Source organism: Pedococcus sp. 5OH_020 (genome assembly GCF_027812955.1).
Classification (GTDB): domain Bacteria; phylum Actinomycetota; class Actinomycetes; order Actinomycetales; family Dermatophilaceae; genus Pedococcus.
The window spans coordinates 722763-780433 of sequence record NZ_JAPYZV010000001.1; the positions used below are offsets into that span (position 1 = coordinate 722763).

Consider the following 57671-nt stretch of genomic DNA (forward strand, 5'->3'; position numbering starts at 1 on the left):
CGTGTCGAGGAGATCGTCGAGGATGCCTGGCGGCTCATCGCTTCCCCACGGCTGGTCGCGAGCTGGGAGGGGGCTTCGACGGCTCCGAGTGCTTCGACGGCTTCGCCGGCGGCGGACCGGACTGCGGGGAGGGTCAGCCGGCAAGGGCTCTGACGTGGGGGCGCAACGGCTGTCGCACCCTGTCGTTAGGCTTCGAGCGTGGCTCGCGCAACCGGCATCGGCTCCCTGCCCGGCACGGACATTCGCGAGGCGCTCCGGATGGTTCGCGACGTCCTGGGGGACGGGCACCTGCCGTACCTCCCCGAACTTCCCGCACGCGGTCCGGGAGCAGACCTGCTCGGGCGCGCGGCGGGCCTGCTGGTGGGCCTGCACGTCGACCTTCAGCCCGCCGGCTGGCGCTTCGTGGAGCGTGGTGGGCGCGATTCCCAGCGCACGCGAGCCCTCTGGCGTCAGGACCTCGACGAGCTTGCGGAGGCGTTCGACGGGTACGAGGGCGATCTCAAGGTGCAGTGCGCCGGGCCCTGGACGCTCGCAGCGGGACTGGAGCTCCAGCGTGGAGAGAAGGCGCTCGCCGACGCCGGCGCGGTCCGCGACCTCGTCGGCTCGCTCGCGGAAGGGCTCCGTCTGCACCTGGAGGAGGTCGCACGGCTGGTGCCGGGAGCCAGCCTGGTGCTGCAGCTCGACGAGCCTTCCCTGCCCGCGGTCCTGGCCGGACGTCTGCCAACAGCGTCCGGCTATGGCAGTCTGCGCGCGGTCGACCCGCAGACCGTCAGGACCGCGCTCGGCGAGGTCCTGGAGGTCGCGACCGACGGCGCTCGAACTGTGGTGCACTGCTGCGACCCCGCCGTACCGCTGCCGTTGCTTCGCGAGACGGGGACCGGCGCGGTCGCCATCGACGTGACAGGCCTGACGCCGGGGCGATGGGAGTCGGTCGCCGCGACGGTCGAGCAGGGGCTCGAGCTGTACGCCGGGTGCCTGCCCAGCGACGGGACGGGTACGGCTCGGAGCGCGGCGGACGTCGTCATTCGAGGCTGGCAGGGGGTCGGCCTTCCCTTGAGCGCCCTGGCCGAGGTGACCGCCACTCCGACCTGCGGAGTGCCGGGGCTCACACCCGAGGGGGCCTCGCGCGTTCAACGAACAGCGGTCGAGGTGGCCGAGCAGTGGTCCGAACGAGCCGAGAGCTGAGCCGACGCATGAGCAGCACCACCACCCAGCCCCTGTCCGCCGACCAGCGCGCGACCCCGCGCGTCCCATGGCAGGTGAAGTACCTCCTGCTCGCGCTCATCTGGGGCTCCAGCTTCCTGCTGATGAAGGTCGGCCTGCGGACCATGGCCCCACTCCAGATCTCCGCTCTCCGGATCTTCGCCGGGACGGTGACGCTGCTGGCCCTGCTCGGTCTCACCGGTGGAAGGCTCCCCACGCAGCGGCGGGTCTGGGGACACCTCGCGGTCTCCGGTGTGTTCCTGACCGCACTGCCGTTCAGCCTGTTCGCCCTGGGGGAGGAGCGGGTCTCCTCGGCACTCGCCGGTATCGGCAACGCCACGACACCGCTGGCGGCGGTCTTCTTCGCCCTGGTACTGCTGCCGAGCGACCGGCTGTCGCCCCGCAAGCTGGCGGCCGTGCTCATCGGCTTCGCAGGTGTGGTGGTCATCATGCAGCCGTGGGAGTCCGTCGGGCGCCCGGACCTTCTGGGCTTCGGCATGACGCTGGTGGCAGGGGCCTGCTACGGCCTGGGCTGGACCTACAACCGGCGGTTCCTCGCCGGGGCCGACCTCGGCGGGCTGTCCATGCCGACGGCGCTGCTGCTCGTCGGGTCAGCCCTGATGGTGCCGGTGCTGCTCGGGTGGTGGGTCCTGCACCGCGACGCGTACGCGGCACCGTGGAGCGGGCATCCCGCCCCGGACGGTGCCGGCGGACTGATCCCGCTGTTGTCCATCCTGGTGCTCGGCGTGGTCGGCACCGGGCTGGCATACATGCTCCAGTTCGACGTTGTCCGGGCTGCCGGCGCGACGGTGAGCACGACTGTCACGTATCTCATCCCCGTCGTCTCGGTCGTGCTGGGCGTGGCCGTGCTCGCGGAGCACCTCGCCTGGCCTCAGCTCGTCGGCGCACTGGTCGTGCTCGTGTCCGCTGTCGTGATCGGTCTGCCGCCCCGACGGCGCAACGGGGACACCAGAGGACGCAGCAGCCGGCGGTGACTCAGCCCTCGACGGGCTTGTGCACCTCGCGACGAAGGATCTTGCCCGTCGGGCCCTTCGGCAGCTCCTCCACGGCCCAGATGTGGCGTGGGTACTTGTAGGCCGCGATGCGTTCCTTGACGTAGGCCTGCACGTCCTGCAGCGTCGCCGTGGCCCCGGGTCGCAGTGCGACGGCTGCGCCGACGTCCTCACCGAGCAGGTCGTCGGGCACCGACACCACCGCCGCCTCCAGGACGTCGGGGTGGGAGTACAGGACCTCCTCCACCTCCCGAGGGTACACGTTCATCCCGCCCCGCAGGATCATGTCCTTCTTGCGGTCCACGATGGTGAAGTACCCGTCCTCGTCGACCGTCGCGAGGTCGCCGGTGCGGAACCAGCCGTCGGGGATCGCCTCGGCCGTCGCCTCGGGGTTCTGCCAGTACCCCTTCATGACGTTGTCCCCCCGGATCGCGATCTCGCCCACCTCGCGCGGCCTGACTTCGTTGCCGTCGAGGTCGACGACCTTCATCTCGCAGCCCGGGATGGGCACGCCGATGGTGCCAGGCTTGCGCTCGCGGTCCGGCATGTTGAAGGAGGCCACCGGCGAGGTCTCCGACAGTCCGTACCCCTCGAGGATGATGCACCCGAACTTCTCCTCGAACGCCTTCATCACCTCCAGCGGCATCGCGGAGCCGCCCGAGCAGCAGGTGCGCAGCGACGTCGCGTCCAGGGAGTCCGAGGCGGGGTGGTTGAGGATGGCGGCATACATCGTGGGCACGCCCATCATGATGGTCACCTTCTCGTCGGCGATGACCTTGATCGCCTCCGCTGGGTCGAACCTGGGGATCAGCGCCAGGGAGGCCCCGGCGATCACGGCGGCGTTCAGACCGACGACGAGACCGAAGACGTGGAACAGCGGCAGGCACCCCATCACGACGTCGTCGGCGGTGGTCTGCTGGATCTCCACAGAGCTGCGGTGGGCGTTGAGGTGGACGTTCCGATGCGTCAGTTCCGCACCCTTCGGCCGCCCGGTCGTGCCGGAGGTGTAGAGCACGATGGCGGTGTCGTCGTCGTCACGTTCCTCGGGCTCGGTGAGCGGCGCGCCGGTCCCCAGGGCACCGTCCTGGGGACCCAACGGACCGCACGGGATGATGTGCGTGCCCGCGTTGAGGGCGCCCTTGGTGGCCTCCTCGACGAAGTCCGGCCAGACGAACGCCACCTTGGCGCCGGAGTTGGAGAAGAAGAAGTCGATCTCGCCCGCCTTCAGCAAAGGGTTCATCGGGACGACGATCGCCCCGGCGAGCAGCGAACCGAAGAAGACGACCGGGAAGGCCGGGACGTTTGGCAGGATGATCGCCACCCGGTCACCCGGCTCGACCCCGGAGGCGCGCAGGTCTCCGGCCACCCTGGCCGCCAAGGCGTGGAGCTGGCCGTAGCTGAGGTCCGAACCGCGGAACTTGATCGCCGGAGACTCGGGGCTGCGTCGCGCGGTCTCGACCAGGTTGGTGGCCAGGTTCGTCATCAGGGGCTCCTCGTCGTCGGGAAGGTCTGGATGGCGCGTCGTCCGGGTCGGCCAGAGGGGGTTCTGCCGAACGCAGCCAGGATCCCCGTGGCGGGGTTCGACGCCGAGCCCGCCAGTGCCATCCTGCCTGGGCGGTCGGCCTTTCGCCATGCCCTTGGCCGACAGTCCTCTGCGCGGTTGCCACCGGGTGCCTGCCGCGCTTCGGCCGTGGTGTCCCCGCGACGCGGGTCTGTCCGTACCGTGCGGCAGGATGACCGCGTGAGCGAGATCCTCTCCAGCCCCGTTCCCGACCAGGCCCGTCACGAGTGGACGGACCTGGCCGAACAGGCGTCGGCGGCGCAGTTCGCCTACCACGTCAAGGACGCGCCCACGATCAGCGACGGCGAGTACGACGCGCTCATCCGGCGCCTCAGCGAGCTCGAGGAGCAGTTCCCGGAGCTCCGCACGCCGGACAGTCCGACGCAGCAGGTAGGTGGCGCGGTCTTCTCGACAGACTTCCAGGCGGTCGACCATCTCGAGCGGATGCTGAGCCTGGACAACTGCTTCTCGCCTCAGGAGCTGGCAGCGTGGGCGGCCCGGGTCACCCGCGACGCGGGCACCTCGGCCTACCACTACCTCTGCGAGCTGAAGATCGACGGCCTCGCGGTCAACCTCCTCTACGAGCGGGGCCGGCTGGTCCGGGCCCTCACCCGGGGTGACGGCCGCACCGGCGAGGACGTCACCAACAACGTGAAGACCATCCGCGGGGTGCCGCACCAGCTGGCAGGGTCCGGACACCCGGAACAGGTCGAGATCAGGGGCGAGGTCTTCTTCCCGCTCGAGGGCTTCGCCGAGCTGAACGCCTCCCTGGTCGAGGCCGGTAAGCCGCCGTTCGCGAACCCGCGGAACTCCGCCGCGGGCTCGCTGAGGCAGAAGGACCCCAGGGTCAGCGCCAGCCGACCGCTGCACATGCTCGTCCACGGCATCGGTTTCCGGCGCGGGCTCGAGCTGACCCGCCAGTCAGAGGCGTACGACCGCCTGCGGGAGTGGGGGCTGCCCATCTCCACCCACTCCAAGGTCCTGGACACGGTCGAGGAGGTGCAGGAGTTCGTCCGCTACTTCGGCGAGCACCGGCACAGCGTCGAGCACGAGCTGGACGGCATCGTCGTCAAGGTCGACGAGGTGGCCGTGCAGCGGCAGCTGGGTGCCACGTCGCGGGCGCCGCGCTGGGCGATCGCGTACAAGTACCCGCCGGAGGAGGTGAACACCAGGCTCCTCGACATCCAGGTCAACGTGGGGCGCACCGGTCGGGTCACGCCTTTCGGCGTGATGGAGCCGGTCGTCGTCGCCGGCTCGACGGTCGAGATGGCCACCCTGCACAACGCCCACGAGGTGAAGCGCAAGGGAGTGCTCATCGGTGACACGGTGGTCCTGCGCAAGGCCGGGGACGTGATCCCGGAGATCCTCGGGCCGGTGGTCGAGCTGCGCGACGGGACTGAGCGGGAGTTCGTGATGCCCACCCACTGCCCGGCCTGCGGCACCATGCTCGCCCCGCAGAAGGAAGGCGACAAGGACATCCGCTGCCCCAACGCGCGGTCCTGCCCGTCGCAGCTGCGCGAGCGCCTGTCCGGGCTGGCCGGTCGAGGCGCGTTCGACATCGAGGCGCTGGGCTGGGAGGGGTCCGTCGCGCTGCTCGAGTCCGGGGTGATCCAGGACGAGGGCGGCCTTTTCGGTTTGGGAGAGAAGGAGATCGCCTCGGTCCCGCTGTTCACGCGGGCTGCGCGGCGAACCGACCCCCCCGAGCAGGTGATCGGTGGTCGGGTCCTGTCGGCCAACGGGCGACGCCTGGTCCAGAACCTCCAGCAGGCGAAGCTCCAGCCGCTCTGGCGCGTCCTCGTGGCGCTGTCCATCAGGCATGTCGGTCCGACGGCCGCCCGCGCTCTGGCCCAGCACTTCGGTTCCATGGAGGCGATCCGCCGCGCATCGGTGGAGGAGCTGGCCGCAGTGGAAGGTGTGGGTCGCGTGATCGCCGAGTCCGTCCGTGAGTGGTTCGACGCGCCGGGTCACGAGTGGCACCTGCAGATCGTCGACCAGTGGGCTGCTGACGGCGTACGGATGAAGGACCAGCGGGACGAGTCGGTGGAGCAGACGCTCGAAGGCCTCACCGTCGTGGTGACCGGTTCTCTCGAGGGGTTCTCCCGGGACGAGGCCAGGGAGGCCATCCTGGCGCGGGGCGGCAAGGCCTCCGGATCGGTCTCGAAGAACACCGACTACGTGGTGGTGGGCGAGAACGCCGGCTCCAAGGAGGACAAGGCGCGTGAGCTGGGTCGGCCGATCCTCGACGAGGCGGCGTTCCGTCGCCTCCTGGAGACCGGTCAGCCCTGACAGAAGCGAGGGGACGGCGCGGTGTCCGGCCCTTCCCAGCCGCCGACCCGGAGCGAGAGGTGGGAGATGATCGAGAAGCAGACGTACCTGCGGTTCTGCGACGGGGCCTTGTCCGCGATGCGGGACATCGTGGTGGGGCTCGGCGACGACCTGGCGAACACGCGTCCGCCGTTGTCGGGGGCGAACAGCCCGTTCGCCATCCTGACCCACTGCCTGGGGGTCTGTGGCTACTGGGCCTCGACGGTGAACCTGGGCAGGGTCGTGCCGCGCGACCGGGAAGCGGAGTTCACCGCGCGAGGACCGGTGCTCGCGCTGGCCCGTGACACCGACGCCATGCGACGCTCGCTGGGGGAGTGGGTGGCCGATGTCGACCCGTTCGCAGCGCCTGCGATGGCACCCAGGTCGCCGGCCGGCACCGAGCCGGACTTCTTCACGGCTACCCAGGGGGCGGTCCTCCTCCACGTGTACGAGGAGCTGGCGCAGCATCTGGGGCAGCTCGAGCTCACCCGCGACATCCTGCTGCACGGCCGCTGACCGCGGTCCGGGGCACGGTGCCCCAGATCTGTGTCACCGCCGGGTGCCATAGAGTTGACCCTCGTGGCCGTCGACTTTCCCCAGGAGATCAAGAACCTTCGCGCGACGATGGACTCGGTGCGCGAGGTGACGAACCTCACCGCGCTGCAGGCCCAGATCGCCGATCTCGAGTCCAGGGCCGCGGCCCCCAACCTGTGGGACGACCCCGAGGCTGCCCAGGCCGTGACGTCGGCGCTGTCCCGCGCCAACGCGGAGTACGAGCGCGTCACCGGCATGGACTCCAGGATCAACGACCTCGAGACCCTGGTCGAGATGGGCACGGAGGACGGCGGGGACGCCGAGACCATGGCAGAGGCGGAGAAGGAGCTCGCCGCCCTGCAGAAGGCGGTCGGCGAGCTGGAGGTTCGGACTCTGTTGTCGGGCGAGTACGACGAGCGGGCCGCAGTGGTGACGATCCGCTCCGGAGCCGGTGGCGTGGACGCCGCCGACTTCGCCGAGATGCTGATGCGGATGTACCTGCGCTGGGCCGAGCGCCATGGTTACCCCACGCAGGTGATGGACACGTCGTACGCCGAGGAGGCCGGGCTGAAGTCGGCGACGTTCGAGGTCAACGTCCCCTACGCCTTCGGCAACCTCTCGGTGGAGGCGGGGACCCACCGCCTGGTGCGGATCAGCCCCTTCGACAACCAGGGCCGCCGTCAGACCAGCTTCGCGGCGGTCGAGGTCATCCCGCTCATCGAGCAGACCGACCACATCGAGATCCCGGAGAACGAGATCAAGGTCGACGTGTTCCGCTCCAGCGGGCCCGGGGGCCAGAGCGTCAACACGACAGACTCGGCAGTACGCATGACGCACCTGCCGACCGGGATCGTGGTGTCCATGCAGAACGAGAAGAGCCAGATCCAGAACCGGGCCGCGGCCCTGCGCGTCCTCCAGTCCCGCCTTCTCCTCCAGCGCCAGGCGGAGGAGGCGGCGGCAAAGAAGGAGATGGCCGGTGACGTGAAGGCGAGCTGGGGCGACCAGATGCGCTCGTACGTCCTACAGCCGTACCAGATGGTCAAGGATCTGAGGACCGAGTACGAGGTGGGGAACCCGTCAGCCGTATTCGACGGCGACATCGACGGCTTCATCGAGGCCGGCGTCCGATGGCGCAAGGAGCAGGAGAAGGCGAACGCCTAGAGCCGCCCGGCGCAACGCCGAGGAGGTGCCCCTGCGCGCCATGCCGAAGTGGGGAACCTATCCTCGACAGCGTCGTGTGCCCCCGTGCCCGCGAAAGGTACGCCGTCCTGTCCCCGCCCCGTAAAGGCTGCACTGTCGCGCATGATCCGTTTCGAGAACGTCAGCAAGGTCTACGCCCGGTCGACCCGTCCGGCGCTCAGCGACATCAACCTCGAGGTCGAGCGTGGGGAGTTCGTCTTCGTGGTCGGAGCGTCCGGCTCCGGGAAGTCGACGCTGCTGCGCCTGGTGCTCAAGGAGGAGGGCATCACGCAGGGCACGGTGCTGGTGGCCGGCCAGGAGGTGGCGAGGCTGCCGCAGCGCAAGGTCCCCCGGCTGCGGCGTGAGATCGGCACGGTGTTCCAGGACTTCCGGCTGCTGCCCAACAAGACGGTGTACCAGAACGTGGCGTTCGCCCTTCAGGTGCTGGGCCGCTCCGGGCATGCGATCCGCCAGGTGGTCCCCGAGACCCTCGAGATGGTGGGGCTGGAGGGAAAGGAGAAGCGGCTTCCCCACGAGCTGTCGGGCGGCGAACAGCAGCGCGTCGCCATCGCCCGCGCGTTCGTCAACAAGCCGTCGATCCTCCTGTGTGACGAGCCGACCGGAAACCTGGACCCGACGACCAGCCTCGACATCGTGCGCCTCCTCGACCGGATCAACCGCACCGGGACCACGATCGTGATGGCCACCCACGACGATGACATCGTCAACCAGCTGCGCAAGCGGGTCGTCGAGCTCAGGAACGGCCACATCGTGCGTGACGAGAACAAGGGCGTCTACGGCAGCGGCACCTGACCGCGCCCCCGACACCCAGCCCGCTGCCACAGACCCGGAAGAGACCTCACCCCATGCGACTGCAGTTCATGCTCAGCGAGATCTGGGTCGGCCTGCGCCGGAACCTCTCGATCGCCGTCTCGGTCATGCTCGTCACTACGGTCTCGCTGTACCTCCTCGGTCTGGGCCTGCTCGCCCAGCGCGAGGTGGACACGCTCAAAGGCTACTGGTACGACCGGATACAGGTCTCCATCTTCATGTGCGGCCAGGACTCGGCAGAGCCGAACTGCGGTGGCAAGGCCGTGACGGACGAGCAGCTGGCTGCGCTCAAGGAGCGCCTGGACCAGATGAAGCCACTGGTCAAGAACGTCTACTACGAGTCCGAGCAGCAGGCCTACGACCGGTTCCAGGAGCAGTTCCGGAACTCACCGCTGGCCGGGAACATCCGGGTCGGCGACATCCCGCAGAGCTACCGGGTGCAGCTGAGCGACCCCACGAAGTACGACGTGGTGGTGAGCGCCTTCGAGGGCGCACCAGGGGTGGGAAGGGTGCAGGACCAGCAGAAGACGCTCGACAAGCTCTTCACCGTGATGAACGGCATCACCATCGCCTCGCTCGTGCTGGCGTTCATCATGCTGGTGTGCGCCGTCCTGCTGATGGCCACCACCATCCGGCAGGCGGCGTTCACCCGCCGGCGTGAGACCGGCATCATGAAGCTCGTCGGCGCCTCGAACCTCACCATCAGGCTGCCGTTCGTCATGGAGATCGTGCTGGCGACGCTCGTGGGGGTCGGAGCCGCGGTGGGCCTGCTGTGGTCGACCATGCAGTACCTGGTGGTGCCGTACGTGGCGAAGGTGCTTCCGGACGTGGCGCTGGTGGGCGTCAGCGACGTATGGCTCATCGCCCCCTACCTCGCCGTGCTGATGCTCGCCATAGCGATCCTCACCTCCTGGGTGACGTTGTGGCGGTACCTCCGCGTCTGAGGACGCCGCGAGGCCCACCGGTCGCAGCGGTGCGTCCTCCCAGGCAAGCGCTGTTGTCTGTGTTACCAATGGGGCCTATGAGCGCCAACTCGCCGCGTCGCCCGGTGCGCCTCGCCGTCCGGGCGACGATCTTCGGGCTCGCGGCCGCCTGCTGCGTCGGCCTGGCGCCCCCCTCCCTCGCGGCGTCGCCGGCGTCGACCGGCATCCTGAGCGGCGTCATGACCGGCGAGGCGGCCTCCCCGGTCGCGCGCACGCTCACCGGCATGCCGGCGGCGACCGACCCCGACAAGGCCAAGAAGCAGGTGGACAGGGAGGTCGCCGCGCTCAAGAACCAGCTGGAGGACACCTCCAGCAGCCTGCAGGCGGCGTACGTCGCCCTGCGTCAGACCCAGGCTCAGCTCCCCGCGGCGCAGAAGGCCCTCGACCGCGCCACGTCAGCGCAGGCACAGGCCGATGCGTTCAACGACGACATGGCGGTGGCCCTCGCCGTCGCCGAGGCCAACGAGGCCCGAGCCGTCGACCAGCTCGACGGGACGAGACGCAGCGTGGTGGACAGCCGGACCCGCATCGCGCGCTTCGCCTCGCAGCTCTACCAGGACCAGGGCATGGGGCAGCTCTCCGTCGCGCTGAACGCGACGTCGCCCGAGGACTTCGCGAGCCGGATCGCACTGACGGACACGGTCATGGACGTGCAGCACCAGTCGCTGACCCGGCTCGCCACCGCGCAGGCGGATGCCACCGCTCAGGAGGCTCACCTCAAGGCCTTGCAGGCGCAGGTGGAGGCGTCCAAGAAGGCTGCGGAGGCCGCCTTGGCGAAGGCGACCCTGGCCCGGGCCGAGGCCGCGTCGGCCAAGCAGGCACTGGACAGCCTGGCCGCCCGGCAGGCCGCGCAGTCCCGCGCGCTCGAGGCGCAGAAGGCCGCTGAGAACCGGCAGCTCTCCAAGGCGCGACAGGAGCAGGCGCGGCTGCAGAAGGTCCTCATCGCCCGGGCCAAGGCTGCCAAGGCCGCTGCCGCCCGGCGGGCCGCCGCGCTGCGCAGGGCCGGCCGGAAGGTCCCACCCCCGCCGCGGGCCGACAACTTCCTCTCCGCTCCCTCGGACGGCTGGATCTCCTCCGAGTTCGGGATGCGGTTCCACCCGATCCTGCACTACTGGCGCCTGCACGCAGGCCGGGACTTCGCGGCCGACTGTGGAACACCCATCCGGGCCGCGGCGCCGGGCCAGATCATCTCCGCCGGGTGGGGCGGCGGGTATGGGAACCGCATCATGCTGGACCACGGGATCGTGCGGGGAGTGGACCTCGTGACCACGTACAACCACATGAGCCGGTACACCGTGCGCAGCGGCCAGGTCTCCCGCGGCCAGGTCATCGGCTACGTCGGTACGACCGGCAGTTCCACGGGATGCCACCTGCACTTCGAGACCTACGAGGACGGCATCCCCAAGGACCCGCGCCGCTGGCTGTAGCGTTCTCGGCGGCCATCGCGAAAGGAGGCCGCGGCATACCGCAGCCACCGGGTAGCGTTGCCTCGCCGAACGCGTCGGCCAAGCACGACCGCAGCGAGGGAGGGACCGACAGTGGCGAAGGACGCCGCCAGGGAGCAGGGCCGCAAGGTCGTGGCGAGCAACCGCAAGGCGCGCCACGACTACCTCATCGAGGACACCTTCGAGGCCGGAATCGTCTTGATGGGCACGGAGGTCAAGTCGCTGCGGATGGGTCGCGCCTCGCTCATCGACGGGTACGCCACGTTCCGGGGGGACGAGCTGTGGCTCGAGGGCGTGCACATCCCCGAGTACGTGCAGGGCACCTGGACGAACCACACCCCCCGTCGTCGTCGCAAGCTGCTGCTGCACCGGACGGAGCTGGCCAAGATCCTGCGCAAGTCCTCCGACAGCGGGCACACCATCGTGCCGCTCCAGCTGTACTTCAAGGACGGCAAGGCCAAGGTCGAGATCGCCATCGCCAAGGGCAAGCGGCAGTACGACAAGCGCGAGGCCCTGCGCGAGCGGCAGGACACCCGCGACGCGCAGCGGGCCCTCAGCACCAAGAACCGCTAGCCGATGAGGGGGTCCGCGGTCCGGCGCCTGGGGGCAGGGGCGGCGCTCGGTCTGCTCGCTGCCCTGGCGCTGCTGTGGCCGGGCGCCGGCGGCGCTTGGGCGGCCGCCGACGACGACCTGGCCACCCGCTTCCACGTCGACCTGACAGTGAACCGGGACGGGTCGGTCGACGTGGCGGAGGACATCACCTGGCACTTCCCGGCCGGCGGGCAACGGCACGGCATCGAACGCTACGTGGTGGTCAGGACCGGGTGGCAGGGGCAGGAGGAGACCTACCGGGAGTACCCGATCAGCCACGTCTCGGCCAGCTCGCCGTCGGGGGCACCGGCCGACGTGTCGGTCACCGACGCCTCCGACGGCGCGTCCGTCCGGATCCGCGTCGGGCGCCCGGACCAGACGGTGTCGGGGACCCAGCAGTACGTCGTGCGCTACCACCTCGGCTCCCTCGTCAACGGGTTCCAGGACCACGCCGAGCTCTACTACAACCTGGTGGCCGCCAGCAACGAGAACCGGTACCAGGACGTGAGCGCCACGGTGACCGGACCTGGACCTGTGGACCGGGCGCAGTGCTTCTACGGCGAGCAGGGGTCGACCGCCCGGTGCAGCGGCACGGCCGGGACCACGGCCCGCTTCGAGGCTCCGGCGGTCCTCCCGAGGCAGGGAATGAGCATCCTCGCCTCCCTACCGGTGGGCGCGTTCGGCTCACTCGCGCCGGTGCTCCACGAGGGCCAGGTCTCGCAGGACGGTGGGATCGTGACGACGCAGGGGTCCCGGGCGCTCGGCACGCTGGCCCTGGGTACAGGGATCACCCTGCCGCTCCTTGCCGCCGCGCTGATGGGCACCCTCGTCTACACCAGGGGGCGCGACGAGCAGTACGCCGGGCTCACGCCGGGCCTGCGCCCGGGGTCGGGGGAGCGGGCGCGGGTCGTGCGCGCCGGCAGCCCCGTGGTGGCCGTGCAGTTCACCCCGCCGCCCGGGGTGACTCCGGGGCTCGTCGGCACAGTGGTGGACGAGACCGCCAACACCGTGGACGTGGCCGCCACCCTGGTCGACCTTGCGGCACGCGGATACCTGACGATCGAGGAGGTGCAGTCGGGGATCCTGCGGACCCGGGACTGGCGGCTCACCCAGGCCAGCCCTCCCGCCGACCGCACGAGCACCCCGCTGCTGCCGTACGAGCAGGCGCTGCTGGCGGGGGTCTTCGCCCCCGGCCCCTCCGTCGCCTTGTCGGAGCTCAAGAACCGCTTCAGACCGACCCTTTCGCGGGTGCAGTCCCTCATGTACGACGAGGTGACCCTGCGTGGGTGGTTCCGCCGCTCGCCACAGGCTCAGCGAGGCGCGTGGACTGCGCTGGGTGGCGCGCTCGTCGCTGTCCCGGTCTTCCTGGGTGTCTGGCTTGGCGGCCCCCTGAACCGCCTCGGCTCGGTGACGGCCTCTCCGGTCCCACCGGGCCTGGCGCTGCTCGCGGGGACGGCGCTCGCCGGCGCCATCGTGCTCGTCCTGGGTCGACGGATGGCCGCCCGCACGGCGGAGGGGAGCGCCGTCCTGGCCCAGGCGCAGGGCTTCCGTCAGTACCTGGTCACGGCAGAGGCGGCGCAGATCCGGTGGGAGGAGGCGCAGGACATCTTCAGCCGATACCTGCCATACGCCATCGTGTTCGGCGTGGCGTCGCAGTGGGCCGCGACCTTCGAGAAGGTCGCCGAGGCGGCGGCGGCCGCAGGCCACGTCCTCACGCCACCGCTGTGGTACGTCGGTGGGGACTTCGGGTCGTTCGGCGGGCTGGCGTCGGGGATGGAGTCCTTCGCGACGACGGCCGGAGGGACCTTCACGAGCACGCCCGGAGGGTCGGGCACCTCCGGCTTCTCCGGAGGCGGCGGCTTCTCCGGCGGTGGGGGTGGCGGCTCCTCGGGCGGCAGCTGGTAGGACCGCTTCCTGGTAGGGCCTCATTCCTGGTAGGCCGGTACAGGCGACTGCCCCCCGCCCCTCAGTGTCGGCGGAGAGCAGTCGTCGGGAAGAGCAGCAGTCGTCAGGAAGCGCTCAGAGGTCGACGTTCCGTTTCCATCGGCAGTGTCGGTCCTCAGGGTCGCGCCTCAGGGTCGATCCTCAGTGGTCGAAGGCGTCCTTCACCTTCTCGCCCGCCTGCTTCACATCGGCCTTGCTCTGGTCCATCTTGCCCTCGGCCTCGAGGCCTTCGTCGTCGGTCACCTTGCCGGTGGCCTCCTTGGCCTTGCCCGCCATGTCGTCCTTGGCGTTGTCCATCTTGTCAGACAGTCCCATGTCGGTCTCCTCGGTGTGGGCGTGGGAACTTCCCACGGCGGCCACTTCTTGACCGCGTTCTTCGACCGTAACCCCAAACGCCGCGGTGCGCAGGTCAGGCACCGAGCACGAGCAGGAGGTCCCCTCCTTCTACCTGCTGCTGGGAGCCGATGGCCAGACGCGTGACGACCCCAGCGACGGGGGCGGTGATCGCAGCCTCCATCTTCATCGCCTCGATGGTCGCGACGACGGCTCCGGCCTCGACCGACGACCCCTCCTCGACGCCCAGGCTCACCACCCCCGCGAACGGTGCGGCGACCTGTCTCTTGTCGGCAGGGTCGGCCTTCTCCGCGGCCTTGACGTCGACGGCCACCCGCTCGTCACGGACCTGGATGGGCCTTAGCTGCCCACCCATGGTGAACATGACCGTACGCAGGCCCCGGTCGTCGGGGTCGGAGACGGACTGGAGCCCGATCAGAAGGCGCTTGCCGGGCTCGAGGTCGATCTCGTGCTCGTGGCCCACCTCGATACCGTGCAGGAACTCGCGGGTGCCCAGGACGGCCAGGTCCGAGTACGCCTCCCGGGACTTCTCGAAGTCCTTCGTCGGCCCCGGGAAGAGCAGCCGGTTCAGCGTGGGCCGGGGTGCGGCCCGGAGCGCGTCGCGGTCCTCGCCGGAGAGCTCACCGACCGGCGGTCTGGGGTTGCGGCCCTGGAGCGCCTTGGAACGGAACGGCTCCGGCCAGCCCCCCGGCGGGTCGCCCAGCTCGCCGGACAGGAAACCGATCACCGAGTCGGGGATGTCGTACTTGGTGGGATCCGCCTCGAAGTCGTCCGGATCGGCGTTGGCGCCCACCAGCGCGAGGGCCAGGTCGCCCACCACCTTGCTGCTCGGCGTCACCTTGACGATGTTGCCCAGGATGCGGTTGGCCGCCGCATACGTGTCCTCCACCGCCTCGAACCTGTCTCCGAGGCCGAGGGCGATGGCCTGCTGGCGAAGGTTCGACAGCTGACCACCAGGAATCTCGTGCGTGTACACCCGACCTGTCGGCGACGGCAGCCCGGACTCGAACGGGAAGTACAGCTGACGCACTGCCTCCCAGTACGGCTCGAGGTCGCACACCGCTCGCAGGTCGAGGCCGGTGGCGCGGGGCGTCCCGTCCGTGGCCGCGACCAGCGCCGACATGGGCGGCTGGCTGGTGGTGCCCGACATGGCGGCGCTGGCGACATCCACCGCGTCGACCCCTGCCTCGATCGCGGCGAGGAGCGTCGCCAGCTGCCCGCCCGGTGTGTCGTGGGTGTGCAGGTGTACTGGCTGGTCGAACCGCTCGCGCAGAGCGGTCACGAGTGTCCGGGCGGCGGGTGCCCGCAGCAGCCCGGCCATGTCCTTGATGGCGATGACATGGGCGCCGGCCTCGGCGATCTGCTCGGCCAGGCGGAGGTAGTAGTCCAGGGTGTAGAGCTTCTCGCCGGGGCTGGTCAGGTCGCCGGTGTAGCAGAGCGCGACCTCGGCCACGGCGGTGCCGGTGGCCCGCACAGCGTCGATCGCGGGACGCATCTGGCTGACGTCGTTGAGCGCGTCGAAGATGCGGAAGATGTCGATCCCGGTGGCTGCCGCCTCGGTGACGAACGCGTCCGTCACCGCCGTCGGGTAAGGCGTGTACCCGACCGTGTTCCGGCCACGCAGGAGCATCTGCAGGGGGAGGTTCGGCATCGCCTCACGGAGCCGGCTCAGCCGGTCCCAGGGGTCTTCGGAAAGGAACCGCAGCGCAACGTCGTACGTCGCTCCACCCCACGCCTCGACGCTCAGCAGCTCGGGCGTGAGCCGCGCGACGTGCGGCGCGACATGCATGAGGTCACGGGTGCGCAGCCGCGTCGCGAGCAGCGACTGGTGGGCATCCCGGAACGTCGTCTCGGTGACCGCTACAGGCTCCTGGGCGCGGAGCGCCTCAGCGAACGCCTGCGGCCCCATCCTGAGCAGACGGTCGCGCGCGCCGGGTGGCGGCGCACTGGACCGGTCGATGGCCGGCAGCTTCGAGCGTGGCGACACCCTGGTCCGCCCCGGTCCGTGCGGCTGGTTGACCGTCACCTCCGCGAGGTAGGTGAGCAGCTTGGTGCCACGGTCGGCGGAGATCCGAGCGGTACGCAGGTAGGGCCGCTCGTCGATGAACGAGGTGCTCAGCCGGCCGTCCTGGAAGTCCTGCTCCTCCAGCAGGGCCTGCAGGAACGGGATGTTGGTGGAGACGCCACGGATCCGGAACTCCGCCAGCGCGCGTCGCGCGCGTCGGACCGCTGTGGAGAAGTCGCGCCCCCGGCAGGTCAGCTTCACCAGCATGGAGTCGAAGTGCGCGCCGATCTCCGCGCCCACGAACACGGTGCCGCCGTCCAGCCGCACCCCGGCTCCGCCGGCCGATCGGTACGTCGTGACGCGGCCGGTGTCCGGGCGGAACTCGTTGGCCGGGTCCTCCGTGGTGATCCGGCACTGCAGGGCCGCGCCGCGGATCCGCAGGGACTCCTGGGAGAGGCCGAGGTCGACGAGGGTCTCGCCGCTGGCGATGCGCAGCTGGGAGCTCACCAGGTCGACGTCCGTGATCTCCTCCGTCACCGTGTGCTCCACCTGGATCCGTGGGTTCATCTCGATGAACACATAACGGCCGTCAGGCGCCAGGAGGAACTCCACAGTCCCAGCGTTGACGTAGCCGATCTCCTTGGCGAAGGCCACCGCATGGGCGCACATCCGCTCGCGCAGGGCGGGGTCCAGGTTCGGAGCCGGCGCGATCTCCACCACCTTCTGGTGGCGTCGCTGCACGGAGCAGTCCCGTTCGAAGAGGTGGATGACGTTGCCCGCTGCATCAGCAAGGATCTGCACCTCGATGTGCCGGGGGCTCACCACGGCCTCCTCGAGGAACACGGTGGGGTCGCCGAACGCCGACTCGGCCTCCCGCATGCACGCCTCCAGGGCGTCACGCAGGTCCTCACGGCGCTCCACCCGCCGCATCCCGCGACCTCCGCCGCCGGCCACCGCCTTGGCGAACACCGGGAAGCCGATCTCCTCGGCACCTGCGACGAGCTCTTCGAGGTCGGTGCTGGGCGCCGCGGAGCGCAGGGTCGGCAGCCCCGCCTGCTTGGCCGCGGCGATGGCGCGGGCCTTGTTGCCGGTCAGGTGGAGCACCGGGGCGGGGGGCCCCACGAAGGTCACCCCTGCCGCCGTGCACGCCTCGGCGAGATCGGGGTTCTCGGACAGGAAGCCGTAGCCCGGGTAGACGGCGTCGGCACCCGCCTCCACCGCGGTGCGCACGATGCCCGCAGGGTCGAGGTAGGCGCGCACCGGGTGTCCTGCGTGGCCGATCTGGTACGCCTCGTCGGCCTTCAGGACGTGCTCGGACTTGCGGTCCTCGTACGGGAAGACCGCGACCGTCTTGGCCCCCAGCTCGGTGGCGGCTCGAAAGGCGCGGACCGCGATCTCACCGCGGTTGGCGACCAGTACCTTGCTGAACACGGAGCCTCCTGGGGACGGCGCGCAGGTGCGGACACGTTGCGCGCCGATCCTAGTAAGTGCTCGGCCAGTGAGATAGCGCGACCGCTATGCGGACCACCCGACGCTCTGCCGGGCCCTCGCGGCGCCGTCAGAGTCGGATGACCATCTTTCCCGTGTTGCCACCGGCGAGGAGCTGGCGGAACCCCTCGACCGCAGACTCGATCCCGTCGACCGTCGTCTCCCGCCACGCGATGGCTCCGTCCGCGAGCCAGCCCGCCATCTCGCGCTCGAAGGCCGGGCGGAGGTCCGCGTGGTCCCCGACGATGAACCCGCGCAACGTCAGGCGCTTCCCGATCGCCAGCGCGAGGTTGCGGGGTCCGGGCTGCGGCTGCGTGGCGTTGTACGCCGAGATGGCCCCGCACAGCGCCACCCGGCCACCGCGACGAAGAGCTGTGAGGGCGGCCTCGAGATGGTCGCCGCCGACGTTGTCGAAGTAGACGTCGATACCCTCGGGCGCAACCTGCCGCAGACCTGTACCGATGGGGACCGACTTGTAGTCGACCACGGCGTCGAGGCCCGCCTCCTGCATCGCCCAGCGGACCTTGTCCGGGCCTCCGGCGCTGCCGACGACGAGCGAGGCGCCCTTGAGCCGGGCGATCTGCCCCACGAGCGAGCCGACGGCCCCAGCGGCCGCAGAGACGAAGACGGCGTCACCCTCGCGGAGCTCTGCGGTGCGCAGCAGCCCTGCGTACGCGGTGCGCCCCGTCATGCCGAGCACCCCGAGGAAGGCCGAGGGGGGAGCGAGGGCTGGGTCCACCGCTCGAGCGTGTCTCCCCGGCAGAACGGCATGCGTCCGCCAGCCGAACGGGTGCACGACGGTGTCGCCGACCTTCAGCGTCGTGCCTGTCTCGTCGCTCGCGCCGTCGCCCACTGCCTCGACAACGCCGACTGCGTCACCCGTCATGGGCTCGTCGAGGGCGAAGGGCGGCACGTACGACTTCGCGTCGTTCATGCGTCCGCGCATGTAGGGGTCGACCGACAGGTACAGGTTGCGCACCAGGACCTCACCGTCGCCTGGCGCTGCGAGCTCCTCCTCGACCAGCCGGAAGTCCTCTGGCACTGGCTCCCCCCGAGGACGACGGAGGAGGTGCCATTGCGTGCTGGTGGTCATGGGATGCCTTTCGTGGGCCGGCGCCAAGCAGAGCGCCAGGCCGGGATCGGGAAATGATTCGGGTTCCGTCGGCGTTGGACGATAGGCTGGAGCCACAACTGAACAGCGTGTGTGTGAGCACCCTCATGGGGGTGATCGGTTTCGACATTGGTCGGTGATCCAGGGGAAGCGGGTCGAGGATGCCTGGTTATCTCGTTAACGCTCCTGGCAAAACAATAGGTGCCAATTCCAAGCGCACCGACTTCGCCCTCGCCGCCTGAGCGAGCCTCGAAGTCCGTCAGCCTGAGCTAGTTCTCGACTCAGTGTCTGGCGTCAGCTAGAGAACTTGCTGCGCAGTCATGTTGGGGGGCTGCGCGGGACTCTTACTCAACTGGGCCTGTCAGTGGACGTGTGCGCGCGAGCACTGGGGCCGAGAAGCTCCGTAGCGCACTGCACCCGGAGAAGTCCTGGTTTTCCGTCAGTGGACGCGGGTTCGATTCCCGCCACCTCCACCATGTGTTCACACCGCGCTCCCCGCTGGGGGCAGCCTCAGCTGGCAGAGGGGCCCGGTCACGCACCGGGCCCCTCTGCATGCCGGTGGTCGTCTGCTTCCGGGCCCTCTGCGTGCCGGGGCGCCCGCGGCACGCCGACGCCTGCTCCTTCGCTCCTGGTCGACTCCGGCATGGCTCCCGGGCTCGAGCGGCGTGGCTCGGCACTTGCGAGGATGGGCTCATGTGGCTCCCCGACGACACCCCGGCCGAGCAGAAGATCGGTGGTCGCGACCTCACGCACTGGCGGTCCGGACCCGGCCGGTGGCTCGCCGCCCGCGCCGTCCGGCTGGGGTCATGGACGGCGGCCCACTGGGTGCTCCTCCTCACGGTGCTGGTCGGGGGCGGGCTGGCCGTGGCGCTCACCGCGGCGACGGCCGAGGTCTACGAGTCCGTCGTCGAGTCGGACGGCGTCGCCGGCCTCGACCAGCCGGTGCTCGACCGGGCTGTCGCTTGGCGCAGCCCAGGCCTGGACCACGGACTGACGCTGTTCACCGACGTGGGGGGACCGGTCGGGATGCCGATCCTCGCCCTGCTCGCCGTCGCTCTCATGACCGCGCTGTGGCGCTCCCGGACGCCCGCGGTCCTGCTCGTCATCGCCGCCGCCGGGTCGCTGGCCATGACGACGACCGGCAAGGCGCTCGTGGGAAGGGTGCGGCCACCGCACGACCTCGCCGTGGCACCGTACGAGTCCTCCCCGTCGTTCCCCAGTGGTCACACGCTCAACGCCACCGTGGTCACGGGGGTCGTGGTCTACCTCCTGCTCCGCCGGCTCGCCACGGCCTGGGCCAGGACGCTGACAGTCGTCCTGGGAGCGGCGTTCGTGGTGGCCATGGGGCTGAGCCGGGTGTTCCTGGGTCATCACTGGCTGACGGACGTGGTCGCCGGGTGGGCCCTCGGACTGGCGTGGGTTGCGGTGGTCGTGACGGCGCATCGGCTGTTCCTCACGGTGCGCCGCCACCAGGCGGTCCCGCGCGCAGTGCCCCCTGCACCGGCTACGTGAGATCCGCGACCCAGTGGTCGCCCTCCTCGTGGAAGCCCAGCCGCGCGTAGTACGGGTTCACCATGCCGGGGGGCGTGAGGATGCGGCGGATCCCGCGGCCCCTGAACAGCCCGCTGCTGCGGTACACGAACTCGCCGGGCGCGAAGTCCCGGAACCGCGGGGTCACGTAGTCGAGCTCCACCTGGGCGACCCCCTCACCCGCGTCACGCACGACCACCACCCCGACCGTCTCGTTGCCGCGCTCGACGAGGTAGGCGCTGCGCCCTGCTCCGAGGTCACGGACGTCGAACCGGGGGAAGTGGCGGCGTATGTCGCCGGCCTGGACTTTGAGGAAGTGCCGCAGGTAGGACTCGTCCGCCCCCACCGCGACCACCTCGTAGACCTTCTCGTCACCCCGTTCGCGCAGCAGCCGCGCGATGAACCAGAGGTTGATGCCGACCAGGACAACGTTCATGGCGACCATCGGCCAGACGTGCAGCAGGGCGTTGAAGACGGTCAGGGTGCTGCTGGCGGTGAGGTTGAGCAGCCGGAAGCGCAGCACGCGCTGCTGGAGCAGCGAGAAGACGAGCAGACCCGAGCCGACCCAGCCGATCGCCTGGACGGACCAGGATGTCATGCAGGCAGTGTGGCCTAGCGGGTGTGCTCCGAGCCCGCCAGGGTGCCCGAGCCGGCGGAGCCGCCCGACTGCTGCGCGGCTACCTCCGCGCGGACCGCCTCCATGTCCAGCGCCTGCACCTTCTCGATCACCTCGCAGAGCATCGGCGCCGGCAGCGCACCGGGCTGGGCGAAGACGAGGATCCCGTCGCGGAAGCCCATGAGGGTCGGGATGGAGGTGATGTTCGCGGCGGCGGCGAGGGCCTGCTCCGCCTCGGTGTCGACCTTGCCGAACACGATGTCCTGGTGCTGCTCGGAGGCGGCTTCGAAGACCGGTCCGAACCTCTTGCAGGGACCGCACCACTCCGCCCAGAAGTCGACGAAGACCGTGCCGCCCTCCAGGATCGTCTTCTCGAAGTTCTGGGCCGTCAGCGTCGTCGTTGCCATGGCTGTGCTCATCCCGTCCGACCGCGCGCTCGCGGTCAAGTGTGCCGTTCTACCCGCCTGGCCGAGGTGCCGGCCGCACCGAGCCATGGGCGCGGTGTCGCAGGGTCCGCAAGGCATAACACGGTCCGGCCTCCGAGGCTTCCCGGAGCACTGTTCCCTCGCAGCGACGCGGCGGTTCGCGCGTACGCCCGCCGACCCAGCGAGCGGGCCGGGGAGCCGACCCAGCGAGCGAGCCGGGGGAGCGCACCCGACACGGCGAGCCGAGAGCAAGCCGACACGGAGAGCGGACACGGCTTCTCATGGTGGGATGGGGACGAATGGCGTACAGGTGAGGAGCGACATGGCCGGCGACAGGGGAGGCGACCTGGCGGGCGACAGGGGGGCTCAGCCAGCGCGCGACCTGGCGGCGCAGACGCCGGCTGAGCGGGGTACGCCGCAGGACACCGGTGCGCGGGTCATCACCGTCGGCCGGCTTTTCGGCGTGCTCGCCATCCTGCTCGTGCCCTGGACGGCCTACGTCGCCCTCACCTTGCCGCCGAGGGCTCGCGCGGAGAACTACGACCTTGCCTGGGGCGGGTTCGACGTTGGCCTGGTGGTCCTGCTCGGCTGCACCGCCTATGCGGCGGTCCGGCACAGCACCTGGCTGGCGGCCGTGGCGGGAGCGACGGCGGCTGCACTGGTCACGGACGCGTGGTTCGACGTGGTCACCGCACCGAGCGCCGCCGACCGCTGGCTCGCCGCCGCGATGGCGCTCCTGGTCGAGCTCCCGCTCGCCGTGGTCTCCGCGTGGCTGGCGGTACGGGGTCAGGAGCTCCTCGCGTTGCGCGTGCGCTGGTCGACCTGGCGCAGCCTGCGTGAGCGGCCCGCGGTGCACCGGAAGGTCTGACCCCGTGCCCGTTCCGGCTCAGTGGGCCGGAGGGCCTGCCTCGAGCGGCACCGGGAACGGCTGCCGCGAGCGGCACCTGGTGCAGGCGACTGCCATGCGGTTTCGGCCTACCGCACGGTAGCCGCGAGAATGCGGGCATGACCGCCCTGCCGTCCGTGTCCAACTCCATCACCGTCCGCCTGACCCTGCCCGCGCGCGCCACCGCGGTGTCCGAGCTGACGGGGGTGATCGAGAAGAGCGGTGGCCTGGTGACCGGCCTGGACGTCACGGCGTCCGGGGCGGACCGGCTGAGGGTGGACGTCACCGCCGCCGCCCGGGACACGGGACACGCCGACGAGATCGTGGAGCGGATGAGGGGCGTCCACGGCGTCGAGATCGGCAAGGTGTCCGACCGCACGTTCCTGGTGCACCTCGGAGGCAAGCTCAAGATCGAGTCCAAGGTGCCGATCCGCAACCGAGACGACCTCTCGCTGATCTATACGCCCGGCGTGGCGCGCGTGTGCATGGCAATCGCGGAGAACCCGGCCGACGCGCGGCGTCTGACCATCAAGCGCAACACCGTGGCGGTGGTGACCGACGGTTCGGCGGTCCTCGGCCTCGGCAACATCGGACCGCTCGGCGCGCTGCCTGTCATGGAGGGCAAGGCAGCCCTGTTCAAGCGGTTCGCGGACATCGACGCGTTCCCCATCTGCCTCGACACCCAGGACACTGAGGAGATCATCCGGACCGTCAAGGCGATCAGCCCCGTGTTCGCGGGCATCAACCTCGAGGACATCTCGGCGCCTCGCTGCTTCGAGATCGAAGCGCGGCTACGGCAGGAGCTCGACATCCCGGTGTTCCACGACGACCAGCACGGCACGGCGATCGTCACGCTCGCCGCCCTGCGCAACGCGCTGCGGGTGGTCGGCAAGGAGCTCACCACCTCGAAGGTCGTGCTCAGCGGCGCAGGGGCTGCCGGGACCGCCATACTCAAGCTCCTGCTCCGGGCGGGAGCGCAGGACGTCGTGGTGGCCGACCAGTACGGCGTGCTGCACAGCGGCCGCGAGGACATCGCCTCCGGCGACCACCCAGCGCTGGCGTGGTCCGCGGCACACACCAACAAGCACGGCGTGACCGGCACGCTGCGCGAGGCCCTCGCCGGGGCGGACGTGTTCATCGGGGTGTCGGCGCCCGGGATCCTCACCGGTGAGGACATCGCGACGATGAACCACGACGCCATCGTGTTCGCGATGGCGAACCCCGAGCCGGAGGTGGACCCCATCGCCGCAGCCCAGTATGCGGCCGTCGTGGCCACCGGCCGCTCGGACTTCGCCAACCAGATCAACAACGTGCTGGTGTTCCCGGGCGTCTTCCGCGGACTGCTCGACGCGGCTTCCACCTCGATCGACCTGGATGTCATGCTGGCCGCCGCCAAGGCCCTCTCGGAGGTCGTGCACCCCGACGAGCTCAACCCCGCCTACATCATCCCGAGCGTCTTCCACCCGGATGTCTCCAAGGTCGTGGCCGCGGCCGTGAAGGCGGCGGTGCTGGGCACTGCACCCGAGACTGTCTCCCCGAAGAGGCTGGTGGACGAGCCGGAGCTCATCGGCTGACCACCGGGCGTCCACGCGGACACGCAGCACTGGCGGTCCGAACAGCTACCGGCCAGGCAGCGCGAACTCCGCTGCCAGCAGCTCGAGGCTTCGCAGCCTCGCCTCGAGGTCGGGCGTCGGCGCGACGAGGGTCACCTCGTCGGCTCCCGCCTCGTCCGCCAGGGCGGTCAGTCCCGCCGCGACCGAGGCTGGCGGTCCGGCATACACGCGTCCCGCCAGGGTCGGCTCGATCCGACGGAACTCCTCCGAGAGGCGGAACTCGCGGATCTCGGCCGAGCTGGGCCGCCTCGTGTCGCCCCGGCCGATGCGCTGCCTCTGCAGCGCCCACCCGGCGCGGAAGTCCGCGGCCACGTCGTCGTCGTCCGTGGCCAGCGCCAGGACGCTGATGATCACCCTGGGAGTGTCACCCAGCGGTCCGGGACGGAAGTCGCGGCGGTAGGCGCGCAGCGCGTCCACGGCGAGGCCCGGGCTCATGTGGTGCGCGAAGACCGTCGTCATTCCGTTCGCGGCGGCGAACGAGGAGCCCCAGCCGCTCGAACCCAGCATGAGCAGCTCGGGGGACGTGTCCACGAGCGGCGTGGCGAGCACAGACCGGAACGGGTGGTCTGCGGGCCAGCGGTCGGACAGGAACGCGATGAGCTCGGCCGCCTGCTGCGGGAAGTCGTCCGCAGTCAGAGCCTCACGCGAACGGCGGAGGGCGAACGCCGTCAGCTGGTCCGTGCCCGGCGCCCGCCCCAGCCCGAGATCGATCCGGCGGGGGTGCAGCATCTCCAGGGTGCGGAACCACTCCGCGACCTTGAGGGGGGAGTGGTTGGGCAGCATGATCCCTGCCGCGCCGACCCGGATTCGCTCGGTGAGCCCGGCCAGGTGAGCGATGAGGATCTCCGGCGAGCTGCTGGCCAGCCCGGCGAAGCTGTGGTGCTCGCTGATCCAGTAGCGCGAGTAGCCCAGACGGTCCGCGGCCTGAGCGGTGCGGACGCTCCTGCGGATGGCGTCCTGGGCGGTCAGCCCTTGCGGTACGTCGACGAAGTCGAGCAGGGACAGGGGACGGCCGCGGGAGGTGCTCACGTGCCGTGCCAACAGCCTTGTCGCCGGGCTCATTCCGCCGAGCTGCGTCGAGCCCCTGGTTCGGGCCACCTGGTCGGCCCGCCTAGGGTGGGCGGGTGAGCAGCCCCTCGACAGCCACGGCCCCGACGGGTGCGTCGACGCGCACGGGCCGGCGACTTCGCGTGCTGCTGGCGGTGGTGGTCGTCCTGCACCTCGCGGCGCTGTACTGGCCGCAGGTGACCGTCGAAGGACCCGTCACATGGAGCGACAAGGTGGTCCACGTGTTGCTGTTCGGCGTCCCGACCGCTCTCGCATTGTTGGCCAGGGCCCGTCCGCGGCTGGTGGTCGCCCTGCTCGCACTCCATGCGCCGGTCAGCGAGCTCCTCCAGCACTACGTCCTTCCGCATCGCTCCGGCGACGTATGGGACGCGGTGGCGGACCTGAGCGGGGTGGTGCTCGGCGTCACGGTGGTCGTGGTCGGGCGGCGGTTGCGTCACTGGTAGACTGGTCCTGCTCAGATCGGCGGTGCCTGGCAGCGCCACACGTGGCAAGGTCGCCACGCTCCACTGTTCCTACTCCGACTGGGCCCCCCGGATGACAAGTGTTGGTCCGGTCCACCGGGCGTTCAGCGCCTGAGGCTCGTCTTCATCGTTGCCCTCGCCAGGTAGCTCGAGACGTGTCTGCCTCGAGTACCTGAAGTGAGTTGAATATCTGTGCCCAAGAACCTGCGATCCAGCGCGCCCAAAAAGGCCCGTTGGACAGCCGACCAGAAGGCTGCCGCCCAGAAGGGTCCCAAGAAGGCCCATCGTGGCCAGTCCGCTCCTGCGCCCGGCAAGCCGTATGCCGCCCGCCCGTCCCGCGACGGCGAGCGTCGCCTCGAGCGTGACGAGCGTCCGCAGCGTCGGGAGTTCTCCCGTGACGAGCGTCCGCAGCGTCGAAAGTTCTCTCGTGACGAGCGTCCGCAGCGTCGGGAGTTCTCCCGTGACGAGAGCCGTGGCCCGCGTCGGGAGTTCTCTCGTGACGAGCGTCCGCAGCGTCGGGAGTTCTCCCGTGACGAGCGTCCGCAGCGTCGGGAGTTCTCCCGTGACGAGAGCCGTGGCCCGCGTCGGGAGTTCTCGCGTGACGAGCGTCCGCAGCGTCGGGAGTTCTCCCGTGACGAGAGCCGTGGCCCGCGTCGGGAGTTCTCTCGTGACGAGAGCCGTGGTCCGCGTCGCTACGAGCGAAGTGACCGTTTGGACCGTGGCTCCCGGCCCAACCCTCGCTTCGACGCGGTGGTCGACCCAGAGGCTGAGCGCCTGGAGGCGGACACCTGGGTGAAGGCGACCCGCAAGAGCGTCGACGGTCCCGTCGTGGTCGACGCCCACAACGGTTTCGCCGGGCTCGGGCTCAGCGAGCGGCTGGTGGAGCGCCTCGCCCGGGACGGCATCACCACGCCGTTCCCGATCCAGGCGGCGACGATCCCTGACGCGCTGGCCGGCAAGGACGTCCTCGGCCGCGGTCAGACGGGCTCGGGCAAGACGCTGGCCTTCGGCCTGCCACTGCTCTCTCGTCTCGCGGACGGGCGCAAGGCGGCCCCCCGGGCGCCGCGCGCCTTGGTGCTGGTCCCGACGCGCGAGCTTGCCATGCAGGTCTCCGACGCGCTCGAGCCGCTGGTGCACGTCCTCGGGCTGCGTCACAAGCTGGTGGCCGGCGGGCTGTCGTACACCACGCAGATCAGCGCCCTCAACCGCGGCGTCGAGGTCCTCATCGCGACGCCAGGCCGCCTGAAGGACCTCATCGAGCGCGAGGCCGTCCGGCTCGGTGACGTGGAGATCGCCGTCCTCGACGAGGCCGACCACATGGCCGACATGGGCTTCATGCCGGAGGTCACCGCGATCCTCGACCAGATGCCGGCGGGCGGCCAGCGGATGCTCTTCTCCGCAACGCTCGACAACGGCATCGACCAACTCGTCGACCGCTACCTGACCGACCCGGTGACGCACTCGACCGACGACGCCAAGGCCTCCGTCACGACGATGGAGCACCACGTGCTCCTCATCGACCCCATGCACAAGAAGACGATCACCGCCGAGGTCGCGAACCGTGCCGGCCGCACCGTGGTCTTCGTGCGCACCAAGCTGGGCGCCGACCGTGTCGCGTTGCAGCTGCGGGAGCAGGGTGTGTTCGCCGCGGCGTTGCATGGTGGCCTCAACCAGGGCGCGCGCAACCGTGTCCTCGGGGCGTTCCGCGATGGCTCGCTGCCCGTGCTGGTCGCCACCGACGTGGCAGCCCGCGGCATCCACGTCGACGCCGTCTCCGTGGTGCTGCAGGTGGACCCACCGGCGGACCACAAGGACTACCTGCACCGATCCGGCCGGACGGCGAGGGCCGGCGACAAGGGCACCGTGGTGACCCTGGCGCTGCCGCACCAACGCCGCACCATGGAGCGGATGGCGCGGGACGCCGGCATCGACGCGCTGCCCACCAAGGCCGTCCCAGGCGATGAGCGGCTTGCCGCCACGGGCGCCACCAGCCCCAGCGGGGTCCCGGTCCCGGAGGACAAGGTCCGCCGGATCCTCGAGGGCGAGAAGCGCGGACGCCGTCCCGGTGGGCCTCGCGGAGAGGGTGCTCGCGGGGACGGTCCGCGTCGACCGCGCCACGGCGGACGTACCTTCAGGGGTGAGCGTGCAGTCGCCCGCGACGGCGACCGCTCAGGGTACTCGCGGGCTCCCCGCGGCTGACCCGTCCCGCCCCCGGGCCGCGCCCACGGTGGGTCACCCGAACAGTCAGAGCCCCGGTCGGTACGACCGGGGTTTTGACGTTACGGGTAAGAATGGAGGCGTGGAGCTCACCGACCTCTCGGGCAGCCTGCTCGTCGCGACGCCGCAGATCGAGGACGGCGTCTTCCGTCGTAGCGTCGTGCTCCTGCTGCACCACGACGCCGAGGGTGCCCAGGGAGTCGTGCTCAACCGGCCGATGGAGGCCCGGGTCGACGCGGTACTCCCCGACTGGCAGGAGCACGCGACGTCGCCGTCGGTCCTCTTCGAGGGTGGGCCGGTGGGCCTGGACAGTGCTCTGGGTCTGGTCACCGTGCCCGGGGACGTCGAGCCCATGGGGGTCAAGCGCCTGTTCCGCGGACTCGGTCTCGTCGACCTCGACACACCGCCGTCCATCGTCGTCCCGGAGGTGGCCGGACTGCGGATCTTCGCCGGGTATGCCGGGTGGTCGCCCGGACAGCTGGAGGACGAGGTCGGCTCCGGCAGCTGGTATGTCGTCGAGTCCGAGGGCCGCGACGCATTCGACGACGACCCACAGGGGCTGTGGGTCCGCGTTCTTCGTCGCCAGCGTGACCATCTCGCCTTCGTCTCCACGTTCCCGGCCGACCCGGAGCTGAACTGAGCGCGCGGCATACACTCGGCGCATGAGCGACCCTCAGATCCCCCTGGACGACCCCCTGGCCCCGTCGGCCCAGCCGTCCACGTCGACGGCGGTGCTCGAGCGCGAGCAGGTCGAGGAGCAGCTCCAGGAACCGGGCGACCACGAACGTTTCTCGCACTACGTCCGCAAGGAGAAGATCCTCGAGAGCGCGTTGTCCGGGGAGCCCGTTGTCGCGCTCTGCGGAAAGGTCTGGGTGCCTGGACGCGACCCCAAGAAGTTCCCCGTGTGCCCCACCTGCAAGGAGATCTACGAGGGGCTCCGCGCCCCGCAGGACGGCCAGGAGTAGCCGGAACGCTGGCGCAGAATGGAGCCTGGACGGGCCTGTGACCTGCCTGTTCCTTCCATCGGCCACCCGGTGAAACCCGGGAGGACTCTTTACCCGCCCTTGAGCAACCGGTGAGCAGGTGCTCCGTAGCGTCGCCTTCTCGGGCCTGTCCACACCCGGTGGAGCCCCGCGAAAGGACACCCATGTCGCGACGATCCCGCATCGCACTCTCCTGCCTGGTGCTCGGCGCAGCCGCGCTCTCCCTCGGACAGGGCAGCGCCGGCGCGCAGCCCATGGCGGGCCTCGACTCCGTGAAAGCGGAGTGCGCCACCCACACGGACGCCGTCAACACCGCCCGGGCGGCCGCGGGGGGCAACCGTAAGGACGCGAACGAGCTGAGCCCCGCCCAGGCGAAGGCCTTCGAGACCGCCTTCGCCAAGGACATGGCCGCCAAGGGCTACAGCAAGGGCTCGGACGGCTCGGCCCGCAAGCCCGGCGGCACGACCAACGCCTTCGCGGCGACGACCGTGAACGTGTACGTCCACGTCATCAGCGACGGAACCCATGGCAAGGTCACCTCGACGCAGATCACCAACCAGCTCAACGTCCTCAAGAACGCCTACGCGTCCTCGCGGTTCTCCTTCTCGCTGGCAGGGACGGAGACGACCGTCAACAGCGGCTGGTACAACCTCGCGCAGGGCGGCAGCGCAGAGCGGGCCATGAAGACCGCCCTACGCAAGGGGACGATGGACGACCTCAACATCTACACGGCCAACCTCTCCGGCGGGCTTCTCGGGTGGGCCACCTTCCCGAAGTCGTCGTACGACGTGATGGACGGCGTCGTCGTGCTCGACCAGAGCCTGCCTGGAGGGACGGCGTCGCCGTACAACCTCGGTGACACCGCGACCCACGAGGCCGGCCACTGGTTCGGCCTGTACCACACGTTCCAGGGCGGCTGCACCGGCCAGGGCGACTACGTGTCTGACACTCCCGCCGAGGCCTCGGCGGCCTTCGGCTGCCCGACCGGCCGCGACAGCTGCGCCTCCTCCGCGGGGCTGGACCCGATCAAGAACTTCATGGACTACACCGACGACGCCTGCATGAACACCTTCTCGCCCGGCCAGACCACTCGGATACAGAGCTCCTGGGTGACCTACCGCCAGGGGAAGTGAGCCTGCTCGACGCCGCGGCGCCCGACACGCCGTAGCACAGGACCGGGGCCCCGGCTCGCACGCCGGGGCCCCGGCATGTCGGTTCCGGGCGGCGGTTATCGTGGCCGCCCTATGAGTACCGCCGCCGCCTCCCACCTCTCCCCAGCGTTCCCGGAGAGGGCGGCGTGGGGCACGGCGGACAAGCTGCGCGCCTGGCAGCAGGCCGCCCTGGCGGTGTACCTGGACCGCTCACCACGCGACTTCCTCGCCGTGGCGACGCCGGGAGCCGGCAAGACGACGTATGCGCTCCGGCTGGCCACGGAGCTGTTGGGCCGGGGGACCGTCTCGGCGGTCACGGTGGTGGCCCCCACCGAGCACCTGAAGACCCAGTGGGCGGACGCCGCCGCGCGGGTCGGGATCCACCTCGACCCCAGGTTCTCGAACTCCTCCGCCCGGCACTCCAGCGAGTACGACGGTGTGGCCGTGACGTATGCCCAGGTCGCCAGTCGCCCTTCCCTGCATCGCGCCCGCACCGAGGCGGCGCCCACGCTCGTGATCCTCGACGAGATCCACCACGGCGGCGACAACCTGTCCTGGGGCGACGCCATGAGGGAGGCGTTCGAGCCGGCCACACGCCGCCTCGCCCTGACCGGGACGCCGTTCCGCTCGGACACCTCACCCATCCCGTTCGTCACCTACGCCGAGGGGATGGACGGCATCCGCCGGTCGGCGGCGGACTACACCTACGGGTACGCCGAGGCGCTGCGCGACGGTGTCGTGCGACCGGTGCTGTTCCTCGCCTACGGCGGCGCCATGCGCTGGCGCACGAAGGCCGGCGACGAGGTCGCCGCAAGGCTGGGCGAGCCGCTGACCAAGGACGCGATGGCGCACGCCTGGCGGACCGCCCTGGACCCCAAGGGGGAGTGGGTCTCGTCCGTCCTCGCCGCGGCGGACAAGCGCCTGACCGAGGTGCGCCGCGGCGTCGCCGACGCCGGCGGACTGGTCATCGCCTCCAACCAGACCACCGCGAGGGCCTATGCGCGGATCCTGGAGTCGCTGACCGGGGAGAAGCCCACGTTGGTGCTCTCGGACGACGCGGGCTCGTCGGCCCGCATCGAGGAGTACGCCGCGAGCGGGTCGCGATGGATGGTGGCGGTGCGGATGGTGTCCGAGGGGGTCGACGTGCCCCGCCTGTGCGTCGGGGTCTACGCGACGTCCACGTCGACGCCGCTGTTCTTCGCCCAGGCCGTCGGGAGGTTCGTGCGCGCCCGGCGGCGAGGTGAGACGGCGTCGGTGTTCCTGCCCTCGGTCCCCGTCGTGCTCGAGCACGCGGCCCGCCTGGAGGAGGAGCGCGACCATGCCCTGGACCGGACGGCGACAGCGGACGACGCCGCGTCCCTCTGGGCCGAGGAGGATGCCCTCCTCTCCGCCGCCAACCGCACAGCCCGCGCGCCGGACGCCGACGAGCGGGCCTTCGAGGCGCTGGAGTCGGACGCCGAGTTCGACCATGTGCTGTTCGACGCCAAGCAGTTCGGGCTGAACGCGTCCGTCGGGTCGGACGAGGAGCAGGAGTACCTCGGGCTGCCGGGCCTGCTCGAACCGGACCAGGTCGCGGTACTGCTGCACGAACGACAGACCGCACAGAGCACGCGGCGGCCCAAGAGCGCGGCTCCGGCGCAGGTCTCGGCGCACCGCGCTCTCGCCGCGCAGCGCAAGGAGCTCAACAAGCTCGTGGCCGCCTACGCCCGCAAGACCGGCTCGCCCCACGGCGTGGTGCACACCGAGCTGCGGCGCGCCTGCGGTGGTCCGGCCCTCGACGAGGCGACCTCCGAGCAGGTCGCGGCGCGCGTCGACCGGATCCGCGCCTGGTTCGTCGGCCGTCGCTGAAGCCGCGAGGCTTCCCGGCCTCGCGGGAGCCTCAGCCTCCGCCCTGACTCCGCACTGTGGCGTCTCCACCCTGGGCGGGCGGTGCACGCGGTCGCTAGGTTGACCACGTACGGCCCGACGGGGGCCGCCGGAGAAGGTGAGGACGGCATGGCGAATCACGTGTACTCGATCTCAGAGGTGGTCGGCACGTCTCCCGACGGGGTCGACGCCGCCGTCACGAACGCCGTCACCCAGGCCGCCAGGACGATCCGCAACCTCGACTGGTTCGAGGTCAAGGACGTGCGGGGCCAGATCGTCGACGGCGCCGTGGCGCACTGGCAGGTGACGGTCAAGCTGGGCTTCCGCCTGGAGGCCTGACTCCTGCTGGCGGTCTGACTCGTGCTGGCGGTCGAGTCGTGGTGGCGGTCTGACCCCTGCTGACGGGACTCGTGCGAGCCGCTCGGGCCCCGCCGGCAGGACTCAGCCGGGCATCGCAGCGTCTCCGCCGGACGCGGCGGCTCGGACGAGGGGAAGGGTGCGCAGCGGGATGCGGGTGGCCAGCGAGATGGCGGTGTTCGCCCGGACGACGTGCCGGTCGTCCACCACCGCGTCGATGACCCGCTGCAGGTCGGCGTTGTCGCGAGCGACGACGTGGATGAACAGGTCGCCCGAACCGGTGATCGTGTGCGCCTCGAGCACTTCGGGGATCGCGGAGAGGTGCTCGACGACCGGCGAGTGGCCCCGTCCCTGACGAATCTCCAACGTGCAGAAGGCGGACACCGGATAGCCCATCGCTGCGGGGTCGATCTGCGGCGCCCACGACCGGATCACCCCCCTTGAAGCGAGCCGGTCCAGCCGCGCCTGCACCGTCCCACGCGCGACGCCCAGCACGCGCGAGGCCCCGAGGACCCCGATCTGCGGCTGCTCGGTGAACAGCGCGATCAGCCGTCCGTCGAGCTGGTCAACCGTCATGAACAGATTGTCCACACGCCCGCCCTCTCGGCGCAACACTGTGCGCAGAGTGTGCACTGAGCCGCCACACGGTTGCACACCGTGCGCGGAGTCGCCACCCTTCCCGACATGACGACCGAAGCAACGCACACCCGCCTCGACCTCACCCCTGCAGAGCGCGAGGCGAACCTCGACCTGGACCAGCTGAAGCAGCTCGTCGGCCTGGTGGAGTACGACGAGAGCAAGGACCCCTTCCCCGTCACGGGGTGGGACGCCATCGTGTTCGTCGTGGGCAACGCCACGCAGACCGCGCACTACTACCAGTCGGCGTGGGGTATGGAGCTGGTCGCGTACTCCGGCCCGGAGAACGGGCAGCGCGACCACAAGTCGTTCGTGCTCAGGTCCGGCTCGATCCGTTTCGTCGTCAACGGAGCCGTGAGCCCGAACAGCCCGCTCATCGCGCACCACGCCAGGCACGGCGACGGCGTGGTCGACATCGCGCTGGAGGTGCCGGACGTGGACCGCTGCGTCGCCCAGGCGAAGGCAGCGGGCGCCCGGGTCGTCCGCGAGGCGCACGATGTCACCGACGAGCACGGCACCGTGCGGACCGCCTCCATCGCGACGTACGGCGAGACCCTCCATACGCTCGTCGACCGGTCCCGGTACGACGGGCCCTACCTGCCCGGCTACGTGGCCGCCCGCTCCACCTGGGTCAAGCGCGATGGCGCACCCACGCGGCTCTTCCAGGCGCTGGACCACATCGTCGGCAACGTCGAGCTCGGCCAGATGGACCAGTGGGTGCGGTTCTACAACCGCGTCATGGGGTTCGTGAACATGGCGGAGTTCATCGGGGACGACATCGCGACCGACTACTCCGCCCTCATGTCGAAGGTGGTGGCCAACGGCAACCACCGCGTGAAGTTCCCGCTCAACGAGCCGGCCATCGCCAAGAGGAAGAGCCAGATCGACGAGTACCTCGAGTTCTACAACGGCCCGGGCGCGCAGCACCTCGCCCTCGCGACGAACGACATCCTGCGCACGGTGGACGAGCTGCGCGCCAACGGGGTGGAGTTCCTCGACACCCCCGACTCCTACTACGAGGACGACGAGCTGCGGGCCCGCATCGGGCAGGTGCGGGTGCCGATCGAGGAGCTCCAGAAGCGCAGGATCCTCGTCGACCGGGACGAGGACGGCTACCTCCTGCAGATCTTCACCAAGCCCCTGGGGGACCGGCCGACGGTGTTCTTCGAGATCATCGAGCGGCACGGGTCCCTGGGCTTCGGCAAGGGCAACTTCAAGGCACTCTTCGAGGCGATCGAGCGGGAGCAGGACGCGCGAGGCAACCTCTGACGCATCAGCCGAACCGGCGCAGGAGCGACGGTCTGCCGTGAGAGGCTGAGGGCATGTACATGCCCAAGCACGCCGGCTGGTTCGACGACCCGGCCGACAGCACCCAGCTGCGCTACTTCGACGGCGTCATCTGGACCAGTCACACGGCCCCCCGCGCCACCCGACCGACGACGGCCACTCCAGCGGTGGTCGCCCCGCCGCAGTACCCAGGGCAGCAGTACCAGGGGCAGCAGCAGGGCCAGCAGCAGGGCCAGTACCAGGGCCAGACCGGTCAGGCCCCTGGACAGGCGCCCGGTCAGGCCCCGGCGCAGTGGCAGGCACCGCAGTCCGGTCAGCACGGGCCCACGCACCCGCAGTTTCCCGGCGCCCCACAGCCGGGCCAGTGGAACGCTCCGGCCTACCCCGGCCTCGTACACCGGGACACCACCCCGGACGGGCAGCCGCTGGCAAGCTACTGGCAGCGTGCCGGCGCGTTCGTCATCGACTGGGCGATTCAGCTGGGTATCGGGCTGGTGCTCGGGTTCCCGTTCCTCACCAAGGCGTTCTCGGGCTACTTCGACGCCTTCGGGACGATGATGCGCGAGACGGAGGCGGGGCGTCAGCCGGACGTCACGGGGCTCGTCAGCAGCATCGACCGCGGCCAGCTGGTCCTGTACTCGCTCGTCGCGATCGTGGTCTACGTGGTCTACCAGCTCTTCTTCCTGACCCGCTCCGGCCAGACTCCGGGCAAGCGCGTCGTCGGTATCAGCGTCCGCGCCCGGGAGCACCCCGGCGTGCCCTCGACCGCGGTGGTCCTGAGGCGTCTCGCGCTGCCGGTGGCCCTGTTCGTCATCGAGCTCGTGCCTCTGGTGGGCACCGTGGCGCAGCTCGTGCGGGTGCTCGACCTGCTGTGGCCGGCGTGGGACGACAAGAAGCAGGCGCTGCACGACAAGCTGGCGGGCACCAACGTCGTCGTGGGGCCGCAGCGGCCCCGCTGACCGGACCGGGTATCAGCGGGCCGGGACGACGGTTCCGCTGACCTCGCCGAAGCCGATCCTCACGCCGCCGGGCCCGGGCGCCCAGGCGTGGAGTACCACGGTGTCGCCGTCCTCGAGGAACGAACGAGTGGCTCCGTCCGAGAGCGTCACCGGCTCGGTGCCGTTCCACGACAGCTCGAGCAGGCTGCCCCGGGTCTGCCGCTCGCGGCCCGAGATGGTGCCCGAGCCGAACAGGTCGCCGGCACGCACGGAGGCACCGTTGACACTCAGGTGTGCCAGCATCTGCGCCGGGGACCAGTACAGGTCGCGGTACTCCGGACGTGACACGACGGTGCCGTTCAGCTCGACCTCGACGTGGACGTCCAGGCCGTACGGCGGGTGCTCGCCGCGCAGGTAGGGCAGCGGCTGCGGATCCTGCCCGGGCAGGCCCACCCGGGCGGCCTCCAGCGCGTCCATCGTCACCACCCAGGCCGAGACCGACGTGGCGAAGGACTTGCCGAGGAACGGGCCGAGCGGGACGTACTCCCAGGCCTGGATGTCTCGGGCGCTCCAGTCGTTGAGCAGCACTGCCCCGAAGAGATGGTCCCCGGCGTCGTCCACCGCGACCCGGTCGCCGAGCCGGGTCGCGTCCCCCACCACGAAGCCGAGCTCCGCCTCGATGTCCAGCCGGATGCTGGGGCCGAAGGTGGGTGCCGGCTCTTCCGGAGCCTTGCGCTGGCCGGTCGGTCGCACGATGTCGGTACCCGACACCACCACCGTGCCGGCGCGACCGTGGTACCCGATCGGCAGGTGCCTCCAGTTGGGGGTCAGCGGTTCGGCGCCCGGGCGGAAGATGCGACCGACGTTCGTGGCGTGCTGTTCGCTGGCGTAGAAGTCGACGTAGTCGGCCACCTCCAGCGGAAGGTGCAGCGTGACGGACTCGGCCGGCAGCAGGTGCTGCTCGACGCAGTCGCGACGGCGTTCGTTCGTGAGCTGCTCCTGCAGCCAGTGCCGGGCGGCGCTCCAGGCCTGCCTGCCCTGGGCCAGGAAGGCGTTGAGGCTGGGCGTCAGCCATACCTCACCGGACTCCATGCCGGCTTGCTCTGCGCAGGCGCCGGCGTCGAGCACCTGGTCGCCTATCCGCACGCCGACACGAGGCGCGGTTCCCGGCGTGGAGAACACGCCATAGGGCAGGTTGTCGACCCCGAACGGGTGCCCGGGCGCGAGCTCGAGCCACGGCGAGTCGGCGGCGGTCACTTAGGTCCCTCCACGAGACCGAGGGCGGTCAGCTCACGCAGCGGGTCGGTGACCTCGCAGCAGCCGTACGCGGTGAAGAAGGCGCGGACCACCGCCACGTCCGCCGCGCTCATCCGCACGACCTGAGGGACCAGGACCGCCGGGTCACGTTCCGCCAGCAGTGGGACCAGCTCGTCGACGTCCTCACCGTTGAGCGCCCAGCGCACCGCTGTGATGACGTTCAGGAGCCCGTGCTGCTCCTGGCCGTCCCAGCTGCCGCGCACCGCGTGATGCAGCCCCCCGGTGAGCTTGAAGCCGAGGTCGTGGTCCACCGCCCCCCGGATGAACGCCGCCAGCTCGCGCTCGTCCGGCCACGGCCAGCCTGCCATGGCTCCGGTACGGAACTTGGCCTGCACCGGTGGAGAGTCGGAAGCGGGGGACGCCAGGTCCGCCAGGGCAGCGGGCTGGAGATCGCCCCTGGGGACCTCCAGGCTGAGGGGCACGCCGAAGGAGGCGTCGCGCCAGGCCGAGGTCCAGCCGAGCTCCGCACCCGCGACACGGACGTCGTCCCGCGAGCCGAGCAGCGCCAGGGCCGCCGCGACCTCACCGGAGGGGGTGCCGGGGCGGGCCACGACCGCGACCCGCAGCGGGTCGCCGCCGTCCAGCAGGGCAAGCAGGTCGTTCGCCGCGGCGGCCGGGACGAGCAACGCGCCGACTGCCGCGGCATACGGGCTCCGTCGGTGGAGACGATGTCGACGCACCGCGACTGCGAGCGGTGCGTCGCCGGGGGGGAACACGGCGGCGTCGTCCACAAGGGCGGTGAAGAGCGCCGGCTCCGCGAGGCGGTCGGCGACGGCGTCCGACAGCGAGGTCATGGTGGGCAGGCTACCGGGGGCCGCGCACGCCGCACGGGAGGGTGTCCGGCCGGAGCCGGCGCATGACATGCTCGGCTGACCCCCCTCGAGGACGAGAGAGTGAGCGATGGCGTTCTACCAGCACCAGGGCAGCATCCCGCCGAAACGGCACACCCAGCACCGGCGGCCGGCCGCACGGGGCGCCAAGGGGGAGCTGTACTACGAGGAGCTGATGGGTGAGGAGGGGTTCTCCTCGGACTCCTCGCTGCTCTACCACCGCAACATCCCCTCCACGATCACGCAGGCCCGCGAGTGGGCCGTCGGCGACCTGGCCACCATCCCCAACCACCCGTTGCAACCGCGTCACCTCAGGCTGCACGACCTCTTCGCCCCCAAGGACGTCAAGGCGACCGACGTCGTGACGGGACGTCGGCTCGTGCTGGGCAACGGCGACGTACGCATCTCGTACGCCGTGGCCGGTGCCCCGAGCCCCTGGTACCGCAACGGGATCGGCGACGAGTGCGTGTATGTCGAGCGCGGCAGGGCGCGGGTGGAGACCGTCTTCGGGGCCTTCGACGTCGCTGAGGGCGACTACCTGGTCATCCCGAGAGCCACCACGCACCGCTGGATCCCCAGGCGCTCCACCAAGGACCCGCTGCGCACCTACTGCATCGAGGCGAACAGCCACATCACCGCGCCGAAGCGGTACCTCTCCAAGTTCGGCCAGTTCCTGGAGCACGCGCCGTACTGCGAGCGGGACCTCCGCGGGCCGGTGGGACCGTTGCTGGCGGAGGATGTGGGCGCCACGGACGGCGAGGAGACCGAGGTCTTCATCAAGCACCGCGGCACCGGGCCGGCGAGCAGCGGCGGCATCGTCGGCACGGTGCACACGCTCCCGTTCCACCCGCTCGACGTCGTCGGGTGGGACGGCTGCCTGTACCCGTACGCCTTCAACGTCCGAGACTTCGAGCCGATCACCGGCCGGGTCCATCAGCCGCCGCCGGTCCACCAGGTCTTCGAGGGCTGGAACTTCGTGGTGTGCAACTTCGTGCCGCGCAAGGTCGACTACCACCCGCTGTCCATCCCCGTGCCCTACTACCACTCCAACGTCGACAGCGACGAGATCATGTTCTACGTGGACGGTGACTACGAGGCCCGCAAGGGGTCCGGCATCGGCAAGGGCTCGGTCTCGGTGCATCCGGGAGGGCATGCGCACGGACCGCAGCCCGGAGCGAGCGAGGCCTCGATCGGTGTGCACTACTTCGACGAGCTGGCCGTCATGGTGGACACCTTCCGCCCGCTGGAGCTGGGCGAGGCTGGGCTGGCGGTGGACGACGGCAGCTACGCCCGGTCCTGGAGCCGGGGCAGTACGCCGGCGGGGTCCGACTACAGCATCGGCTAGCTCCCCGGCAGACCCTTTCTCCACAGACCCCCGGTGGGCGGTCAGGGCCACGCGTTAGGCTGGTCACGTCCCGCTGCGTCGTCGACGCCGCCCGCACCCGGTCGGTCGGGCCACCGCCCTCCGCGCCCGTCCCGAGGAGAGACCGTGACTCCTTCGCCTGCCACCACACCGCCTGCCACCACACCGGCTGCGGCGACAGTGGCTGCCACCACACCGGCTGCCCGCCGGCAGCGCTCGCGTCGTGAGGTTCTGACGATGGCCGTCGTGGGCGGAGCGGGCGCCGGCGCCGCGTTCTTCGCTGCGCCCGGCTCGGCTCAGGCCGTGCAGGAGAAGGGCCGGCCCGGGCCGGTCACCTTCCGGCTGAGCGTCCTCGGCACGACCGACACCCACGGCAACGTCCTCAACTGGGACTACTTCAAGGACACCGTCTACGACGACGCGCCGCACAACGACATCGGCCTGGCGAAGATCGCCACGCTGGTCAGCATGGTGCGCGCCGAGCGCGGCGCCGACAGGACGCTCACCATCGACGCCGGCGACACGATCCAGGGCACGCCGCTGGCGTACTACTACGCCCGCATCGACCCGATCACCGGCGGCTCGACGCACCCCATGGCCAAGGCCATGAACGCCATCGGCTACGACGCCGCGGCGCTGGGGAACCACGAGTTCAACTACGGGATCGACACGCTGCGGACCTTCGAGAGCCAGTGCGGCTTCCCGCTGCTGTCCGCCAACACCGTCGACTGGTCGACGGGTGCCCCGGCCTTCCAGCCACACCTGATCAAGTCCTACAAGGTGCCCGGCGTCGCCAAGCCGCTCAAGGTCGGCGTACTCGGCCTGGTCACCCCCGGTGTGGCGATCTGGGACAAGGCGAACGTCGACGGCCAGCTGAAGTTCCCCGGGATCGTGGAGCAGGCGAAGGTCTGGGTGCCGAAGCTGAAGCAGGCGGGCTGTGACCTCGTCGTGGTCGCGTGCCACTCGGGGGCCAAGCCGGGCTCGTCGTACGGCGACGCCTTGCCCTACCCCGAGAACGCGTCCCTGCAGCTGGCTCAGCAGGTCGCCGGCGTGGACGCGGTACTCGTCGGGCACGCGCACGTCGAGATCCGGGAGCAGCTGGTGGCCAGCGCGGTCACCAAGGGCAAGCAGGTGCTGCTCACGGAGCCGCTGAAGTGGGGGATGCGGCTCTCCGTCATGGACCTCGATGTGGCGTACGACGGGCAGCGGTGGTCACTGACGGACGCCCACGCGCACCTGCTCGACGCCAACACCGTGCCTGAGGACGAGGAGGTGGCGGCGCTCGTCCGCGACGACCACGCGGTGGTCCGGACCTACGTCAACTCGGTGATCGGCACGTGCACCGCGCCGATGTCCGCGGCCACCGCCGACTTCGAGGACACGGCGGCGATCGACTTCATCAACCACGTCCAGGCGGACGCCGTGAAGTCGGCTCTGGCCGGCACGGCGGACGAGAACCTGCCGGTCCTGTCCATCGCCGCCCCGTTCAACCCCGACGCCGCAATCCCCGCCGGGAACGTCACGGTGCGGGACGTGGCTGGCCTGTACATCTACGACAACACCCTGCTCGGCATCCGCTTCACGGGGGCGCAGGTCAAGGACTACCTCGAGTACTCCGCGGCGTACTTCGAGACGGTCGCGAGCACCGGACCGTTCGCCCCCGCAGACATCACCGGTGCGGAAAGCCCCAGCACGCACCTTCCGATCCCCGCGTACAACTACGACATCATGGGTGGGCTCGACGAGTCGCTGGCCTACGACATCGACATCGCGAGGCCGGTGGGACAGCGCATCGCCAACCTGACGTACGGTGGCCAGCCCCTCGACCCGGCGGCGCAGTTCGTCATCGCCATCAACAACTACCGGCAGTCCGGTGGCGGCGGCTTCCCCGGCGTGACGAGCGCCCCGGTTCTGTACAACGCCCAGGTCGAGATCCGCCAGCTGCTGATCGACTGGGCCACCGAGCAGGCCGTCATCGACCCGACCACGTTCACGACGTACGACTGGAAGCTGGTGGCCGACGGGGAGCCCGTGGTGGTGCAGGGCTCCGTCGAAGGTGGTCGACACTGACCCGGGCAGCCCCGCGTCGACCTCGGTGAGGGTCAGCCGACGGTCAGTCGGTAGCCGCGCTTGACCACCGTCTGGATGAGGCCCCGTCTGCCACAGATCTCGCGGACCCTGGCGATGGCGACCTCGGCGGCATGCGGGTCGCTGGAGTCGCCCGGCAGGACGGAGAGGACCTCCTCCCGCGTGACGACCTCCCCGGCTCTGTCCGCCAGCAGCCGCAGGACCTCGAGGCCGCTGGGTGACAGGGCCAGCACGTGTCCGTCGAGGAGCGCGACCGTTCGGCGTACCTGCAGGGGACCGGCCGAGGTGCACACGGCGGTGCTCCGCGCCTGCTCGTAGTGGCTGACGAGGGCGCGGACGAGGGCGCCCAGCCGACCACGGTCGGGGATGACGGGCTGGATCCCCATGGCCAGCAAGGGCTTCGCCGTGACCGGCCCGACGGCAGCGGCCACCATGGCCCCCGACCTCAGCCGTCGGAGGATCTCGTCCGCCCGCCCCGCCTCCTCGACTGCGGCCAGCCACGCGGCGGCACCAGGAGCCGAGGTGAACACCACGGCGTCGACCTCGCCGGCAGCTGCTGAGAGGACTGACTGGCGCACCGCCGGCGGGTCCGGTGCGGGACCCCACCGGTACACGACGAGGCTGTGCACCTGCGCACCGGCAGCGGCCAGCTCGCGGTCCAGGCCGTCGGCTCCCGCGCCGTGGTGCTGGACCGCCATGCGCCGCCCGGCGACCCCCTCGGCCAGGAGCAGGTCGAGGATCTCCGCGGAGGTCTCGGACTCGGCCACCCAGTCGGCCTGAAGACCGGCCGCCTGGAGAGCTCCGTGCGCCTTGGGGCCCCGCGCGATGAGCCGCGCTCCGCGCAGCCGCTCGACCAGCTCGTCAGCCAGACCCGCGGTGTCGGCTGCCTCGACCCACCCCCGGAAGCCGATGCCGGTGGTGATCACCACGGTGTCCGGCGGAGTCTCGAGCAGCTGTTTCGTGACGAGCAGCAGCTCCTCGTCGTGCTCGTGCGGAACGATGCTCATCACCGGCGCGTGGGTCACGGTTGCGCCGCGTCGGCTCAGCGCGGAGGCGAGCTCTGCTGAGCGGCGGTCCGCCGTCACGAGGATCACGCACCCGGCCATGACCTGCTCGAGCTGCGTGCTCACGGACCGCCCTCCAGCAGGCCGGCGGCAGCGACCTCGCCGATGACGATGACGGCCGGGGCTCGGACGCCCCGCTCGGCTGCGCGGGCCACGACCGCGCCCAATGGGGCCCGGGTGACGCGCTGGGTGTCCAACGTGGCGTCCTCGACCACCGCGACCGGCATGCGGGGGTCCGCACCGGCGGCCAGGAGCGTCTCGACGTGCTGCGAAAGCGCCGCCACACCCATGAGCAGGACGACCGTTGCGCTCCGGTCGACGACGGCCCTGACTGCGTGAGCCTCCAGAGCCCGGTGACCATGGCACACGAGCACCGCCGCGGAGGTTCCCCGGTGGGTCACCGGAATGCCCGCCGCCAGGGGAGCCGACAGCGCCGAGCTCACGCCTGGGACGACCTCCACGGGGATGCCGTGCGCGCTGAGGGCCAGGTACTCCTCGCCGCCCCGGCCGAACAGGAACGGGTCCCCGCCCTTGAGCCGCACCACCGTCCGGCCGCGCTGCGCCTGATCCACCAGGATCGTGCTGATCTCCTCCTGGGTCGCCGCGTGCCGTCCCGGTGCCTTGCCGACGTCGACCACCTCCACGTCGGCGGGGAGCTCGTCCAGGACTGCTGTGGGGCCCAGCCGGTCGGTGACCACGACGTCAGCCTCGAACAGCGCCCGTCGTGCCCGTACCGTCATGAGGTCGGGGGAGCCGGGGCCACCCCCGACGAGGATCACCCGTCCCTTGCCCGACCGCGTCGTGCGACGCTGCCGAAGGTCCATCGGCTGGGTCGTCAGCATGGCGGCCACCTGGTCGCGGACCGCAGCCACCCGTGCCGGGTCGGCGGGGCCCTGGGAGCTCACGGCCACAGTGAGCCCGGCGTGCGACGTGGTGGCCGGGGTCCGCGCGGTACCGCTCCCGACAGAGTCGGCACAGACACTCCAGACCCGCCGCCTCGTCGCCCACCCGCACAGCCGGACGTTGACCTCCCGGTCGTCGGTGGCTGCGTGCACGAGCCACGCATCCTCGACATCCCCCTCCACCACCTCCCGGTCGGCCCAGGTGACGGAACCGTCGAGGACCAGGTCCACCAGGTCCTCGCACAGCCGCGGTGCCACCACGGTGACGAGCGCACCGTCACGGGCCAGAGCGGCGGCGCGCCGCGCCGCCACCGGGCCGCCCCCGGCGACCAGCACTCGCCGCCCGGCGACGTCCAGGCCGACCAGCGTCGTCATGGGGCACCCGGGACGTGGTTGGCGTCGACGGCGCGGGCCGCCCCCACGAGGACAATCCCGTCCTGGATGGCGACCTCGTACGTCAGCAGCGGCCGCGGGTCCTTGCCGACCGGGTCGAGGCAGGCGCCCGTCCGGAGGTCGAACACCTGCTTGTACATCGGCGAGGCGACGGTGGGCGCCTCACCCCGGGACCCGACGATGCCCCGTGACATCACGTTGGCGCCGCTGTAAGGGTCCTGCTGCTGCACCGCGTACACCTGGTCGTCGAACGTCCGGAAGAGTGCGACCTGGACCCCGCGGACGAGCGCGGCGGCGCCTCGCTCGGTGGACAGGGCCTTGAGGGGGCAGACCTCGAGCAGCGTCGAGGCGGGCGCCTCGGCGTCCGGCAGGTTCACGGTCATCGACGGACCTCCAGGGTGGTGCCGGCGATGAGGACCCCGCTCTGCCGGCGTTCGGAGTCTGTCGCGGGCCGGGCCTGCCCGCGCTCTGCGACGTACGCGAGGGAGTCGTCCGGCAGCTCGGGTGCGTTGACGAACGAGCCGAACCTGCGCAGCTTCTCCGGGTCCTCCAGCGCTGCGGCCCACTCGTCCTCGTAGGAGTCCACATGTGCCGCCATCGCTGCGTCGAGGTCGGCACCGATGCCCAGGCTGTCGTCGAGGACGACTCCCCGGATGGCGTCGAGCCCGCCTTCGTAGTCCTCGACCCAGGCAGCGGTGCGCTGCAGGCGGTCGGCGGTGAAGACGTAGTACATGAGGAACCGGTCCACCGTGCGGACCAGTGCCTCGGTGTCCAGGTCCTCGGCGAGCAGCTGCGCGTGCCGCGGGGTGAAGCCGCCGTTGCCCCCGACGTAGAGGTTCCACCCCTGGTCGGTCGCGATCACTCCTACGTCCTTGCCGCGTGCCTCGGCGCACTCCCGCGCGCAGCCGCTGACGCCGAGCTTGAGCTTGTGCGGCGACCGGAGCCCGCGGTAGCGCAGCTCCAGAGCGATCGCGAGCCCCACCGAGTCCTGCACCCCGTAGCGGCACCAGGTCGAGCCCACGCACGACTTGACGGTCCGCAGCGACTTGCCGTAGGCGTGGCCGGACTCGAAGCCGTGGTCCACGAGCCGCTTCCAGATCTTCGGCAGCTGCTCGATCCGGGCACCGAAGAGGTCGATCCGCTGACCGCCGGTGATCTTGGTGTAGAGCCCGAACTCCCGGGCGACCTCGCCGATCGCGATCAGTCCCTCGGGAGTGACCTCGCCGCCGGGGATGCGAGGGACGACCGAGTACGACCCGTCCTTCTGGAGGTTGGCCATCACGTGGTCGTTGGTGTCCTGGAGCGTGGCACGCTCACCGTCCAGGATGTGCCCCGTGCCCAGCGAAGCCAGGATCGAGCCGACCACCGGCTTGCAGATGTCGCAGCCCCGTCCGCGGCCGTGCCTGCCGATGATGTCGCTGAACGTGGTGAGCCCCTGCACCCTGACCACGTCGAAGAGCTGGGCGCGGGAGAGGTCGAAGTGCTCGCAGAGCGCGCCGCTGACCTCGACCCCGGACTTCTCGAGCTCCGTGGTGAGGAGCTTCTTCACCAGGGGGAGGCAGGACCCACAGCTCGTGCCAGCCCTGGTGCAGGCCTTCACGCCGGCGAGGTCCGTGCATCCCGCGTCGACGACCGCGCACCGGATGGCCCCGGCCGAGACGTTGTTGCAGGAGCACACGGCGGCGTCGTCGGGCAGGTCGCCGGCGGGTGCCGGCGCCGAGCCCTCGGGCAGCAGGTACGCCGCGGGGTCCGCACCGAGCGGGCGGCCCACCATGGGACGCAGGGCCGCGTACGCCGTGGCGTCTCCGACGAGGATGCCACCCCGCAGCGTCCGGGCGTCGTCGGACATCACGAGCTTCTTGTAGACGCCGGCAACCGGGTCCGAGATGACGACCTCGAGCCCCCCCGCCTCCTTCGCGAACGCGTCGCCGAAGCTGGCGACGTCGACCCCCAGGAGCTTGAGCTTGGTCGACAGGTCGGCTCCCGGAAACGTCCCTTCGCCGCCCAGCAGCCGGTCCGCGACGATCTCCGCCATCGTGTAGCCCGGCGCCACGAGCCCCAGGCAGCGGCCCTGGATGCAGGCCACCTCGCCGATCGCCCAGACCGCGGGGTCGGCGGTCCGGCAGCCCTCGTCGACCACGACGCCACCGCGCTCGCCCACCTCCAGGCCGGCCGCACGCGCGAGCTCGTCCCGGGGGCGCACGCCGACCGCGAAGATGACCACGTCGACGTCCATCGGCTCACCTTCGGTGAACTCCATCCTGGCCACCCGGCCACGGTCGCCGCCGATCCTCGCCGTCGCGGTGCCTGTACGGACCCGCACGCCGAGGTTCTCGATGAGGCGCCGGAGCGCCTCGCCACCGCCGTCGTCCACCTGCAGCGGCATGAGCCGTGGCGCGAACTCGACGACGGTCGTGTCGACCTCCAGCGCTCGCAGCGCACCGGCGGCCTCCAGGCCGAGGAGGCCGCCACCGACGACTGCGCCGCGGACCGGCCTGTCGAGCTCCGATCGAAGGCCCTCGACGTAGGCGCGGAGGTCTGCGACGTCGTCGATGGTGCGGTAGACGAACGCTCCGCGAAGGTCCTTGCCGGGGACCGGCGGCACCGCGGCATACGAGCCGGTGGCCAGGACGAGGGAGTCGTAGGCCAGCGTCCGCCCGTCCGCGGTCGTCACCGTCCGCGCCTGTCGCTCCACACTCCTGGCGGCGACGCCTCGACGCAGGGTCACCAGCGGGTCGTCCCACAGGTCCTGGCCGCCGAGGGCCAGGTCCTCCGGATGGCGGCCGGTGAAGTAGGAGGTCAGGGCGACCCGGTCGTACGGCGCGCGCGGCTCCTCGCAGAGGACCGTGACGGCCCAGCGGCCCGCGTCGTCCCGGGCCCGCAGGGCATCGACGAGGCGGCGCGCCACCATCCCGCCGCCGACGACGACGAGGTGCTGGCGTGCGGTCGGCTCAAGCATGGCCATGACGTTAGAGAGCCGCGATTTCGGCGGTGTTGGTCATGTGTTTCTCCTTCGTTAAACGGTTCTCACCGCGGTCGGTGGTGTCGCGTGAGTCGCGGAGCCAGTCCAGGAGCCCGCAGACGTCGTCGGTGCAGCCGCCACACCCCGTCGTGGCCCGCGTGGCGCGTGCCACGTCGGCGAGCGACACGGCGCCATGGTCGACGCAGGTGGTGAGGTCTGCCTTCGTCACCGCGTTGCACCGGCAGACGGTGGTCTCCGGTGGGAGGTCTGCGGGCGCTACCCGGGTGGTCGCCGCCGCCGACGTGCCAGCCAGCATGGGGAGCAGCAGGTAGGCGGGGTCGGCCGGTGCAGGGGTGCGACGGGTGTACGCGGCCACCAGGTCGGCGGCCACCTCACCGGCCCCGATGCAGGTCGCGCCGACGAGGGCGCCCCCCGAGACCACGACCTCGACGTGGCGTCCGGCGTCCGGGTCGGACAGCCGTACGGTGCGCTGAGCCGGGTCGTCGGCGCGCTGGGAGCCGCAGACCCCCATGGTCACCACGTCGAGGCCGTGCGCCTTCAGACGTACGACGTCGGTGCCCGGCGCGGGCGCGCCCGACGCTGGGGGCCTGCCGGGCGGGGTGTGCGGGGCCGACGCGCTCGCCGCCGAAGCCCGAGCCGAGCCGTACTGCGTCGTCCCGGCCGGCGCGGGTGACCCGGCGCTCAGCATCGCGGCCAGCCGCCGAGACTGCTCCCAGCCCTGGGCGACGAGCCCTGAACCGCCCTCCGGCGGCTGCGCGCAGTCGCCGATGGCGAAGATGCGACGGTCGGTGGGGCTGGCCAGGTCGTCGCCCACCACGACTCCGCGCCCGACGGCCAGGCCCGCCGCCTCTGCCAGCGCGGTGTTGGCCACCGTCCCGGTCGACAGGACGAGGAGGTCGGCGTCGACCAGCTGCCCGTCCGCCAGCCGGACCCCGCCCAGGCGACCGCCGTCGACGAGCGCCGACTGAGCGCCCATCCCGACGTGGTGGTCGATGCCGAGCCTGATCATGGCGGCCTCCAGGATCCGGCTTGCGTCGTGGTCCAGCTGACGCTCCATGAGGGCCTGCGCCGGGTGGACCACCGTGACTCTCACCCCCCGCCGCGCCAGACCGCAGGCCGCCTCGAGGCCGAGCACGCCGGCGCCGAGCACGACGGCACGACGGGCGTTCAGCGTGGCGGCGACGATCTCGCGGGCGTCGTCGATGGTGCGAAGGGCATGCACCCCGGCCGGGAGGGGCGCGGAAGCCGAGAGCCCATCGAGCGGCGGGATGCGGGCCGAGGACCCGGTGGCGATCACGAGCTGGTCGTATCGGTGCCGTCTGCCGGTCTCGGTGACCACCACGCGGTCCTCACGGTCGATCGCGACCGCTGTGGTGCCTCGATGCACTGTCAGCCGGTCGTGCACCGGGGTCGGAAGCGTCAGCGCGGCGAGGTCGTACGCCCCGGCGACCACCTCGCTCAGCAGGACCCGGTTGTACGGGTGGCACGACTCCGCGCCCAGCACGGTGATGTCGAACCTGCCGGCGGAGTCGGCCGCGAGCACGTCCTCGACCAGACGTGAACCCACCATGCCGTTGCCGACCACGACGAGCCGCGTCATACCCGGACCTCCTGCTCACTTCTGTGCGCCTCTGGCCGCATGCGGGCCGCGGTCACGTCGACGGCGCAGACCTTGAACTCCGGCATGCCCGACAGCGGGTCGGTGGCGTCGTTGGTGACCCGGTTGACGCTGCTCCGGCCGCCCCAGTGGAAGGGCATGAACACCGTGTCGGGCCGGATGGTGTCGGTGACGCGGGCGGGGACGCTCACAGCGCCCCGCGCGGTGGTCAGCCGGACCGGCTCGCCCTCGGCTACGCCGATCCTGGCCGCCAGCAGGGGATGCAGCTCGACGTAGGCCTTGGGCACGGTGTCGTTGAGCCGCTGGACCCGACGGGTCTGGGCCCCCGACTGGTAGTGCTGGAGGACTCGTCCGGTGACCAGATGCAGGGGAGCATCAGGGCGAAGGCCGTCCTGCGGGCCGTGGTGGTCCACCGGGACGAGGCGTGCGCGCCCGTCCGGGGTGGGAAAGGACTCGAGGAACAGTCGAGGAGTGCCTAGGTGCGGTTCGGCGCCCGGCGGTACTGCGGGGCATGGCCAGTAGAAGGGCTCGTCACCGTCGAGGCGCGCGTGCGAGAGCCCGCTGTAGTCGGCACGGCCACCGGCGCTGGCGCGGGCCAGCTCGTCGAAGACCTCGGCCGGGTCGGTCGCCCAAGTCCCTTCCGAGCCCAGCCTGCCAGCGAGCTCGGACCAGACCCAGAGCTCGCTTCGTGCGCCGGCCGGCGGCTCGACGGCCTTGCGGCGCCGGATGACGCGTCCCTCGAGCGACGTCATGGTGCCCTCCTCCTCGGCCCACTGCGTCACGGGCAGCACCACGTCGGCAAGCAGGGCCGTCTCCGAGGGCACGAAGTCGCAGACGACGAGCAGATCCAAGGCGGCCAGGCGTTCGGCCACGCGCTGGGCGTTGGGCGCGCTCACCACCACGTTCGACCCGTGGACCAGGAGCGCACGGGGGCCACCAGGCGTGCCGAGCGAGGCGAGCAGCTCGACGGCGGGTTTGCCCTTCGCCGGAAGCGACCCAGGGTCGACGCCCCAGACGGCGGCCACGTGCGCTCGGGCAGCCGGGTCGTCGATCATCCGGTAGCCCGGCAGCTGGTCGGACTTCTGGCCGTGCTCGCGCCCGCCCTGGCCGTTGCCCTGGCCCGTGATCGCGCCGTACCCGCTCCCCACCCGCCCCGGCAGCCCGAGCGCCAGCGCCAGGTTGATGGCGGCGGTCACGGTGGCCGTTCCCTGGGTGGACTGCTCGACGCCACGGCCGGTGAGGACGAAGGCTCCTGTTCCGCCCGCGGCAGGGGCGGCCGCAGCGAGGAGGCGCGCCGTCCGGCGCAGGGTCGCGGCCGGAACACCGCAGACCTGCTCCGCGCGCTCGGGCCACCAGCTGGCGGCGCGCCGGCGGACCTCCTCCGACCCGACGGTGCGGTCCTGGAGGTACTCCGTATCCGCCAGAGCCTCACCGAGGACGACGTGGAGCAGGGCCAGGAGCACGACGAGGTCCGTGCCAGGCACGGGCTGCAGGTGGAGGCCGCCGCCGACGTCGGACAGGGCGGCAGTGGCGCTGCGGCGAGGGTCGACGACGAGGAGGCCACCGCGCTCCCGCACCCCCGCGAGGTGCGCCACCGCGGGCGGCATCGTCTCCGCGAGGTTGCTGCCCAACAGCAGCACCGCCTGCGCTCCGGCGAGGTCGGTGAGCGGGAAGGGCAGGCCCCGGTCGACCCCCAGTGAGCGGTTCGCCGCCGCAGCGGCGCTGCTCATGCAGAACCGCCCGTTGTAGTCGATGTTCGCCGTGCCGAGCGCGACGCGGGCGAACTTGCCGAGCTGGTAGGCCTTCTCGTTGGTGAGCCCGCCTCCGCCGAAGACGGCCACGGCGTCGGGGCCGTCCTCGGCGCGGATGCGGGCGAGGCGGTCGGCCACGAGGTCGAGCGCTTCCTGCCACGTCGCCGGCTGCAGCGTCCCGTCGGCGGAGCGCACGAGCGGCGTCGTCAGCCGATCCGGGACCCGCAGCAGGTCGGCGCTCGTCCAGCCCTTCTGGCAGAGCCCACCACGGTTCGTGGGGAAGGGGCGCCCCGAGACGCCGAGGCCCTCGGGGCGCGGGCTCAGCGTCTGGGCGCACTGCAGCGCACAGTACGGGCAGTGGCTTGCGACGTCGCTCACGGCAGGAACCGCTCCCTGTCAGACAGACTCGGAGGCCAGCGCCGAGCCGCGCCGGGCATAGACCACGTACGTGACCAGAGCCATCACGGCGTAGGCGCCGATGAAGACCCACAGGGCCGGGACCAGCGAGCCGTAGGCCTGCTTCGCCATGGCGAACCCTCGGGGGATGAGGAAGCCGCCGTAGGCGCCGACGGCACCTGCGATGCCGAGGCACCCCGCGGCGGCCTTGCGCCGCACCGCGAGGGTGGCCGCGTCCGTGGCGCCGGCGCGGAACACCGCGGGGATCATCCGGTATGTCGCCCCGTTGCCGAGCCCCGCGCCGACGAAGAGCACCAGGAAGGCGGCGAAGAAGAGCCCGAAGCTGTGCTGCCTGAGACCGGTGATCGCTGCGAACGCACCGACCCCCAGGATGGCGAAGGACGCGATCGTGAGCCGAGCCCCGCCGACGCGGTCAGCGGCGGCGCCGCCGAGCGGACGGGTGAGGGCCCCGACGAGCGCGCCGAGGAACGCCAGCTGCAGTGGGGCGTGCGGGAACTGCGTCTTGAGCAGCGTCGGGAAGGCACCGGCGTAGCCGATGAAGGACCCGAAGGTGCCGATGTAGAGGAACGAGATGATCCAGGTGTGCCGTGTCCTGGTGGCGTCGGCGAAGGCGCGGTAGTCGGACCGGACGCCCGTCAGGTTGTCCATGAAGCGCCAGGCACCGACTGCGGCCAGCACGGCCAGTGGGATGAACAGGAGACCGGCCCGGTCGAGGTGTGTGCCGGCACCCACGGCGACGACCGCGGGGACCACGAGCTGGACGACGCCGGTCCCCAGGTTTCCTCCGGCAGCATTGAGCCCCAACGCCTTTCCCTTCTCCGCCTCGGGAAAGAAGAACGAGATGTTGGTCATGGAGGAGGCGAAGTTGCCGCCACCGAAGCCGGCCAGCGCGGCGCACGCCAGCAGTACTCCGAAGGAGGTCTCGGGGCGGCCGACCACCCAGGCCAGGGCAGTGGCGGGAAGCAGCAGCAGCAGAGCCGAGATGACGGTCCAGTTGCGGCCACCGAACCGGGGGACCGCGAAGGTGTAAGGGATCCGGATGGTGGCCCCGACGAGGCTGGGCAGGGCGATGAGCCAGAACTGCTGGTTCAGCGTCAGGTCGAAGCCCGCACCCGGCAGCAGTGGGACGACGACGCTCCACAGCGCCCAGACGCAGAAGCCCAGGAGCTCGGCCGCGATGGAGAAGCTCAGGTTCCGGCGGGCGATGGCGCGGCCACCGCCGCGCCAGAAGACGGTGTCCTCCGGGTCCCAGTGGTCGATCCACCGGCCGCGCGTCCTCGCCGGCGCCGTAGGCGTGGCTCGCGCTGTGGTGGCGGTTGCCGCGGAGGTGCGGGATGAGGTCGACGCTTCGTCACCATTGACAGTGCCGGCAGGGGAGGTGCCGGCAGGGGAGGTGCCGGCAGGGGAGGTGCCGGTGGGGGAGGTGCCGGTGGGGGAGGGCTGCGGGGGAGCAGACATGCGGGGCTCCTTCTCGGGGGCCAGAGGGCTCTGGTCGGTACCCCGGAAGGGTGGCAAGGCGGTGTTTCGCGAGGGGGCGGCAGCCGTAAAGCGTCCGTAACAGTTCCCGCACAGCGGTGCAGTCGCGGCTGTGAGAACAGGGCTAGCCGGAGACGACCTCGCCGGTCGTCCGCACCTGCGCCTCCCGCAGGTCGCGCAGCGCTCTCTCAGTGGTCTGCGGTGCCACGGCCGCTGTCAGGTGGAGCAGCACCGTGGTCTGGAAGCCGTCCTTGGCGGCGTCCAGCGCAGTCGCGCGGACGCAGTGGTCGGTCGCGATCCCGACGACGTCGACCTGCTCGACCACCCTGTCGCGCAACCACTCTGCGAGCCCCACGCGTCGGTCCGCGTCCACGGTGAACCCCTCGAACCCGCTGTAGGCAGCGCTGTGGTGGCCCTTGCGGAACACGGCCTGGACATGGTGCAGAGCTCTCTGGGCCGCAGGGTGGAAGAGGGCTCCGTCGCTGCCGACCCGGCAGTGCGCCGGCCACGACTCGACGAAGTCCGGGTGATCGCTGAAGTGGGCACCGGGAGCCTCGTGCCAGTCGGCGGTCGCGACGATGGCGGCGTACTCCTGGTGATGTGCGGTGACGTGCTCGCTGATCCTGCGCGCCACCTCGGCGCCACCGGGGACGGCCAGTGAGCCGCCCTCGCAGAAGTCGTTCTGGACGTCGACGAGGATGAGGGCACGGCTCATCCGCCCACGCTACTGCCCGGCGTCGAGCCGCACGATCGCATCGCGCAGCGCCAGCATCCCGGTCGCGACCTCCGCGAAGCTCGTGCTCAACGGGGACACCCCGATGCGGATCCCGTCCGGGTCGCGGTAGTCCGGGATGACGCCCTCGCGCCACAGCGCCGCCGTCACCTCCCGGAACCCGTGACGGCGCAACGTCACGTGTGCCCCCCGTACGGCGCTCTCGCGGGGGCTGGCCACCTCCACCCCGAGTGGGGCCAGCAGCGCGTCGGCCATACGGATGACCAGCTCTGTCAGGGCGACCGACTTGGCGCGGATGGCGTCCATGCCCGCCTTCTCGACTAGGTCGAGGCTGGCGTCCAGGGGCACCATGGCGAGGATCGGCGGGGTGCCGGAGATGAAGGACCGGATGCCCTCGGCCGGCTCGTAGCCCGGACCCATGTCGAAAGCGTCCCTGCGCCCGATCCAGCCCCAGATCGGCTGGCGCAGCAGCCCGTGGTGTCGGGCGGCCACGTAGCCCCACGCCGGGGACCCCGGCCCTCCGTTGAGGTACTTGTAGGTACAGCCCACGGCGAGGTCCGCGCCCCACTCGTCCAGGGCCACCGGCACGGACCCGCCACTGTGGCACAGGTCCCACAGCACCAGGCCCCCCGCGTCGTGGACCGCCGCCGTGATGCCCGGCCCGTCGGCGAGGAAGCCGGAGCGGTATGCGACGTGGCTGAACACGGCCAGACCCGTCTTGGGCCCGACGGCCTCGCGCACCTGCTCGAGCGTCACCCCGCTGCGCTGGTCGGCCTCGATCCAGCGCAGCGTCAGCCCACGCTCGGCGGCGATGCCCTCCAGGATGTAGCGGTCCGTGGGGAAGTTGTCGGTGTCGAGCACGATCTCTGTGCGGCCCTGGGCGGCCTGGGCGTCGACCGCGGCGCGGCACAGCTTGTACAGCAGCACCGTCGTCGAGTCGGCGACGACGGTCTGGCCGGCCGCGGCCCCGAGGACCAGTCGGCCGAGCCGGTCACCGAGCCGGTGCGGCCAGTCCAGCCACTGCTCGTCCCACGCCCGGATGAGCCTGCCGGCCCACTGCTGGTCGATGAAGTCCGCCAGCCTGCCGGGGACGTCGGCGACCGGGCGCCCCAGCGAGTTGCCGTCGAAGTAGGCCACCAGGTCGCTGGACTCGGGTGCCAGGAACCGGTCGCGCAACGGGCCGAGCGGGTCGTCGGCGTCCAGGGCGGCTGCTTCGGTGCGGAAGTCGTGGTCGGCCATTGGATGATGTTACGCCATCCTGTCGGCCGTCAGCAAAACGCAATAGCTCCAGCTGAGCGGTGCTCGTCGGCACAGTGCCCGTCGGGCCAGCGCTCGTCGGGCGCTGGCCCGTGGGCCCAGCCGGATGCTGGTGCACCTCATGACCGCGGAAGGTACTCGGTCGGGATGGCCGGTTCCCCCCGCTGCAGCTGGCGCGCTTCCGCCGGCAGCTCGGCGAGAGAATCAACGTGCCGCTGCCGGGCGGCCTCCAGCGTAGGGCGGGAGGGTTCGACCACGACGCCGTTGTGGAGCAGCGGCAGGAGGAGCGCCCGGTCGTCCCCATCGTCGGCCGGTGGCTCGCCGATCCCGATGACTTCCGCGTGCGCCATACCCTTGGCGTCGCGGCGCCGCAGGGCGAACTTGCGGCCGCCGACGGACTGCTTGTCCTGGCTCTTCTTCGCCACGCCGACCATCGTGCCGGAGTCGTCCTCGCGGGAGACGAGCTTGTACACCATGCCGGCAGTCGGCGCCCCGGAACCGGTGACCACCGAGGTGCCGACGCCGTACAGGTCCACAGGTCCGGCAGCCAGCCCCGCGATGGCGTACTCGTCGAGGTCCGACGTGACGACGATCTTGGTTGCGGTGGCACCGAGCGCGTCGAGCTGCTCGCGCACCTCCCTGGCCTGGGTGAGCAGGTCCCCGGAGTCGAGCCGCACCGCCCCGAGCTCCGGACCGGCGAGCTCCACCGCGAGCGCGACCGCGGTGGGGACGTCGTAGGTGTCGACGAGCAGGGTCGTGCCCTTGCCGAGTGACGCGATCTGGGCGGAGAACGCCTCTCGCTCGTCGTCGTGCAGGAGCGTGAAGGCGTGCGCCGCCGTCCCGGAGGTGGGCACGCCATGGCGCCGGCCGGCCTCGAGGTTGGAGCTCGTCGCGAACCCCGCGACGTACGCAGCACGTGCAGCGGCGACCGCAGCCTCCTCGTGGGTGCGACGGGAGCCCATCTCGATGCACGGCCGTGACCCGGCGGCCGAGGTCATCCGCGACGCTGCCGAGGCGACCGCGCTGTCGTGGTTGAGGATGCTGAGGACCACCGTCTCGAGGAGCACTCCGTGCGCGAAGTCCGACTCCACGACCAGCACCGGTGAGCCGGGGAAGTAGCACTCCCCTTCCGCGTACCCCCAGATGTCGCCGGTGAAGCGGAAGTCGGCGAGGAAGTCCAGGGTCGCGTCATCGACGACGTGGCTGTCGCGCAGCGGTGCCAGCTCCTGCGAGCCGAACCTGAACGCCTCGACCGCCTCCAGCAGCCGGCCGGTGCCGGCGACCACCCCGTACCGTCGACCGTCCGGGAGGCGCCTCGCGAAGACCTCGAACACGCACCGTCTGGAGGCGGCGCCGCTGCGCAACGCAGCCTCCACCATCGTCAGCTCGTAGTGGTCGGTGAGCAGTGCGGTGGACATCACCAGGGCAGCCTATGGTGGTGCCGTGTCGATTGCCCCGGTGGAACAGGAGAGCCGCACGGTCAGTCCGGATGCCGAGGTGGACGTTCCCTGGATCACGCTGGTGTGGAACGACCCGGTGAACCTGATGAGCTACGTGACGTTCGTGTTCCAGACCTACTTCGGCTACCCCAAGAGCAGGGCCGAGCGACTGATGATGGACGTGCACACCAAGGGCCGGGCCGTCGTCTCGACGGGGACGCGCGAGCGGATGGAGACGGACACCGAGGCCCTCCAGGGGTATGGGCTGTGGGCAACGTTCCAGAAGGACAGCTGAGTGGCTCGGGGCTTCAAGAAGCGGCATGACCGCTTCGTCGCCAAGCTGGACGCGGTGGAGCGCGGACTGGTCGTCGGCCTCATGGAGCAGGTCCGCGAGCTCGTCGAGCCCGAGCAGTCCGCAAGCGCGGAGGGCGGCGGCGACGAGTTCGACGCCATCGTGGCCGGCCTAGGAGGGGTCGGTATGGGGGTGTCGCTGTCCGCCGCGGACCAGGTGGCCGACCTCTCAGGCCGGGTGCCCCCGCCGCGCGACCCCGCCCTCGACCGCATCTTTCCCACCGGCAACCTCGAGGACGAGCAGGTCGCCGCGGAGTTCCGCCGGCTGACCGAGCAGGGTCTGCGGGCTCGCAAGACGTCGAACCTCGACACTGCGATAGCGGCCCTCTCCGCGCCGCAGGAGCAGCGCGTGTCGCTCGACCACGACCAGGCGGTGGCCCTGGTCGTCGCTCTCACCGACGTGCGTCTCGTCCTCGGGGAACGCCTCGGGCTCAAGGGCGACGACGACGTGGAGCTCCTCGAGGAGCAGGTGTCCGGACTGCCCGAGGACGACCCGGCGGTGTACGCGCTCGCGGTGTACGACTTCCTCACGTGGCTGCAGGAGACGCTCGCACACGCGCTGATGCCGTGACGTGTCCGGGGGTGTGACGGACGAGACTGTGGAGCGGTGCCTCGCGTCGGTGCGTGCGCCCCTAGCCTTGACCCGTGGCAGATGCACCCATCGGGATCTTCGACTCGGGCTATGGCGGTCTCACCGTCGCCCGCGCCGTCCTGGACCAGCTGCCACACGAGTCGATCGCCTACTTCGGCGACACTGCCCGCGCCCCGTACGGTCCCCGCCCGATCGCGCAGACCCGCCAGCTGGCCCTGGAGTGTCTGGACCGGCTGGTCGACCACGGCGTCAAGGTGCTCGTCATCGCCTGCAACACCGCCAGCGCTGCTGTCCTGCACGACGCCCGGGAGCGGTACGAGGTGCCGGTCGTCGAGGTGATCCGGCCTGCGGTCCGCCGGGCCGCCGCTGCCACCCGCAACCACCGCGTCGGGGTGATCTCGACGAGGGGCACCCACCAGTCCGGCGCCTACCTCGACGCCTTCGCAGCCGCGCCTCAGCTGCAGGTCTCCAGCGTCCCGTGCCCCCGGTTCGTGGAGTTGGTGGAGTCGGGGGTCACCAGCGGGGCGGAGGTCATCGGGGTGGCCCGCGAGTACCTGGCGCCCCTGGTGGAGCGTGAGGTCGACACCCTGGTCCTCGGCTGCACGCACTACCCGCTGCTCACCGGTGCCATCTCGTACGTCATGGGCGAGTCGGTGACGCTGGTGTCGTCGGCGGAGGAGACCGCCAAGGACGTCTACCGCGTCCTGGCCGACGGGGACGCGTTGCGTCCGAGGCACCTGCCACCACCGAGCCATGGCTTCACGACGACGGGCGACGCCGCGGAGTTCACCCGCCTCGCGCGCCGGTTCCTCGGTCCGGAGGTGGGCTCCGTCTACGGCAACGCGGCCACGCGCGCGGTGGAGGCGGTCCGATGAGGCTCACGGTCGTGGGGTGCTCCGGGTCCTTCGCCGGACCGGAATCGCCCGCCTCGTCGTACCTCGTCCAGACCGAGCAGGCCGGACGGACCTGGTCGATCGTGCTGGACCTCGGGAACGGGGCGCTCGGTCCGTTGCAGCGGCACCTGGACCCCGCAGAGCTCGACGCCGTGTTCATCAGCCACCTCCACCCGGACCACTGCGTCGACATCTGCGGGCTGTACGTCACGAGGAAGTACCGGCCGGGTGGCGCAGTGCCCGGGAGGCTGGCCATCCACGCGTCGGCCGGGGCGGAGAAGCGGTTCGCGCTGATGTACCACGGCCTGGAGAACACCGCTATGTCGCAGGAGTTCGCGGTACAGGAGCTGGCCGACGCGCACGTGACCCGGGTCGGCCCGTTCACCGTCACGGCGTACCGGGTGAACCACCCGGTGGAGGCGTACGGCTTCCGGGTGGAGGCCGACGACGCCGTGCTGGCGTACACCGGTGACACCGATGCCTGTCCGGCGCTCGGGCGGCTGATGACCGGGGCCGACCTGGCGCTCATGGACAGCGCGTTCGTCGACGGTCGGGACGAGACCGCCGGCGTGCACCTGTCGGGCAGCCGCGCGGCCCGCGCGGCGCAGGAGGCAGGAGGCGTGAAGCGCCTCATGCTCACGCACATTCCCCCGTGGAACGACCCCGAGGTATGCCGCGCGCAGGCGGCGGCGGTGTGGTCGGGGCCTCTCGACCTCGCCGTCCAGGGGAAGACCTACGAGGTCTGAGGGCTTGGCTCGCGGCTAGGCTCACGCCCATGGCGAGACCAGCGGTGGTTCCTCTCGTGCCGGGCATCTGGCGCGTGCCGCTGCTCGGCGACTTCGTCAACGGCTTCATCCTGCGTGACGACGACGGCCAGGTGACCCTGCTCGACATGGGGGTCAAGCAGTCTGGTCCGAAGGTCATGGCTGCGCTGGCGGCGATCGGGTCGGGGCCTGCGGACGTCACTCGCCTGCTTCTGACCCATGCGCACCCCGACCATGCCGGGGGTGCCGCGTACGTTGCGGGCGCGACCGGGCAGCGGTTCGGGATCCACGAGGACGACGCACCGTACGCTCGTGCTGGTCAGTCGCCGCACCGCGACCCCTCCATCCGGCTGGGCCGTCTGTGGAACCGGCTGGGCAGCGGGTCGTTCCCCGCGGTACCGGTGGCTGAGACCTTCACCGACGGTCAGCTGGTCCCCTTCGCGGGTGGACTGGAGGTCGTGCACACGCCCGGGCACTCGCCCGGCCATGCGGCATACCTGCACCGGCCGTCAGGGGTGCTCATCACGGGGGACTCGATCTTCAACGTCCGCGGGCTGCGGTGGCCGATCAAGGCCTTCTGCAGCAGCTTCCGGCTCACCACCCAGACCGCTCACCGGCTCGCCGACCTGGACTACACGACGGCGGCGTTCACCCACGGCCCCGAGCTGCGGGTCAACCCGCGGGAGCAGATCCGCGCGTTCCTGCGCACCCATCCACCCGTGGTGTAGCCGCCGTCTCGACACCGTCACGACGCGGTCGACCTCAGCCCACGGTCGATCCGCGCTACAGGCGCTCTCGGAGCCACTCCAGATCCTCGCGCTGCCCCTCCAGCCCTCCGCGGGTCTCGATCACGACGGGGG

The 57671-nt window shown here is 71.0% G+C and carries 51 protein-coding genes and 1 other RNA gene (2 of these 52 cut by a window edge); 31 read left to right on the forward strand and 21 right to left on the reverse strand.

Annotation, left to right across the window (positions count from 1 at the left end; all coding sequences use genetic code 11):
* The 3 genes in view from PHA84_RS03185 to PHA84_RS03195 are tightly spaced (at most 45 nt apart) and all read left to right on the forward strand, a layout consistent with a single transcriptional unit that may run on beyond the window.
* On the forward strand, positions 1-153 hold the final stretch of the coding sequence (locus PHA84_RS03185) for an MmcQ/YjbR family DNA-binding protein (RefSeq protein WP_270886634.1). 306 nt of this gene lie to the left of the window's left edge; only the last 153 of its 459 coding nucleotides appear in the window; the start codon falls outside the window, past its left edge; it ends in the stop codon at positions 151-153.
* Between the two features lie 45 nt (positions 154-198).
* The gene (locus PHA84_RS03190; protein ID WP_270886635.1) at positions 199-1185 is read left to right on the forward strand and encodes a methionine synthase; all 987 of its coding nucleotides are present in this window, start codon (positions 199-201) and stop codon (positions 1183-1185) included.
* Between the two features lie 8 nt (positions 1186-1193).
* A complete protein-coding gene (locus tag PHA84_RS03195) occupies positions 1194-2198 on the forward strand; it encodes a DMT family transporter (protein WP_270886636.1) in 1005 nt (334 codons plus the stop codon).
* A 1-nt stretch (position 2199) separates the two neighbouring features.
* Here PHA84_RS03195 and PHA84_RS03200 read toward each other — a convergent pair whose 3' ends face one another.
* Positions 2200-3699, reverse strand: a complete 1500-nt coding sequence (locus tag PHA84_RS03200) for a long-chain-fatty-acid--CoA ligase (RefSeq protein WP_270886637.1) — start codon at positions 3697-3699, stop codon at positions 2200-2202.
* Positions 3700-3957: 258 nt separating this feature from the next.
* Here PHA84_RS03200 and ligA point away from each other — a divergent pair, with 258 nt between their 5' ends.
* From ligA to PHA84_RS03240, 8 genes are all read left to right on the forward strand, one after another.
* The gene (gene ligA, locus PHA84_RS03205; RefSeq protein ID WP_270886638.1) at positions 3958-6063 is read left to right on the forward strand and encodes an NAD-dependent DNA ligase LigA; all 2106 of its coding nucleotides are present in this window, start codon (positions 3958-3960) and stop codon (positions 6061-6063) included.
* A gap of 66 nt (positions 6064-6129) precedes the next feature.
* Positions 6130-6597, forward strand: coding sequence for a mycothiol transferase (locus tag PHA84_RS03210; protein ID WP_270886639.1), 468 nt, complete (start codon positions 6130-6132; stop codon positions 6595-6597).
* Between the two features lie 63 nt (positions 6598-6660).
* Entirely contained in the window at positions 6661-7776 is a 1116-nt protein-coding gene (gene prfB / locus PHA84_RS03215; RefSeq protein ID WP_270886640.1) for a peptide chain release factor 2, read from the forward strand.
* Between the two features lie 141 nt (positions 7777-7917).
* Entirely contained in the window at positions 7918-8607 is a 690-nt protein-coding gene (gene ftsE / locus PHA84_RS03220; protein WP_270886641.1) for a cell division ATP-binding protein FtsE, read from the forward strand.
* 53 nt (positions 8608-8660) lie between these two features.
* Complete coding sequence (ftsX, locus tag PHA84_RS03225; protein ID WP_270886642.1) at positions 8661-9569, forward strand: permease-like cell division protein FtsX; 909 nt, start codon at positions 8661-8663, stop codon at positions 9567-9569.
* A gap of 77 nt (positions 9570-9646) precedes the next feature.
* Positions 9647-11035 (forward strand): M23 family metallopeptidase, encoded by a 1389-nt coding sequence (locus PHA84_RS03230; RefSeq protein ID WP_270886643.1) that lies wholly within the window; start codon positions 9647-9649, stop codon positions 11033-11035.
* A 111-nt stretch (positions 11036-11146) separates the two neighbouring features.
* Positions 11147-11626, forward strand: a complete 480-nt coding sequence (gene smpB, locus PHA84_RS03235) for an SsrA-binding protein SmpB (RefSeq protein ID WP_270886644.1) — start codon at positions 11147-11149, stop codon at positions 11624-11626.
* A gap of 3 nt (positions 11627-11629) precedes the next feature.
* Positions 11630-13549 carry a DUF2207 domain-containing protein gene (locus PHA84_RS03240; RefSeq protein WP_270886645.1) on the forward strand — a complete coding sequence of 640 codons (1920 nt, stop codon included), beginning with the start codon at positions 11630-11632 and terminating at the stop codon, positions 13547-13549.
* A 180-nt stretch (positions 13550-13729) separates the two neighbouring features.
* Here PHA84_RS03240 and PHA84_RS03245 read toward each other — a convergent pair whose 3' ends face one another.
* From PHA84_RS03245 to PHA84_RS03255, 3 genes are all read right to left on the reverse strand, one after another.
* Positions 13730-13903 (reverse strand): CsbD family protein, encoded by a 174-nt coding sequence (locus PHA84_RS03245; protein ID WP_270886646.1) that lies wholly within the window; start codon positions 13901-13903, stop codon positions 13730-13732.
* A 94-nt stretch (positions 13904-13997) separates the two neighbouring features.
* Positions 13998-17378, reverse strand: coding sequence for a pyruvate carboxylase (locus tag PHA84_RS03250; protein ID WP_270886647.1), 3381 nt, complete (start codon positions 17376-17378; stop codon positions 13998-14000).
* Positions 17379-17505: 127 nt separating this feature from the next.
* Complete coding sequence (locus PHA84_RS03255) at positions 17506-18528, reverse strand: NADP-dependent oxidoreductase (RefSeq protein ID WP_270886648.1); 1023 nt, start codon at positions 18526-18528, stop codon at positions 17506-17508.
* 127 nt (positions 18529-18655) lie between these two features.
* On the opposite strand from PHA84_RS03255, the gene ssrA reads away from it, so the two are divergent.
* Positions 18656-19022: a transfer-messenger RNA gene (gene ssrA, locus PHA84_RS03260) on the forward strand.
* Between the two features lie 217 nt (positions 19023-19239).
* The gene (locus PHA84_RS03265; protein ID WP_270886649.1) at positions 19240-20058 is read left to right on the forward strand and encodes a phosphatase PAP2 family protein; all 819 of its coding nucleotides are present in this window, start codon (positions 19240-19242) and stop codon (positions 20056-20058) included.
* Here PHA84_RS03265 and PHA84_RS03270 read toward each other — a convergent pair.
* Complete coding sequence (locus PHA84_RS03270; RefSeq protein ID WP_270886650.1) at positions 20051-20674, reverse strand: hypothetical protein; 624 nt, start codon at positions 20672-20674, stop codon at positions 20051-20053. The two genes, PHA84_RS03265 and PHA84_RS03270, sit on opposite strands and share 8 nt — an antisense overlap.
* Before the next feature lie 14 nt (positions 20675-20688).
* Positions 20689-21099, reverse strand: a complete 411-nt coding sequence (gene trxA, locus PHA84_RS03275) for a thioredoxin (protein WP_270886651.1) — start codon at positions 21097-21099, stop codon at positions 20689-20691.
* A gap of 340 nt (positions 21100-21439) precedes the next feature.
* Between trxA and PHA84_RS03280 the strand changes: the two genes are divergently transcribed.
* Positions 21440-21985, forward strand: a complete 546-nt coding sequence (locus PHA84_RS03280) for a hypothetical protein (protein ID WP_270886652.1) — start codon at positions 21440-21442, stop codon at positions 21983-21985.
* A gap of 137 nt (positions 21986-22122) precedes the next feature.
* On the forward strand, positions 22123-23577 hold the full coding sequence (locus PHA84_RS03285) for an NAD-dependent malic enzyme (RefSeq protein WP_270886653.1): 1455 nt from the start codon (positions 22123-22125) through the stop codon (positions 23575-23577).
* A gap of 45 nt (positions 23578-23622) precedes the next feature.
* Here the strand turns inward: PHA84_RS03285 and PHA84_RS03290 are convergent, their stop codons facing one another.
* Positions 23623-24645, reverse strand: coding sequence for an LLM class flavin-dependent oxidoreductase (locus tag PHA84_RS03290; RefSeq protein WP_270886654.1), 1023 nt, complete (start codon positions 24643-24645; stop codon positions 23623-23625).
* A gap of 95 nt (positions 24646-24740) precedes the next feature.
* Here PHA84_RS03290 and PHA84_RS03295 point away from each other — a divergent pair, with 95 nt between their 5' ends.
* The 7 genes from PHA84_RS03295 (at position 24741) to PHA84_RS03325 (ending at position 31701) form a co-directional block, all read left to right on the forward strand.
* Positions 24741-25127 carry a VanZ family protein gene (locus PHA84_RS03295; protein WP_270886655.1) on the forward strand — a complete coding sequence of 129 codons (387 nt, stop codon included), beginning with the start codon at positions 24741-24743 and terminating at the stop codon, positions 25125-25127.
* 210 nt (positions 25128-25337) lie between these two features.
* Positions 25338-27344: a DEAD/DEAH box helicase gene (locus PHA84_RS03300; RefSeq protein ID WP_270886656.1), complete on the forward strand. Its 2007-nt coding sequence runs from the start codon at positions 25338-25340 to the stop codon at positions 27342-27344.
* Positions 27345-27444: 100 nt separating this feature from the next.
* On the forward strand, positions 27445-28002 hold the full coding sequence (locus PHA84_RS03305; protein WP_270886657.1) for a YqgE/AlgH family protein: 558 nt from the start codon (positions 27445-27447) through the stop codon (positions 28000-28002).
* A gap of 22 nt (positions 28003-28024) precedes the next feature.
* Entirely contained in the window at positions 28025-28327 is a 303-nt protein-coding gene (locus tag PHA84_RS03310; protein WP_270886658.1) for a DUF3039 domain-containing protein, read from the forward strand.
* Between the two features lie 182 nt (positions 28328-28509).
* The gene (locus PHA84_RS03315) at positions 28510-29478 is read left to right on the forward strand and encodes a zinc metalloprotease (protein ID WP_270886659.1); all 969 of its coding nucleotides are present in this window, start codon (positions 28510-28512) and stop codon (positions 29476-29478) included.
* A gap of 111 nt (positions 29479-29589) precedes the next feature.
* Positions 29590-31344, forward strand: coding sequence for a DEAD/DEAH box helicase (locus PHA84_RS03320; RefSeq protein WP_270886660.1), 1755 nt, complete (start codon positions 29590-29592; stop codon positions 31342-31344).
* A gap of 147 nt (positions 31345-31491) precedes the next feature.
* Positions 31492-31701, forward strand: a complete 210-nt coding sequence (locus PHA84_RS03325; RefSeq protein WP_270886661.1) for a dodecin — start codon at positions 31492-31494, stop codon at positions 31699-31701.
* A gap of 102 nt (positions 31702-31803) precedes the next feature.
* Here the strand turns inward: PHA84_RS03325 and PHA84_RS03330 are convergent, their stop codons facing one another.
* Positions 31804-32295, reverse strand: coding sequence for an Lrp/AsnC family transcriptional regulator (locus tag PHA84_RS03330; protein ID WP_270886662.1), 492 nt, complete (start codon positions 32293-32295; stop codon positions 31804-31806).
* A 108-nt stretch (positions 32296-32403) separates the two neighbouring features.
* On the opposite strand from PHA84_RS03330, the gene hppD reads away from it, so the two are divergent.
* On the forward strand, positions 32404-33624 hold the full coding sequence (hppD, locus tag PHA84_RS03335) for a 4-hydroxyphenylpyruvate dioxygenase (protein ID WP_270886663.1): 1221 nt from the start codon (positions 32404-32406) through the stop codon (positions 33622-33624).
* Between the two features lie 53 nt (positions 33625-33677).
* The gene (locus PHA84_RS03340; protein WP_270886664.1) at positions 33678-34601 is read left to right on the forward strand and encodes an RDD family protein; all 924 of its coding nucleotides are present in this window, start codon (positions 33678-33680) and stop codon (positions 34599-34601) included.
* Positions 34602-34613: 12 nt separating this feature from the next.
* Here PHA84_RS03340 and fahA read toward each other — a convergent pair whose 3' ends face one another.
* Both fahA and PHA84_RS03350 read right to left on the reverse strand, forming a co-directional pair.
* The gene (gene fahA / locus PHA84_RS03345; protein WP_270886665.1) at positions 34614-35837 is read right to left on the reverse strand and encodes a fumarylacetoacetase; all 1224 of its coding nucleotides are present in this window, start codon (positions 35835-35837) and stop codon (positions 34614-34616) included.
* The gene (locus PHA84_RS03350; protein WP_270886666.1) at positions 35834-36691 is read right to left on the reverse strand and encodes a hypothetical protein; all 858 of its coding nucleotides are present in this window, start codon (positions 36689-36691) and stop codon (positions 35834-35836) included. The genes fahA and PHA84_RS03350 overlap by 4 nt, the downstream gene beginning before the upstream one ends.
* Before the next feature lie 106 nt (positions 36692-36797).
* On the opposite strand from PHA84_RS03350, the gene PHA84_RS03355 reads away from it, so the two are divergent.
* Positions 36798-38072, forward strand: a complete 1275-nt coding sequence (locus tag PHA84_RS03355) for a homogentisate 1,2-dioxygenase (RefSeq protein WP_270886667.1) — start codon at positions 36798-36800, stop codon at positions 38070-38072.
* Positions 38073-38216: 144 nt separating this feature from the next.
* Positions 38217-40160, forward strand: coding sequence for a bifunctional metallophosphatase/5'-nucleotidase (locus PHA84_RS03360; protein ID WP_270886668.1), 1944 nt, complete (start codon positions 38217-38219; stop codon positions 40158-40160).
* 32 nt (positions 40161-40192) lie between these two features.
* Here the strand turns inward: PHA84_RS03360 and PHA84_RS03365 are convergent, their stop codons facing one another.
* The 10 genes from PHA84_RS03365 to PHA84_RS03410 form a co-directional block, all read right to left on the reverse strand.
* A complete protein-coding gene (locus PHA84_RS03365; RefSeq protein ID WP_270886701.1) occupies positions 40193-41284 on the reverse strand; it encodes a uroporphyrinogen-III synthase in 1092 nt (363 codons plus the stop codon).
* 20 nt (positions 41285-41304) lie between these two features.
* Entirely contained in the window at positions 41305-42519 is a 1215-nt protein-coding gene (gene cobA / locus PHA84_RS03370; protein WP_270886669.1) for a uroporphyrinogen-III C-methyltransferase, read from the reverse strand.
* Positions 42516-42920 carry a nitrite reductase small subunit NirD gene (gene nirD / locus PHA84_RS03375; protein WP_270886670.1) on the reverse strand — a complete coding sequence of 135 codons (405 nt, stop codon included), beginning with the start codon at positions 42918-42920 and terminating at the stop codon, positions 42516-42518. Before nirD ends, cobA begins: the two co-directional genes overlap by 4 nt.
* Positions 42917-45496 (reverse strand): nitrite reductase large subunit NirB, encoded by a 2580-nt coding sequence (nirB, locus tag PHA84_RS03380; RefSeq protein WP_270886671.1) that lies wholly within the window; start codon positions 45494-45496, stop codon positions 42917-42919. Before nirB ends, nirD begins: the two co-directional genes overlap by 4 nt.
* Before the next feature lie 10 nt (positions 45497-45506).
* The gene (locus PHA84_RS03385) at positions 45507-47120 is read right to left on the reverse strand and encodes an FAD-dependent oxidoreductase (RefSeq protein ID WP_270886672.1); all 1614 of its coding nucleotides are present in this window, start codon (positions 47118-47120) and stop codon (positions 45507-45509) included.
* Positions 47117-49267 (reverse strand): molybdopterin oxidoreductase family protein, encoded by a 2151-nt coding sequence (locus tag PHA84_RS03390; RefSeq protein WP_270886673.1) that lies wholly within the window; start codon positions 49265-49267, stop codon positions 47117-47119. The genes PHA84_RS03385 and PHA84_RS03390 overlap by 4 nt, the downstream gene beginning before the upstream one ends.
* A gap of 18 nt (positions 49268-49285) precedes the next feature.
* Positions 49286-50764, reverse strand: coding sequence for an MFS transporter (locus tag PHA84_RS03395; protein WP_270886674.1), 1479 nt, complete (start codon positions 50762-50764; stop codon positions 49286-49288).
* A gap of 142 nt (positions 50765-50906) precedes the next feature.
* The gene (locus PHA84_RS03400; RefSeq protein ID WP_270886675.1) at positions 50907-51497 is read right to left on the reverse strand and encodes an isochorismatase family protein; all 591 of its coding nucleotides are present in this window, start codon (positions 51495-51497) and stop codon (positions 50907-50909) included.
* Between the two features lie 9 nt (positions 51498-51506).
* Positions 51507-52754 carry a kynureninase gene (locus tag PHA84_RS03405; protein ID WP_270886676.1) on the reverse strand — a complete coding sequence of 416 codons (1248 nt, stop codon included), beginning with the start codon at positions 52752-52754 and terminating at the stop codon, positions 51507-51509.
* A 137-nt stretch (positions 52755-52891) separates the two neighbouring features.
* Positions 52892-54190, reverse strand: a complete 1299-nt coding sequence (locus tag PHA84_RS03410) for a nicotinate phosphoribosyltransferase (protein ID WP_270886702.1) — start codon at positions 54188-54190, stop codon at positions 52892-52894.
* Between the two features lie 25 nt (positions 54191-54215).
* Here PHA84_RS03410 and clpS point away from each other — a divergent pair, with 25 nt between their 5' ends.
* The 5 genes from clpS to PHA84_RS03435 all read left to right on the forward strand — a co-directional run bounded on the left by clpS (position 54216) and on the right by PHA84_RS03435 (position 57539).
* Positions 54216-54506: an ATP-dependent Clp protease adapter ClpS gene (clpS, locus tag PHA84_RS03415; protein ID WP_270886677.1), complete on the forward strand. Its 291-nt coding sequence runs from the start codon at positions 54216-54218 to the stop codon at positions 54504-54506.
* Positions 54507-55133 carry a DUF2017 domain-containing protein gene (locus PHA84_RS03420; protein ID WP_270886678.1) on the forward strand — a complete coding sequence of 209 codons (627 nt, stop codon included), beginning with the start codon at positions 54507-54509 and terminating at the stop codon, positions 55131-55133.
* 74 nt (positions 55134-55207) lie between these two features.
* Positions 55208-56029 (forward strand): glutamate racemase, encoded by an 822-nt coding sequence (gene murI, locus PHA84_RS03425; protein WP_270886679.1) that lies wholly within the window; start codon positions 55208-55210, stop codon positions 56027-56029.
* Entirely contained in the window at positions 56026-56793 is a 768-nt protein-coding gene (locus PHA84_RS03430) for an MBL fold metallo-hydrolase (RefSeq protein WP_270886680.1), read from the forward strand. Before murI ends, PHA84_RS03430 begins: the two co-directional genes overlap by 4 nt.
* 29 nt (positions 56794-56822) lie before the next feature.
* Complete coding sequence (locus tag PHA84_RS03435; protein ID WP_270886681.1) at positions 56823-57539, forward strand: MBL fold metallo-hydrolase; 717 nt, start codon at positions 56823-56825, stop codon at positions 57537-57539.
* A gap of 55 nt (positions 57540-57594) precedes the next feature.
* Here the strand turns inward: PHA84_RS03435 and PHA84_RS03440 are convergent, their stop codons facing one another.
* Positions 57595-57671: the end of a deoxyribonuclease IV gene (locus PHA84_RS03440; protein WP_270886682.1), read on the reverse strand. It continues 724 nt past the right edge of the window; 77 of the gene's 801 nt are visible here — the last part of the coding sequence; its start codon lies beyond the right edge, outside the window; it ends in the stop codon at positions 57595-57597.

Bases quoted from the DNA above. Each gene is read 5' to 3' on its own strand.
- PHA84_RS03400 (WP_270886675.1), bottom strand. From the start codon at position 51,497: ATGAGCCGTGCCCTCATCCTCGTCGACGTCCAGAACGACTTCTGCGAG.
- PHA84_RS03410 (WP_270886702.1), bottom strand. From the start codon at position 54,190: ATGTCCACCGCACTGCTCACCGACCACTACGAGCTGACGATGGTGGAG.
- PHA84_RS03200 (WP_270886637.1), bottom strand. From the start codon at position 3,699: ATGACGAACCTGGCCACCAACCTGGTCGAGACCGCGCGACGCAGCCCC.
- ftsE (WP_270886641.1), top strand. From the start codon at position 7,918: ATGATCCGTTTCGAGAACGTCAGCAAGGTCTACGCCCGGTCGACCCGT.
- PHA84_RS03210 (WP_270886639.1), top strand. From the start codon at position 6,130: ATGATCGAGAAGCAGACGTACCTGCGGTTCTGCGACGGGGCCTTGTCC.
- PHA84_RS03240 (WP_270886645.1), top strand. From the start codon at position 11,630: ATGAGGGGGTCCGCGGTCCGGCGCCTGGGGGCAGGGGCGGCGCTCGGT.
- PHA84_RS03195 (WP_270886636.1), top strand. From the start codon at position 1,194: ATGAGCAGCACCACCACCCAGCCCCTGTCCGCCGACCAGCGCGCGACC.
- PHA84_RS03310 (WP_270886658.1), top strand. From the start codon at position 28,025: ATGAGCGACCCTCAGATCCCCCTGGACGACCCCCTGGCCCCGTCGGCC.
- cobA (WP_270886669.1), bottom strand. From the start codon at position 42,519: ATGACGACGCTGGTCGGCCTGGACGTCGCCGGGCGGCGAGTGCTGGTC.
- nirD (WP_270886670.1), bottom strand. From the start codon at position 42,920: ATGACCGTGAACCTGCCGGACGCCGAGGCGCCCGCCTCGACGCTGCTC.
- PHA84_RS03385 (WP_270886672.1), bottom strand. From the start codon at position 47,120: ATGACGCGGCTCGTCGTGGTCGGCAACGGCATGGTGGGTTCACGTCTG.
- PHA84_RS03320 (WP_270886660.1), top strand. From the start codon at position 29,590: ATGAGTACCGCCGCCGCCTCCCACCTCTCCCCAGCGTTCCCGGAGAGG.
- PHA84_RS03355 (WP_270886667.1), top strand. From the start codon at position 36,798: ATGGCGTTCTACCAGCACCAGGGCAGCATCCCGCCGAAACGGCACACC.
- PHA84_RS03430 (WP_270886680.1), top strand. From the start codon at position 56,026: ATGAGGCTCACGGTCGTGGGGTGCTCCGGGTCCTTCGCCGGACCGGAA.
- PHA84_RS03350 (WP_270886666.1), bottom strand. From the start codon at position 36,691: ATGACCTCGCTGTCGGACGCCGTCGCCGACCGCCTCGCGGAGCCGGCG.
- PHA84_RS03315 (WP_270886659.1), top strand. From the start codon at position 28,510: ATGTCGCGACGATCCCGCATCGCACTCTCCTGCCTGGTGCTCGGCGCA.
- PHA84_RS03325 (WP_270886661.1), top strand. From the start codon at position 31,492: ATGGCGAATCACGTGTACTCGATCTCAGAGGTGGTCGGCACGTCTCCC.
- PHA84_RS03330 (WP_270886662.1), bottom strand. From the start codon at position 32,295: ATGACGGTTGACCAGCTCGACGGACGGCTGATCGCGCTGTTCACCGAG.
- PHA84_RS03435 (WP_270886681.1), top strand. From the start codon at position 56,823: ATGGCGAGACCAGCGGTGGTTCCTCTCGTGCCGGGCATCTGGCGCGTG.
- PHA84_RS03265 (WP_270886649.1), top strand. From the start codon at position 19,240: ATGTGGCTCCCCGACGACACCCCGGCCGAGCAGAAGATCGGTGGTCGC.
- nirB (WP_270886671.1), bottom strand. From the start codon at position 45,496: ATGCTTGAGCCGACCGCACGCCAGCACCTCGTCGTCGTCGGCGGCGGG.
- PHA84_RS03270 (WP_270886650.1), bottom strand. From the start codon at position 20,674: ATGACATCCTGGTCCGTCCAGGCGATCGGCTGGGTCGGCTCGGGTCTG.
- PHA84_RS03405 (WP_270886676.1), bottom strand. From the start codon at position 52,754: ATGGCCGACCACGACTTCCGCACCGAAGCAGCCGCCCTGGACGCCGAC.
- PHA84_RS03280 (WP_270886652.1), top strand. From the start codon at position 21,440: ATGGCCGGCGACAGGGGAGGCGACCTGGCGGGCGACAGGGGGGCTCAG.
- PHA84_RS03285 (WP_270886653.1), top strand. From the start codon at position 22,123: ATGACCGCCCTGCCGTCCGTGTCCAACTCCATCACCGTCCGCCTGACC.
- PHA84_RS03230 (WP_270886643.1), top strand. From the start codon at position 9,647: ATGAGCGCCAACTCGCCGCGTCGCCCGGTGCGCCTCGCCGTCCGGGCG.
- trxA (WP_270886651.1), bottom strand. From the start codon at position 21,099: ATGGCAACGACGACGCTGACGGCCCAGAACTTCGAGAAGACGATCCTG.
- hppD (WP_270886663.1), top strand. From the start codon at position 32,404: ATGACGACCGAAGCAACGCACACCCGCCTCGACCTCACCCCTGCAGAG.
- PHA84_RS03395 (WP_270886674.1), bottom strand. From the start codon at position 50,764: ATGTCTGCTCCCCCGCAGCCCTCCCCCACCGGCACCTCCCCCACCGGC.
- PHA84_RS03255 (WP_270886648.1), bottom strand. From the start codon at position 18,528: ATGACCACCAGCACGCAATGGCACCTCCTCCGTCGTCCTCGGGGGGAG.
- ftsX (WP_270886642.1), top strand. From the start codon at position 8,661: ATGCGACTGCAGTTCATGCTCAGCGAGATCTGGGTCGGCCTGCGCCGG.
- PHA84_RS03365 (WP_270886701.1), bottom strand. From the start codon at position 41,284: ATGGCCGGGTGCGTGATCCTCGTGACGGCGGACCGCCGCTCAGCAGAG.
- PHA84_RS03245 (WP_270886646.1), bottom strand. From the start codon at position 13,903: ATGGGACTGTCTGACAAGATGGACAACGCCAAGGACGACATGGCGGGC.
- PHA84_RS03340 (WP_270886664.1), top strand. From the start codon at position 33,678: ATGTACATGCCCAAGCACGCCGGCTGGTTCGACGACCCGGCCGACAGC.